The organism is Streptomyces sp. NPDC090741, from assembly GCF_044769045.1.
GTDB lineage: Bacteria > Actinomycetota > Actinomycetes > Streptomycetales > Streptomycetaceae > Streptomyces.
In genome coordinates this window covers 56,050-112,625 of the sequence record NZ_JBIVXF010000006.1, presented here as the reverse complement: position 1 = coordinate 112,625, position 56,576 = coordinate 56,050, and the positions used below count along the sequence as shown (strand labels likewise).

At 69.7% G+C, this 56,576-nt stretch carries 49 protein-coding genes, 1 tRNA gene and 7 pseudogenes (1 of these 57 running past the window's edge); 33 read left to right on the top strand and 24 right to left on the bottom strand.

Annotated elements, in window-relative coordinates; translation table 11 throughout:
* Positions 1-11: 11 nt before the first annotated feature.
* Positions 12-161, bottom strand: a complete 150-nt coding sequence (locus tag ACIQU4_RS18110; RefSeq protein ID WP_403731248.1) for a hypothetical protein — start codon at positions 159-161, stop codon at positions 12-14.
* Between the two features lie 179 nt (positions 162-340).
* On the opposite strand from ACIQU4_RS18110, the gene ACIQU4_RS18105 reads away from it, so the two are divergent.
* Positions 341-835, top strand: a complete 495-nt coding sequence (locus ACIQU4_RS18105; RefSeq protein ID WP_403731245.1) for a hypothetical protein — start codon at positions 341-343, stop codon at positions 833-835.
* 414 nt (positions 836-1,249) lie between these two features.
* Positions 1,250-2,143: a methyltransferase domain-containing protein gene (locus ACIQU4_RS18100; protein WP_403731242.1), complete on the top strand. Its 894-nt coding sequence runs from the start codon at positions 1,250-1,252 to the stop codon at positions 2,141-2,143.
* A 133-nt stretch (positions 2,144-2,276) separates the two neighbouring features.
* Here the strand turns inward: ACIQU4_RS18100 and ACIQU4_RS18095 are convergent, their stop codons facing one another.
* On the bottom strand, positions 2,277-4,733 hold the full coding sequence (locus tag ACIQU4_RS18095) for a hypothetical protein (protein WP_403731239.1): 2,457 nt from the start codon (positions 4,731-4,733) through the stop codon (positions 2,277-2,279).
* 211 nt (positions 4,734-4,944) lie between these two features.
* Entirely contained in the window at positions 4,945-5,661 is a 717-nt protein-coding gene (locus tag ACIQU4_RS18090; protein ID WP_403731236.1) for a DUF6333 family protein, read from the bottom strand.
* Positions 5,662-6,204: 543 nt separating this feature from the next.
* On the opposite strand from ACIQU4_RS18090, the gene ACIQU4_RS18085 reads away from it, so the two are divergent.
* Positions 6,205-8,268 carry a HelD family protein gene (locus tag ACIQU4_RS18085; protein WP_403732095.1) on the top strand — a complete coding sequence of 688 codons (2,064 nt, stop codon included), beginning with the start codon at positions 6,205-6,207 and terminating at the stop codon, positions 8,266-8,268.
* A 216-nt stretch (positions 8,269-8,484) separates the two neighbouring features.
* Here ACIQU4_RS18085 and ACIQU4_RS18080 read toward each other — a convergent pair whose 3' ends face one another.
* On the bottom strand, positions 8,485-9,336 hold the full coding sequence (locus ACIQU4_RS18080; RefSeq protein ID WP_403731233.1) for a LysR substrate-binding domain-containing protein: 852 nt from the start codon (positions 9,334-9,336) through the stop codon (positions 8,485-8,487).
* Between the two features lie 81 nt (positions 9,337-9,417).
* On the opposite strand from ACIQU4_RS18080, the gene ACIQU4_RS18075 reads away from it, so the two are divergent.
* The 4 genes from ACIQU4_RS18075 (at position 9,418) to ACIQU4_RS18060 (ending at position 12,798) form a co-directional block, all read left to right on the top strand.
* On the top strand, positions 9,418-9,912 hold the full coding sequence (locus ACIQU4_RS18075) for a cupin domain-containing protein (RefSeq protein ID WP_403731230.1): 495 nt from the start codon (positions 9,418-9,420) through the stop codon (positions 9,910-9,912).
* Between the two features lie 165 nt (positions 9,913-10,077).
* The gene (locus ACIQU4_RS18070) at positions 10,078-10,437 is read left to right on the top strand and encodes a DoxX family protein (protein WP_403731227.1); all 360 of its coding nucleotides are present in this window, start codon (positions 10,078-10,080) and stop codon (positions 10,435-10,437) included.
* 715 nt (positions 10,438-11,152) lie between these two features.
* Positions 11,153-12,286 carry an FAD-dependent oxidoreductase gene (locus tag ACIQU4_RS18065; protein WP_403731224.1) on the top strand — a complete coding sequence of 378 codons (1,134 nt, stop codon included), beginning with the start codon at positions 11,153-11,155 and terminating at the stop codon, positions 12,284-12,286.
* A 272-nt stretch (positions 12,287-12,558) separates the two neighbouring features.
* Complete coding sequence (locus ACIQU4_RS18060; RefSeq protein ID WP_403731221.1) at positions 12,559-12,798, top strand: hypothetical protein; 240 nt, start codon at positions 12,559-12,561, stop codon at positions 12,796-12,798.
* 149 nt (positions 12,799-12,947) lie between these two features.
* Here the strand turns inward: ACIQU4_RS18060 and ACIQU4_RS18055 are convergent, their stop codons facing one another.
* From ACIQU4_RS18055 to ACIQU4_RS18030, 6 genes and pseudogenes are all read right to left on the bottom strand, one after another.
* On the bottom strand, positions 12,948-14,684 hold the full coding sequence (locus ACIQU4_RS18055) for a PKD domain-containing protein (protein WP_403731219.1): 1,737 nt from the start codon (positions 14,682-14,684) through the stop codon (positions 12,948-12,950).
* A 280-nt stretch (positions 14,685-14,964) separates the two neighbouring features.
* A pseudogene (locus ACIQU4_RS18050) lies at positions 14,965-15,417 on the bottom strand (MerR family transcriptional regulator); the annotation flags it as partial.
* A gap of 126 nt (positions 15,418-15,543) precedes the next feature.
* Complete coding sequence (locus ACIQU4_RS18045) at positions 15,544-16,170, bottom strand: transposase (protein ID WP_403731216.1); 627 nt, start codon at positions 16,168-16,170, stop codon at positions 15,544-15,546.
* 235 nt (positions 16,171-16,405) lie between these two features.
* A pseudogene (locus ACIQU4_RS18040) lies at positions 16,406-17,047 on the bottom strand (ISL3 family transposase); the annotation flags it as partial.
* A 305-nt stretch (positions 17,048-17,352) separates the two neighbouring features.
* A complete protein-coding gene (locus tag ACIQU4_RS18035; RefSeq protein WP_403731213.1) occupies positions 17,353-17,784 on the bottom strand; it encodes a hypothetical protein in 432 nt (143 codons plus the stop codon).
* Between the two features lie 502 nt (positions 17,785-18,286).
* Entirely contained in the window at positions 18,287-18,739 is a 453-nt protein-coding gene (locus ACIQU4_RS18030; RefSeq protein ID WP_403731210.1) for a hypothetical protein, read from the bottom strand.
* 905 nt (positions 18,740-19,644) lie between these two features.
* On the opposite strand from ACIQU4_RS18030, the gene ACIQU4_RS18025 reads away from it, so the two are divergent.
* Positions 19,645-20,112: a hypothetical protein gene (locus ACIQU4_RS18025; RefSeq protein WP_403731207.1), complete on the top strand. Its 468-nt coding sequence runs from the start codon at positions 19,645-19,647 to the stop codon at positions 20,110-20,112.
* A gap of 167 nt (positions 20,113-20,279) precedes the next feature.
* Positions 20,280-24,854 carry an aKG-HExxH-type peptide beta-hydroxylase gene (locus tag ACIQU4_RS18020; RefSeq protein ID WP_403732093.1) on the top strand — a complete coding sequence of 1,525 codons (4,575 nt, stop codon included), beginning with the start codon at positions 20,280-20,282 and terminating at the stop codon, positions 24,852-24,854.
* Positions 24,855-25,827: 973 nt separating this feature from the next.
* Here ACIQU4_RS18020 and ACIQU4_RS18015 read toward each other — a convergent pair.
* On the bottom strand, positions 25,828-26,871 hold the full coding sequence (locus ACIQU4_RS18015; RefSeq protein WP_403731204.1) for a terpene synthase family protein: 1,044 nt from the start codon (positions 26,869-26,871) through the stop codon (positions 25,828-25,830).
* A gap of 603 nt (positions 26,872-27,474) precedes the next feature.
* Between ACIQU4_RS18015 and ACIQU4_RS18010 the strand changes: the two genes are divergently transcribed.
* From ACIQU4_RS18010 to ACIQU4_RS18000, 3 genes are all read left to right on the top strand, one after another.
* Positions 27,475-27,981 (top strand): hypothetical protein, encoded by a 507-nt coding sequence (locus tag ACIQU4_RS18010; RefSeq protein WP_403731201.1) that lies wholly within the window; start codon positions 27,475-27,477, stop codon positions 27,979-27,981.
* Positions 27,982-28,166: 185 nt separating this feature from the next.
* Positions 28,167-28,796 carry a nitroreductase/quinone reductase family protein gene (locus tag ACIQU4_RS18005; protein WP_403732090.1) on the top strand — a complete coding sequence of 210 codons (630 nt, stop codon included), beginning with the start codon at positions 28,167-28,169 and terminating at the stop codon, positions 28,794-28,796.
* 193 nt (positions 28,797-28,989) lie between these two features.
* Positions 28,990-30,444, top strand: coding sequence for a cytochrome P450 (locus ACIQU4_RS18000; protein ID WP_403731198.1), 1,455 nt, complete (start codon positions 28,990-28,992; stop codon positions 30,442-30,444).
* A gap of 544 nt (positions 30,445-30,988) precedes the next feature.
* Here ACIQU4_RS18000 and ACIQU4_RS17995 read toward each other — a convergent pair.
* Together ACIQU4_RS17995 and ACIQU4_RS17990 are read right to left on the bottom strand one after the other, a co-directional pair.
* The gene (locus ACIQU4_RS17995) at positions 30,989-31,606 is read right to left on the bottom strand and encodes a hypothetical protein (protein ID WP_403731195.1); all 618 of its coding nucleotides are present in this window, start codon (positions 31,604-31,606) and stop codon (positions 30,989-30,991) included.
* Between the two features lie 100 nt (positions 31,607-31,706).
* Positions 31,707-32,651, bottom strand: coding sequence for a class I SAM-dependent methyltransferase (locus ACIQU4_RS17990; protein ID WP_403731192.1), 945 nt, complete (start codon positions 32,649-32,651; stop codon positions 31,707-31,709).
* 336 nt (positions 32,652-32,987) lie between these two features.
* Here ACIQU4_RS17990 and ACIQU4_RS17985 point away from each other — a divergent pair, with 336 nt between their 5' ends.
* Genes ACIQU4_RS17985 through ACIQU4_RS17975 form a run of 3 tightly spaced genes read left to right on the top strand, consistent with a single transcriptional unit; the run spans position 32,988 to position 35,600 of the window.
* A complete protein-coding gene (locus tag ACIQU4_RS17985; protein WP_403731189.1) occupies positions 32,988-33,347 on the top strand; it encodes an acyl carrier protein in 360 nt (119 codons plus the stop codon).
* A gap of 7 nt (positions 33,348-33,354) precedes the next feature.
* The gene (locus tag ACIQU4_RS17980; protein ID WP_403731186.1) at positions 33,355-34,377 is read left to right on the top strand and encodes an acyl-ACP desaturase; all 1,023 of its coding nucleotides are present in this window, start codon (positions 33,355-33,357) and stop codon (positions 34,375-34,377) included.
* Positions 34,378-34,391: 14 nt separating this feature from the next.
* On the top strand, positions 34,392-35,600 hold the full coding sequence (locus ACIQU4_RS17975) for a beta-ketoacyl-[acyl-carrier-protein] synthase family protein (RefSeq protein ID WP_403732087.1): 1,209 nt from the start codon (positions 34,392-34,394) through the stop codon (positions 35,598-35,600).
* Between the two features lie 63 nt (positions 35,601-35,663).
* Here ACIQU4_RS17975 and ACIQU4_RS17970 read toward each other — a convergent pair whose 3' ends face one another.
* Positions 35,664-37,508: an acyl-CoA dehydrogenase gene (locus ACIQU4_RS17970; protein WP_403731183.1), complete on the bottom strand. Its 1,845-nt coding sequence runs from the start codon at positions 37,506-37,508 to the stop codon at positions 35,664-35,666.
* Between the two features lie 240 nt (positions 37,509-37,748).
* Between ACIQU4_RS17970 and ACIQU4_RS17965 the strand changes: the two genes are divergently transcribed.
* Both ACIQU4_RS17965 and ACIQU4_RS17960 read left to right on the top strand, forming a co-directional pair.
* On the top strand, positions 37,749-38,774 hold the full coding sequence (locus ACIQU4_RS17965) for a 3-oxoacyl-ACP synthase III family protein (RefSeq protein ID WP_403731180.1): 1,026 nt from the start codon (positions 37,749-37,751) through the stop codon (positions 38,772-38,774).
* 55 nt (positions 38,775-38,829) lie between these two features.
* Complete coding sequence (locus tag ACIQU4_RS17960; RefSeq protein ID WP_403731177.1) at positions 38,830-39,744, top strand: SDR family NAD(P)-dependent oxidoreductase; 915 nt, start codon at positions 38,830-38,832, stop codon at positions 39,742-39,744.
* A gap of 270 nt (positions 39,745-40,014) precedes the next feature.
* Here ACIQU4_RS17960 and ACIQU4_RS17955 read toward each other — a convergent pair.
* Positions 40,015-40,088 (bottom strand) — tRNA-Val (locus ACIQU4_RS17955).
* A 473-nt stretch (positions 40,089-40,561) separates the two neighbouring features.
* The gene (locus ACIQU4_RS17950) at positions 40,562-41,416 is read right to left on the bottom strand and encodes an MBL fold metallo-hydrolase (RefSeq protein ID WP_403731175.1); all 855 of its coding nucleotides are present in this window, start codon (positions 41,414-41,416) and stop codon (positions 40,562-40,564) included.
* A 603-nt stretch (positions 41,417-42,019) separates the two neighbouring features.
* Between ACIQU4_RS17950 and ACIQU4_RS17945 the strand changes: the two are divergent.
* A pseudogene (locus ACIQU4_RS17945) lies at positions 42,020-42,235 on the top strand (hypothetical protein); the annotation flags it as partial.
* A gap of 6 nt (positions 42,236-42,241) precedes the next feature.
* Positions 42,242-42,801, top strand: a pseudogene (locus tag ACIQU4_RS17940) (transposase family protein); the annotation flags it as partial.
* Between the two features lie 55 nt (positions 42,802-42,856).
* Here ACIQU4_RS17940 and ACIQU4_RS17935 read toward each other — a convergent pair.
* Together ACIQU4_RS17935 and ACIQU4_RS17930 are read right to left on the bottom strand one after the other, a co-directional pair.
* Positions 42,857-43,063 (bottom strand): hypothetical protein, encoded by a 207-nt coding sequence (locus ACIQU4_RS17935; RefSeq protein ID WP_403731172.1) that lies wholly within the window; start codon positions 43,061-43,063, stop codon positions 42,857-42,859.
* Positions 43,064-43,286: 223 nt separating this feature from the next.
* Entirely contained in the window at positions 43,287-43,496 is a 210-nt protein-coding gene (locus ACIQU4_RS17930; protein WP_403731170.1) for a hypothetical protein, read from the bottom strand.
* Positions 43,497-44,064: 568 nt separating this feature from the next.
* Here ACIQU4_RS17930 and ACIQU4_RS17925 point away from each other — a divergent pair.
* Entirely contained in the window at positions 44,065-45,192 is a 1,128-nt protein-coding gene (locus tag ACIQU4_RS17925) for a TIGR03118 family protein (RefSeq protein ID WP_403731167.1), read from the top strand.
* Between the two features lie 299 nt (positions 45,193-45,491).
* Here the strand turns inward: ACIQU4_RS17925 and ACIQU4_RS17920 are convergent, their stop codons facing one another.
* Positions 45,492-46,019 (bottom strand): hypothetical protein, encoded by a 528-nt coding sequence (locus ACIQU4_RS17920; RefSeq protein ID WP_403731164.1) that lies wholly within the window; start codon positions 46,017-46,019, stop codon positions 45,492-45,494.
* Between the two features lie 65 nt (positions 46,020-46,084).
* Positions 46,085-46,345: pseudogene (locus tag ACIQU4_RS17915) on the bottom strand (transposase); the annotation flags it as partial.
* Positions 46,346-46,394: 49 nt separating this feature from the next.
* On the opposite strand from ACIQU4_RS17915, the gene ACIQU4_RS17910 reads away from it, so the two are divergent.
* From ACIQU4_RS17910 to ACIQU4_RS17895, 4 genes and pseudogenes are all read left to right on the top strand, one after another.
* The gene (locus ACIQU4_RS17910; protein ID WP_403731161.1) at positions 46,395-46,628 is read left to right on the top strand and encodes a DUF6479 family protein; all 234 of its coding nucleotides are present in this window, start codon (positions 46,395-46,397) and stop codon (positions 46,626-46,628) included.
* A 272-nt stretch (positions 46,629-46,900) separates the two neighbouring features.
* A pseudogene (locus ACIQU4_RS17905) lies at positions 46,901-47,536 on the top strand (HemK2/MTQ2 family protein methyltransferase); the annotation flags it as partial.
* Positions 47,529-47,786 (top strand): CDGSH iron-sulfur domain-containing protein, encoded by a 258-nt coding sequence (locus ACIQU4_RS17900; RefSeq protein WP_403731158.1) that lies wholly within the window; start codon positions 47,529-47,531, stop codon positions 47,784-47,786. The pseudogene ACIQU4_RS17905 and the gene ACIQU4_RS17900, both read left to right, overlap by 8 nt.
* A 214-nt stretch (positions 47,787-48,000) precedes the next feature.
* A complete protein-coding gene (locus ACIQU4_RS17895) occupies positions 48,001-48,474 on the top strand; it encodes an iron-containing redox enzyme family protein (protein ID WP_403731155.1) in 474 nt (157 codons plus the stop codon).
* A gap of 37 nt (positions 48,475-48,511) precedes the next feature.
* Here the strand turns inward: ACIQU4_RS17895 and ACIQU4_RS17890 are convergent, their stop codons facing one another.
* Both ACIQU4_RS17890 and ACIQU4_RS17885 read right to left on the bottom strand, forming a co-directional pair.
* The gene (locus ACIQU4_RS17890) at positions 48,512-49,093 is read right to left on the bottom strand and encodes a DUF2231 domain-containing protein (RefSeq protein WP_403731152.1); all 582 of its coding nucleotides are present in this window, start codon (positions 49,091-49,093) and stop codon (positions 48,512-48,514) included.
* A gap of 216 nt (positions 49,094-49,309) precedes the next feature.
* Positions 49,310-49,696, bottom strand: coding sequence for a hypothetical protein (locus ACIQU4_RS17885; protein WP_403731149.1), 387 nt, complete (start codon positions 49,694-49,696; stop codon positions 49,310-49,312).
* Positions 49,697-49,836: 140 nt separating this feature from the next.
* Here ACIQU4_RS17885 and ACIQU4_RS17880 point away from each other — a divergent pair, with 140 nt between their 5' ends.
* Positions 49,837-50,217: a glutamate-cysteine ligase family protein gene (locus ACIQU4_RS17880; RefSeq protein WP_403731146.1), complete on the top strand. Its 381-nt coding sequence runs from the start codon at positions 49,837-49,839 to the stop codon at positions 50,215-50,217.
* A gap of 13 nt (positions 50,218-50,230) precedes the next feature.
* Positions 50,231-50,605 (top strand): annotated as a pseudogene (locus ACIQU4_RS17875) (glutamate-cysteine ligase family protein); the annotation flags it as partial.
* A 31-nt stretch (positions 50,606-50,636) separates the two neighbouring features.
* Here the strand turns inward: ACIQU4_RS17875 and ACIQU4_RS17870 are convergent.
* Positions 50,637-51,101, bottom strand: a complete 465-nt coding sequence (locus ACIQU4_RS17870; RefSeq protein ID WP_403732085.1) for a DUF6381 family protein — start codon at positions 51,099-51,101, stop codon at positions 50,637-50,639.
* A gap of 199 nt (positions 51,102-51,300) precedes the next feature.
* Here ACIQU4_RS17870 and ACIQU4_RS17865 point away from each other — a divergent pair, with 199 nt between their 5' ends.
* Positions 51,301-51,870, top strand: a complete 570-nt coding sequence (locus ACIQU4_RS17865; protein WP_403731143.1) for a hypothetical protein — start codon at positions 51,301-51,303, stop codon at positions 51,868-51,870.
* Between the two features lie 148 nt (positions 51,871-52,018).
* Here the strand turns inward: ACIQU4_RS17865 and ACIQU4_RS17860 are convergent, their stop codons facing one another.
* Positions 52,019-52,366 (bottom strand): SixA phosphatase family protein, encoded by a 348-nt coding sequence (locus tag ACIQU4_RS17860; protein WP_403732082.1) that lies wholly within the window; start codon positions 52,364-52,366, stop codon positions 52,019-52,021.
* 811 nt (positions 52,367-53,177) lie between these two features.
* Here ACIQU4_RS17860 and ACIQU4_RS17855 point away from each other — a divergent pair.
* From ACIQU4_RS17855 to ACIQU4_RS17830, 6 genes are all read left to right on the top strand, one after another.
* Positions 53,178-53,357: a hypothetical protein gene (locus ACIQU4_RS17855; RefSeq protein WP_403731141.1), complete on the top strand. Its 180-nt coding sequence runs from the start codon at positions 53,178-53,180 to the stop codon at positions 53,355-53,357.
* Positions 53,354-53,620 (top strand): DUF4235 domain-containing protein, encoded by a 267-nt coding sequence (locus tag ACIQU4_RS17850; RefSeq protein ID WP_403731138.1) that lies wholly within the window; start codon positions 53,354-53,356, stop codon positions 53,618-53,620. The genes ACIQU4_RS17855 and ACIQU4_RS17850 overlap by 4 nt, the downstream gene beginning before the upstream one ends.
* Before the next feature lie 1,034 nt (positions 53,621-54,654).
* On the top strand, positions 54,655-55,077 hold the full coding sequence (locus ACIQU4_RS17845) for a glutamate-cysteine ligase family protein (RefSeq protein ID WP_403732079.1): 423 nt from the start codon (positions 54,655-54,657) through the stop codon (positions 55,075-55,077).
* Positions 55,078-55,251: 174 nt separating this feature from the next.
* Positions 55,252-55,527 (top strand): hypothetical protein, encoded by a 276-nt coding sequence (locus ACIQU4_RS17840; protein ID WP_403731136.1) that lies wholly within the window; start codon positions 55,252-55,254, stop codon positions 55,525-55,527.
* A gap of 250 nt (positions 55,528-55,777) precedes the next feature.
* Entirely contained in the window at positions 55,778-56,041 is a 264-nt protein-coding gene (locus ACIQU4_RS17835) for a hypothetical protein (RefSeq protein ID WP_403731133.1), read from the top strand.
* A 108-nt stretch (positions 56,042-56,149) separates the two neighbouring features.
* Positions 56,150-56,576 carry the beginning of an LLM class F420-dependent oxidoreductase gene (locus ACIQU4_RS17830; RefSeq protein ID WP_403731131.1) on the top strand. The gene runs 539 nt beyond the window's last position, so only the first 427 of its 966 coding nucleotides appear in the window; it begins with the start codon at positions 56,150-56,152; its stop codon lies off the right edge, out of view.

The window sequence follows — 56,576 nt, the reverse complement described above, 5'->3', positions numbered from 1 at the left end:
CCCGCTGGTCATCAATCAATCCGACCTGCGCCGAGCGCGGCGACATCCCGGCACGACAGGCCGCAGCAGTCAGTCATTCGGACTGCTGACCAGACGTCCTGCGACACGCGATCACGGCCATAGCCGCCACTGCCCACCACGCGCCCCAGGAGCAGATCCATGCAACGGATCCCGCCTCCGGGGTACCCCAGCGGTTGAGCCAAGGGGAGAACGCGGCCAGGCCGATACCGCCTCGCCGCCACGAAACCCCAGCTCACAGCCACAGTCTGAGATCTCAACCGAACCCGGGGCGGTTCACATCAAGCGAGGGTGGCCTCCCCTCTCTCATTACTCTGACGACATGAACGTGTTTGGCGGCGTTGACGGCCGGTATCTGGAGATGACCAACGCCGGCACGGCGGTGTTCGTGGACGTGCTGATGCTCGCCGTGTCCGCGCTGGCCCGCGAGCCGTGGGATTTCCGCTTCGCCGCCCTGCTGACGCTCCAGGACCAGAACGTGATGGGGCGTGGGGTGGTCGGCTTCGACCTGGCGGAGCTCAACTGGGGGGACACGGCGCAGGAGCGGGTCGCGGCCAAGGACTTCCTGCTACGCGTCCTCGATCTGGCGCTGTCCCGCCACCGGTGGGAGGAACTGACGTACGAGCCGCCCCGGGTCGAGGGGTACCTGCGCACGTACAGGGCGATGGTGGAAGAGTTCGACCCTGCGACCGCGATGGCCGGCACGGGCGTCCTGCCCGGGCCGGGCGAGGCCGCGATGGCCTCGTGCCTACGCCACCGGGTGCTGGACGCGCTGCCGTTCTGGGAAGCGTGCGTGTTCTGCACAGCCGGGGTCTGAGGGCGTACGTCCCTGCGAGACCGGTCTCGCAGGGGTGATCCCGTTCCCGCCCAACTCGTCGTCGCCGAGCTCAAGCTAGATCCGCCGATCTCACGTACAAGTTTGGCGGTGCAGACGCCCGCAGGCCCCTCCCACGGCACGAACCTCGCGGTGGACTTCCCGCTCACCGAACTGCACGTCGGAGTTCACGGGAATAGGGCGTCCGGTACGAGGTCGCACCCGCCATAGCCGACAGTCCGGTCAGCGCGCTGTCCCGCGCCTGGTGGGCTGGCTATGGGGGCCGAATACATGTACCCCTTCCGGCGCGTCACGGTGCAGAACCGTGCTGTAGGACGTGCGGGGTTCGCCGGCTGTGTGAGACATCCCCCTCCCGTCGTCGTGGCGCTGGGGGCCTGAAAGGTTGACTATGTAGTCATGACCTCCTCGCCCCGCCCGCCGCGCGTCGGTGGCCGACCGGATCCGATAGGCGGGACTACCCCGCTCGGTGGAGAGTCCGCTCCCGCCCGCGGGTACCTGCTGGACAACGCGCGCGCCGAGGCCGGCGAGCGATTCGTTTGGCTGGCCGAGCTGTTCGACGGTGTGACGCGGGGGCACTTCGATCGATTGGGGGTCAGGGCTGGCTCGCGCTGCTGGGAAGTGGGGGCCGGTGGCCCCAGTATCCCGCAGGCGCTCGCGGCGGCCGTCGGTCCGACCGGGCACGTGCTGGCCACGGACATCGACCCGTCGTGGCTGAAGGCAGGCGACGGGTACGAGGTGCGCCAGCACGACGTCGCCGCTGATCCGCCCCCGGAGCCGGGGACGTTCGATCTGGTGCACGCCCGGCTCGTGCTGGTCCATGTACCCGACCGGGCTCGCGCGTTGGCCACGATGGCGGCAGCGCTACGGCCCGGCGGCTGGCTGCTGGTCGAGGACGCCGATACCGCTCTGCAGCCACTGGCATGCCTGGACGACAGCGGCCCTGCGCAGCGGCGGGCCAACCGGCTGCGCGACGAGGTCCGGGAGCTGCTGGCGCGCCGCGGCGCGGACCTGCGCTACGGCCGGACACTGCCGCGGGCATTGCGTGAGGCCGGCTTGGTAGATGTCGCCGCGGCGGGCTCTTTCCCGGTCGGGGGGCCGGCCTGCGACCGGCTGGAGGCGGCGACCATCCGGCACGTGCGCGGCGAACTGCTCGCGGCCGGCCTGGCCGACGACGCCGAGATCGACGCGCACCTGGCCGCCATCCACGCGGGCAAACTCGACCTGACACTCGCGCCGCTGATCTCGGCCTGGGGACGCCGTCCGGCCGAGCACCCTCCGGCACTCGGCTAGGCCGTGTTCTAGCTGGTCGGCGTGTGACCGCAAGGGAGCCCGTCTCGATCATGGGCGGGGACGGCGAAGGGCCCCACCCGGCGCGTACTTACGGGTGGAGCCCTTCACTGCGAGACGTGACTGCCTGGTCAGGCTACTCCTGCGCGGTGCGGCGGCGCCGCATCCACCATGTCAGGGTGACGCCGGCCGCTGCGAGGGCAGCGGCGACACCGGCGATGAGGCCCACCGGTGTGTTGGAGCCGGTGTCGGCGAGGTCGCCGTCGGGGTCCTCCGGTGTGGGCGGGGTGTTGTCACCGCCGCCGGGGTTGGTGGGGTCCGGGGCCGGGGTCGTCGGGGGGTTGGTCGGCTTGCCGGTGCCCGACGGGGTCGGTGTCGGGGTGGGGTCGTCGCCGGGATCTTCGCCGCCCGGGTCCTCGCCGCTGCCGTCTGTGGCCGGGCCTCCGCCGAGGTACAAGGTGTCGAGGTCCCGGTAGGAGGCGTCATCGGACTTGCCTGAGTTGACGGTGGTGTTGTCCAGGTCCCGGTTCTGGGTGTCGAACTGGGCCTTGGGGATGTTCTGCTTGGGCTGCTTGGAGAAGTCGACGCCGCCGACGCCCTGCTTGTACAGCTTGCCGCCGTACTCCAGCTCGAACCACTCGATGCCCTCCTTGATGGACTGCATGTACGCGTCCCAGACCTTTTCACGGGTCCAGTCCTCATGCGGAGCGCGGATCGGCCAGGCCGAGACGTCGTTGGAGTCGATGATGTCGTGGAAGTCCGTCGGGGACTTGGCGTCCTGCTGACGGATGTACTCGGCGGCGACGCGGGCGTTGTAGACGGCGCGCAGCTCGGCGTACTTGGGGTCCTTGTTCACCCGCTCCTGGATGACCGGGACGATGTTCGCGTTGACCGAGCGTTCGATGGCCTTCTTCTCGGCGTCCGAGAGGTCGGTGCATTCGGTGGAGCCGGGGACGGTGTAGTCGACGTCCAGCCACTGGGCGGAGACGTCCATCGGCGATTCGAGGATGTAGATCCCGCCGTCCTGCTCGCGGACCTTGGCCTCGTCGGGCTCGATCCAAAAGCGGGTGCCGGGGAAGCAGGGGATGCCGTTGCGGCGCGGCGCGGTGTCCCAGTACAGCTTGCCCCCGGGATGCTTGTCGGGGTTCAGGGCCTCGGAGAAGTCGTGCTTCATGACCAGGTCGGCGTCGAGGAGGACGCGGCCGGCGTCGGTCTTGCCGAACTTGGCGTCCATGACCTTGCCCGGCTGGTCCGGGTTCAGGTTGACCCAGAACTTTTCGGGGGTCAGGGCGAGCCAGGTGAACAGGGCGTCGGAGGAGAGCTGCATCCGGGCTTCGCCGCCGAAGCCGGGGTTGTTGTCCGGGTCGGGCATCTGGTCGGCGCGCATGGAGTAGCTCATGCCCTTGCCCTTTTCGAGGCCGCCGACGTACCGGAGTTCCATGGTGGTGAAGTCGACGCCGCCCGGGCCGCCCCTGGGGAGGGTGCCCCTCGGGTCGAGGCGGTTGGCGTCCCGCTGGTAGCGCTTCGCCTCTTCCAGGGTCTTCCCGGAGGACAGGGCCCGGTCGTTGACGGGGCCGCGGGTGCCGCACGTGTTGGCGCCGACCGCCGCGAGCTGCGTTGTGCCGGTCTGGCAGGCGGGCGCGAACCACCGCTGATGGTCCGAATACCCCTTGATCGGGTTGGTCTTGGGCACCGGGTTGTACATGCGCTGGTTTCCGCGCACCTGCCCGGTCTTCCCGTTCCGCATGTTGCGGACGTCGCGCTCCAGGTCGTCGATGACCTTGACCTGGCCCTTGGTGAAGGGCTTCGCACCGGTGAAGCGGAACTTGTGGTCGGGCATCGACTTGGCGACGACCCGGTCATTCGCAAGCTGCTTCGCCGTCAGCTTCGAGTTCGACTTGAACTCGTTGAACTCTTTGCTCTTCTGGTTGTAGGCGTCGTACCGGCGCTCGCCGACCTTGTCGCCGTTCTTGTCGAACAGCTCGACGGTGACCTCACACAGCCAGTCCGGGCCGATCAGCTTGTAGTCCTTGACGAGCTGCCGTTCGAAGCCCGAGCCCTTGTGGTTGTTGATCTGGTTGCGGATGTACCGCTTGTCGAACCAGTGCTTGAACCCCAGGTTCTCCTTGTTCGCGAAGTACCGGGCGTAAATCTCCATCGCCCGGTCCGCAGGCTTCCCCGACGCGTTGGCGATCTTCTTCCATGCGTCGACGTTCTTGTCCAGGTCCCCGGGGACCTTCGACAGGGCCTCGGTCTTCTGGGCGGCTGTCGGTGTCTGAAGGCCGTCGTACGCCTGTCCCGGAAGGTCGAAGTCGAAGTTCCTGGGGAGGGCAGTGTCCTTGTACAGGTTCCCGGTCGGGTTGTCGGGGAACCCGGAGTCCGGCGGTGTCGTCGGGGCGGTCGGGAGGCCGTTGCGGGTGTCGCAGCGCTTTCCGGATCCCGCCTTCATCTTCGCCGAAACCGGCGGCAGGCTCGGTGGTGCGGCCTCGACGGCCTGGAGCCCGGTGGTGACGATCGCGGCCGTCAGGCCGACAGCGGCCGTGAACCTGGCGGCTAACCGCCACTTGGACGGTATTCGAATGTGTTTGTTCAAGAGCTCGTCCTTCCCTCTCCGGTGGGGCCTTGAGGGGGTGTGGGCGGCGCGTGGGCCCCCGTGACGTGTACGCGCCGCCCGACCACCATAGCCCCCACCTGCCACAAGTAAGGACGAGTTAAAGCGTGTCGACGAAGCCTCAACACCACTGCGCAGGACGCCAGTTCACACGTCGCGACCCCCGGCCCCAGGGGCACCAGCCGACTTGCGCCTAGACGAAGTACAAGCTCTCCATGTCCCTCACCGCGTCTTCGGAGTGCCGCACACGGAACGCCGTCGTCTCCATCTCCTCCCACCCCCACGGATCCGATTGCCCGAGCGCCAAGCCCCCCAGGCCCGCCCAGTAGACCTCGTTCGCGGGCACGTTCAGGTCGACGCCGGCGTTGTCCACCATCCACCCCCTGAGATCCAGCGACGCGATCACCGCACGCGGATCGCCCGAGATGACGAACGGCTCATCATCCGGCCATCCCGATGCGTGGAACATCGTTCCGTCCGGCAACCACACGATGTTCTCGGTGTGCTCCATCCCCCCGTGGTAGGAGACCCGTCCCACGATCCGCGCATCCGGGAACCGCTCCCGCAACTCCTTCGCCGCCGACCGGAGCGGCTCGTCGTTGCCGTCGGTCGCGAACGCGGGAGTCACGATGCTCAACATGCCGCCCCACGCGGCAGCGTGCACGATGTCCAGATCGGACCGTGCTGCCGATGGGAGCGGGGTCTGCGCGGAGCGCGGCCCGAGGTCCTCCAGGACGGCCTCGATGCCCTCGAACGACTCGACGAACGCGCGTGCGCGCTCAGGGTCGTTGGGGGGCAGGTTACGGGCGTCGACGTTGAATGGCGCCTCGAACGCTGTCAGGTGGCACAGACTCATCGAGCCGCGCACGATCCGGTCCGGCGCAGAGGTCCAGTAGGTGTTCTCGTTCATGCGGGCCACCGTAACGGCCGGCGATGACAGAAGTGCCGCCGCCCAGCTCCTCGACAGGTGTGCGCCCCGTGCGCTGGTGGAACTCACCCCTGCCCAGGTTCGTCGCGTTCAGGAACCGGCGGGTGCGGGGTGCGCATCGAGGGCCTGACCCACTCCGACCGCCTCTAGCCGGCGCAGGACATCGGCGACGTCCTCGTGGTCCTCGGTGAGGATCTGCACGGCGAAGTTGATGACGTCGCGGGCGATGCCCTCCGCCGCTTCCGGCCCGGCCTGCGCCCAGGTCCGCAGGGAGGTGGATCCTCGCCCCTTTCCCTAGCGCGGCAAAACATCGCCTGCATCCAAGGGCGGGCTCGCCATAAGGCAGGCGGGCATCGGGAGCGCAATTGGCGATATACGGAACGGCGGAATGCGTGACGCGCCATACGGTCAGCCGTCATGGATTCAGTCGTAGGGCCATGACTTGCCAAGTAAGTCAAGACTTACCTTTAGGGAACTTTGGCCGTATGGTGTGGCTCGAATCGAAGGAGCCCCCTGTTGTCGAAAATGAATGATTCCGCTGTGCGTGCGGTTGAATCGGAGCGGGATTATGTGTCCTCCTTATATGAGTTGCTCACCGAGCGGATTTCCGAGGCACGAGTACACCGAGCGAGTGTGCTGAAGGTCCCGGCGGAAAACGCCGGTGAGGCATACGAGAGAGAAATCGCCGCCGAGCGTCTGGCCAAGGAAATCGGCCGGCTGGAGGGCGCCGAAAAAGGGCTGGTCTTCGGGCGCATCGACTGGACGGATGGCACGGCCCTGCGCATCGGGCGGATCGGACTGCATACGGAGGAGGATGACCTGCCTCTGCTCGTGGACTGGCGCGCGAACGCGGCGCGGCCCTTCTACGAGGCGACACCGGTCCACCCGATGGACCTGCGGCGGCGCCGGCACCTGCGCCTCGAGGAGCGCACGGTCATCTCGGTGAGCGACGAACTGCTGGACGGGACCGCCCCGACCGACGAGGACGTCGTGGGAGACGGTCCGTTGACGGAGGCTCTGTCGGCACGGCGTACGGGCAGGATGCACGCGGCCGTCGCGACGCTGCAGGCCGAGCAGGACGAGATCGTCCGCTCCGCCCACCGCGGGGTGACCGTGGTGCAGGGCGGGCCCGGCACTGGCAAGACGGTGGTCGCCCTGCACCGGGCGGCCTATGTCCTGTACGCGTTCCCGCGCGCCGCGCAGGAGGGTGTCCTGGTGGTGGGCCCGAACGCCCGGTTCCTCGACTACATCTCCCAGGTCCTTCCCTCGCTCGGAGAGAACGACGTCGTTCTGGCGACCTGCCGGGAACTGGCCGGAGTGTCCACGGACACGGTGGACCCGTTCGATACGGCGCGTCTCAAAGGCAGCTCCGACCTCGCCGACGCCTTGGCCGGCCTGCTGCGCGTCCACCAAGCCCCCGCCGGTGACTTCACCGTGCGGGTCGGACAGGAACTGGTTCACCTCTCCGGCGAGGAAGTCGCCACGGCACGCGCCGCCGCCGTGGCAGCCGCACCGGGGCACAACCCCGCGCGCCAGGTGTTCAAGGAGCTCTTGGTCGACGCCCTCACCGACGCGATGCAACGAGACATGGGCGACCTCCTGGAGCAGATCGACGCCGATGCCGAAAGGATGACGGGCATCAACCTCGACCGGTTCACGGGAGCCGCCCAGCGCCGTGCCGAAGGCGCGGCCGACCCGGGTCCGGTCCACGAGCTGGACCTGGACGCCATCCGAGCCGACCTCCTCGACGACGCCGGCGTCGACCGAGCGGTCGAGGTGCTGTGGCCGCGGCTGGTACCCGGTGACCTCGTGAAGGCGCTCCTGACGAACGCCGGCGCTCTCGCCGAGCGCCTGCCCCGCCTGACCGCGCAGGAGCGGTCCCTTCTGCTGCGCGGTCCGGACGATCCGTGGACCGATGCCGATGTGCCGTTGCTGGACGAGGCGGCGAGCCTGGTCGACGGCCCCCCCGAGCAGACGTACGGGCACGTCGTCGTCGACGAGGCGCAGGAACTGACCGCCATGCAATGGCGGATGATCGTCCGCCGCTGCCCGGCAAGGGCGATGACGCTGGTGGGTGACTTCGCCCAGGCGGGCCCGGTCTCGACAGCACGCGACTGGAAGGAAGCGCTGAGCCCCCACGTCGGACCGCGGTTCAAACTGCACAACCTGACCGTCAGCTACCGCACCACGCAGGAGATCCTGGAGAGCGTCCGGGACCTGCTCACGCGGATCGCTCCGGACCAGAAGCCCACACGGTCACTGCGAAGCGGTGAGAGCCCTCGCACCGTGACCACACCTCCGGACGGGTCGGTCACCGCCGTCGTTCAGGAACTCCGCGCCCAGAGCACCGCGCACCCGGGCGAGCTTCTGGGAGTCATCTGCGCGGACACCAGGGTGAGCGAGCTGACGGCCCAGGGCATCGCTCACCACGCACGCATCGTGCCGGCGTCCGAAGCACGCGGCCTGGAATTCGACGGGGTCGTCGTCATGAACCCCGAGGAAATCATCACGGCCCGCCCCGGTGGGGAAAGGGACTTGTACGTAGCCCTGACCCGGGCCACCAAGCGCCTCTGCACAATCACCGTTTGACGTCAGCCGTGGTCTTCCCGGTCGGCCGCGCAGAAGCGTGCTTCGCTGACTACGACATCACCGGCTCTTGCGGTCCGCACGTACATGTTGAGCCCGTCCGGCCCCGTGTCGCCTCCGCATCCGACGACCAGTGGGCAGCTGCGTTCTCTCTGGGACGTGTAACGCGGCCCGGGACGGCTGCGCTCCGTGCTGTGGCCCTGGTCCTGTCGCCGATGCTCAGTGGCGGTACGCGGCTGCCGCGATCTCGATGAATGATCGGATCAACGGGTTGGTGTCTCCTTCGTTGCACACCGCCACCACTGGGCTCGGCGCCATGTCGATCAGCGGTACCACGGTGAACCCCGCGGGCAGGCCGTGTCCGAGTGGCGCCAGTCCGACCGTGCCGTTCCACAGCACAGCCTGCAGGCACTCCTGGACGGCGCGTACCACTGGTCCCTCGCGCGGCCTGCCACCGTTCCAGTACGACTGCCAGATGGGGTCGGTGCCCCGCGGAAACTGGAACCAGCGGCGGTCGCGGAGCTCGACCAGCCGTAGTCGGTCGCTACGGGCCAGCGGGTCGTCGGCGCGCAGGACCACGCCGACCGGATCGGTACGCAGTACACGCACCGTCAGGGCGGTCTCGTCGAACGGCGCCCGGGTGAGGGCGACGTCGACCAGTCCGGCGCGCAGTCCGCACGTCGGGTCGGTCAGATCGGTGTCGCGGATGTGGATGTCGATGCCGGGGTGGTTTCGGCGGTAGGCGGCGGCCAGCCTGGCCACTCCCGGGTCGGTGCCGTCGCCCAAGATGCCGACGGTGATGGTCGCGACGCCGGCCGCTGCGCTCACGCGTACCCGGACGCGGTCGGCGTGGTCGAGTAGGGCTCGCGCCTCGTCGAGCAGCACCGTGCCCACCGGCGTGAGCGTGACGCCGGTGGTCGAGCGGGCGAAGAGCAGAGCCCCGACTTCGGCTTCCAACTGCTTGATCGCCCGGCTCAGCGGCGGCTGACTCATATGCAGTCGGGTGGCGGCCCGGCCGAAGTGGAGTTCCTCGGCGACCGCCACGAAGTAGCGCAAGGTTCGTAGCTCCACGCTGCAACGATACCCATGAGGTATAGGCACTGCTGAACAGGTCTTGGACACCGGCGAGGTCCCGGCGGTGCACTGGTGAACATGACCGAAGAAACCAGGACCAGCGAGCCGCAGGCTGACCCCGCCGTATCGGTGGTGGGTCCTCGCGACGGCGAGACGATCGTTCTCGGCACCACGCGCATGCGCGTTCTGGAGGACGGCAGCCACACCGGGCACCGCCTCGCGATCACCGAGTCCGTCCTCGCCCCGCACACGCAGGGTCCGCCGCAGCACCGCCATGGCCAACACGACGAGGGCTTCTACGTCCTCTCCGGCAACGTGCGGTTCACCGTCGGGGACGAGGACTACGACGCCAACGCGGGGACGCTCGTCACGGTTGCGCCGGGCACCCCGCACACCTTCGCCAACTTGACCGACCAACCCGCCGTCATGCTCAGCACATTCACACCCGACCTGTACGTGCAGTACTTCCGAGACCTTCAGGAGGTGCTCGCCGACGGCGGGCCGCTGACGCCACAGGCCAACATCGACGCGATGAGCCGCTACGCGACACAGCCCGCCACTGACCTCGCGTGAGGCTGACCGGACGGAACGGCTCGGCCGTCCTCCTTCGACCTGTGGGGGCGCTCCTGCCTTTCGCGTCCGAACCCTCGGACGACGGACGGGCCTTCTCCAGGTGCTGCCCTGACACTCGACGCAATCGACAGGCCCCCGCGAACCGGGGCCCCATGAACGGGAACCATGAACATCGCCTATTGGATCGTCGCCGGACTGCTCGCGCTCTTCTACTTCTACGCAGGCACGCTGAAGGTGATCCGCAGCCGCGATCAACTCCGACCGATGATGGCCTGGGTCGACCGCATACCCCTGCTCGCCCTCAGGGCGCTGGGGGCGGTCGAAATACTCGGCGCGACCGGCCTGGTACTGCCGCCGCTGACCGGCATCGCTCCCTCGCTGGCGCCGGCCGCGGCCATCGGCTTCGCACTCCTGCAAATCGGCGCGATCGCCGTTCACCTGAGCGGCCAAGACCGCCGGATCGCACTCAACACCGGTCTCACCGTAACCGCGGCCGTGACCGTCTGGCTGGCCGTCCGGCTGTGAACAAGCACAGTCTTCGACCGGGGAGTGCGGCTGCCGGGCCGGCCGCCCCACGGCCGCTTTACTTCTCGCCGCGGCACCCGGCACCCGGCACCCGGCACCCGTCACCCGGCGACGGTGCGGACGGGGTGGCTGCGCGAAGAACGCCAGGCCGGGCACCGGGCCGCCGTGCTCGCCGGCTTCGGCCGCCGCGCCGGGCGCGCGGTGCTTGCGGACTGCCGGGCCCCTCGTTCAAAGATGCGACCCGGCCAGGTGGACCGTACGTTCCACGTCGTCGTTCACGGAGACCGCGCCCCCGTCAACGCCGCGGCAGCCCAGTCCTCGGGCAGCGCCAGCGGCAAACGTCGGACAGGCCCGACAAGACGAAGGCCCCTCCTGGACCGCCGGGCGACGCAAGAGTGCGGCGGTCGTAGGCCTGGGCACCCTGGTCGGCGCCGCCGCAGCCATCTGGCCGCTCCTCCCGTCGGACCGTTCGCCGTACCCAGTGCGGGCTGGGCTTCGTCGCCGGCGGAGCGACGCGAGAACGCGAGCGTGAGCACGATCGACCCGGAAGCCGGGCCGCATCCCGTTCCGGGCAGGTGTCGGGACTGACATGCGCTGTCGGTCATCCATCGGCGGCTGCCGGTTCGATGTCGGTGGCTTGCCGGCGAGGTCCGGCAACCTTCCAGAGAACGGCCGGCCGGAGCTCACCGGGCGGCCCCGATCCCCAGGAGTCACCATGCACATACCTGTCACGATCATCGGCGCCGGACTCGGCGGACTCACGCTGGCCCGCGTCCTTCACGTCCACGGAATCCCGGTCACGGTCTACGAGGCGGAGTCCTCTCCGACGGCGCGCACGCAGGGAGGCCTGCTCGACATCCACGACTACAACGGACAGCTCGCGCTCAAGGCGGCCGACTTGATGCACGAGTTCCACGCCATTGTCCTGGAGGGCCGCCAGGCGATGCGGGTCCTCGACCTGGACGGGACCGTCATGCTCGACAAGGCCGACGACGGCACGGGCGGACGCCCCGAGGTGCACCGCGGCGAGTTACGACAGATCCTGCTCGACTCACTCCCGGCCGCCGCCGTCCGGTGGGGGCGCAAGGTCAGCAGCACCCGCGCGCTCGGCTCGGGCCGCCACGAGGTGACGTTTGCCGACGGCGGCACCGTCGTCACCAGCCTGCTGGTCGGCGCGGACGGTGCGTGGTCACGGGTACGGCCACTGCTCTCCACCGCCACGCCCGAGTACACCGGCACGTCGTTCGTCGAGACTTACCTGTTCCACGCCGACACCCGCCACCCGGCCGCCGCGCAAGCGGTCGGTGGTGGGATGCTGATCGCGCCCGCGCCGGGTAGGGAGATCTTCGCTCACCGGGAAAGCGGCGACACCCTGCACACCTACGTGGCGCTGACCAGGCCACAGGCCTGGTTCGCCGCCATCGACTTCACCGATGCCGCCGCGGCCACCGCGCGGATCGCGCGCGAGTTCGACGGCTGGGCACCGGAACTCACCGCCTTGATCACCGACGGCGACACCGGGCCGGTCCTGCGCCCCCACTACGCCCTGCCGACCGGGCACCGGTGGGACCGGGTGCCCGGGGTCACCCTGCTCGGCGACGCCGCCCACCTCGCGGCCCCGAACGGCGAAGGCGCCAACCTGGCCATGTACGACGGCGCCGAACTCGGCAAGGCCCTCGCCGCGCACCCCGACGATGTCGAGGCCGCGCTCACCGAGTACGAGCAGGCCATGTTCCCCCGCAGCGCCGAGCCCGCCACCTTTGAAGGCGGAGAGGTCCCGGGGATCGACTCCGAGCACAACACCGCCCAGGGTCTGATCAACATGGTCACCGAGAAGGGCCACCAATGAGCCGCTGAGGCGCCGGTCCGATGCCCTTCGTCCCGGCCTCGGTCAAGCCTGAGCGGAGTGGCTGCCGCGCTCATGGACATTGATCACGGGCGCGCGATGAACGGACTCCCGAAGTCGTTGGCAGAGGACCCGGTCTCTCGCCCATCCCTTCACGAGTACTCCCGCTTCCCACGCTCGGGCTCGCTGTCTACGCTCAGCGCCATGAGCTCCTCGACAAGCCTTACGACTGGCTGCCCGAGCACCAACTTCAGGTCGCGGCCACGCTCGGCCACGTGGACCACACCATGGACCGTGCTCTGAGGCTGATCCACACCTACAGCGAAGCAGGACCCCTGGCCTTTGCCGAGGCCGAGGACGCTGGCCGGACAAAGGCGATGGTTGAGGCAATCGCCCCGTTGCCGCAAGCGATAACCCGCCTGATCGCAGACGCGCTGACCCAACTGCGCGCAGCTGCGCAGCACACGCTCCAGGCAGAGACCGAGTTCCTCCTCGGCCGTCCGCTGACGTCGTAGGAGGCGGGAGGCATCGAGATGCCTGCCTTCACCGAGGTCCGCTTGTTCGAGAAGTGGCTGAAGGACCGCCGTAGAGCTCGGCTGGCGCCGCTGCAAGCGGCCACTCCCTTCGTCGAACGGATTGGCCGACTGCAGCCCCACCCCGGGGGTCACTTCGTCTGGTAGACACCGAAGACGTCGAGCACCAGGTCGGCGTCCTCATGGCCCTGGTTCCAGAAGGTGATGACGCCGTGGTCGCCGTCGCTCGTCTGGACCAGGTTGGGGACCGTGTCGCCGGTCGTCCAGTTGAGGGTGGAGGAAACGGGGCGCGGTCCGGCCGGTGCGGCGGGCTCGCCCTCCGCCGGAAGCGCGTACGGGCTCGGGGCGACCGAGAGGAATCCGGTGCCGCGGGTCTCGGTGACGGTGGCGTTCAGCACGTAGGCCTCGACACCCGCCGCCGCCTCGGGCGTGAACGCCTGCGTGATGTACTCCCGGGCCCGGAACCTGCCGCCGGGCCAGCCGTACGCCTCCTCGCGGGTGTCGAGCGTACGGAATGGGGTGAAGGGCAGGAAGGCGGCCTTGCTGTCCGGGCTGTAGTAGCCGACGACGTCGACGACCACGTGGGTCGGGGACCAGGCCCCGTTGAAGATCTTGATCGTGCCGTCCTCGGCCACCGGCACGATCACGGCGTTGGCCACGGTCTGTCCGGGTACGAAGTTCAGGTTCGACGCCGTCGGTACCGGCCCGGTGCCGGAAAAGGCGGTCATGTGACCGGGCCCCTCGGGCTCGGTCACCGTGACGTTCAGCGCCACGGCCTTGATGTTCTGGGGCACCCCCTGCAGTCCGGCGATCCGTGTGGTGAACGCGCTGCGGGCGGCGAGCTTTCCGCGGGCCGTGCCGACGCCCTCTCGGGTGTCGACGAACCGGGCGGGCGACATCGAGGTGTAGCCGCTCGCCGAGGCCCGGGTGAAGTAGCCGGTGACGTCGGCGATCAGGTCGACCGGCTGCCAGCCGCCGTTGAAGAGCTCCACGTACCCGTCCTCGCCTACGGGCACGATCACCATGTTCGGGACGGACCGGCCGGCCGTGTAGTTCAGGTTCGAGGTGTTCGGGCGGTCGTAGCCGGCTCCGGGCCACACGGTCACGTGGCCGCTGTCGACGGTCTCCGTGACGGTGACGTTGAGGGCGACGGCGGTGACGCCCGCCGGGACGGAGGCGTTGCCGGCCACCTTGACGCGGGCGGAGCCCTGCCCGGGGACCTTGCCGACCGCGGCTCCGGTGCCGTTGCGGGTGTCGAGGAGGCGGGTCGGAGTGTGTGGGGTGAAGTCGGCGCCGGGGGTGAGGAATGCCCCGCCGTTGGTGGCCTGGACGGCATTGGCCGTGTCGGTCACCTTGACCTGCACCTGGTACTCGCCGGACTTGTCGTACGTGTGCGAGTGGTGCAGTTCGTAGTTGCCCTGGGCGGTGACCGTGTCGGTCTTCCCGTCGCCCCAGTCGATGACGATGTCGAGCGCGAAGTCGGCGCTCGTGATCAGGGCGGTGAGCTCGATCCCGTGCGCGGTGTAGCTGGTGCCGCTGACATCGACCGCGAGGGCCGGGTTGGCCCCCGCGTCGAGTGCGGCCTGCTCGGTCGGTGCGGCCTCCGCGTTCTGCGCGGGCGCGGCCTGCTCGGTTCGCGCAGCCTGTGCCTTCTGTGGTGCAGCGGTTTTGGAGTTCGCCTTGGCCTTCCCCTCGGTGGCGGTGGGCAGGGTGGTACGGATCGTGCGATCCGCGGGGCTGTGGAAGCCCTCGGACGTGGATGCCTCGGCGATCGCCTCGGCCACTCCGGCCGCGACAGGTACGGGATCCGCCGCCTGCGCGATGCCCGGGATGATGCCGAAACCGGCCGCCACGAAGGCAGCGGTCATTACGAGTCGGTGGTTGCGCACCGGCCCCCCCCAGTTGTGGTGATGAGCGAAGAGGGGCCACCGTATGGATGGTTCCGGCCAAGGGTCACGGGGTTCTGGCGCGATTCACTCCATAGGGGTCAATGCTTTACCGACTGTGCGGTTTGCGATCGACAGGAGGGCGTCTGCCGTTCCGTGCGGGCCGACGGCTCGTGCCGGTGTTCGGCGCAGGTTGGTGAGGCGAGGAAACTCAGGCCTGGCCGTGTGCCATCAGCGCTGTGTGAGGCAATGCCGGCACGCCGTCCGGGTTGGTGTGAAGGCCTTTGAAGATGTCGTCGATAAAACCGGATACCAGGCGGCGTCGTTCGGCCTGGGAGAGCGTGGCGAGTCGGTGCATGAGGTCCATCTCCATGGTGGTGGGGCCGCTTCTGGCGATCGCGCGGAGTACTGCCCGGCGCAGGCGGAGAGTCTGGATCTGCTCGTCCAAGGCGTTGGCGTGTGCTTCCGTGACTTCCGGTATGGACGTCTCCCGGTCCAGCACCTTGCGCACGGTCGCCAGGTCGAGCCCAAGATCACGCAGCGTACGGGCTAGGTCCAGGCGTGCGAGTGCGTCGAGGCCGTAGAGCCGGTATCCCGCCTGGCTCAGGTCGGTTGGCGGGACGATGCCCTTGTCGGAATGGAACCGGATGGTCTTCACCGTCAGGCCGGTCCGGCGGGATAGTTCTCCGATGGAATAGAGCGTGTCGCTGTCCATGCCCCAGCTTGTTGTCTCCCCCCACGGGAGACTCAACCGGGGCCAAGACTTCCTGCGAGGACCACGGGCTCTTTGCAGATGCCCAGAAACACCCGACCAGCGAAAGACCAGCATCGTCGCGAGGCGTTACCGGAGCAGGATCAGTTTGCGGAGTAGTTCGAATCCGGCTCGACCGTAGAGCTGTCTCTTGATCTTCTTAATGCGGTTGACGGCGCCCTCGATGCTGCCGGAGCTCCAGTTGAGGGTGAGTCCGGCTGTCACGGCGTCGAGGTCCCGGAGCAGGTGGAGTGCGAAGCCGGTGAGGCCAGGTAGCCGGCTGGCGTCGACTGCGTCAATCCAGTCAGGGAGTGTGGCGCCGAGGCGGCCGCTGAGTATCTCGCCGAAGTCGCGGACATGCCCGGCGGCTGTGTCCAGTTCGGGACAGCGGGCCAGGGCGTCTTTCAGGCCGGCGCGGTCCTCCTCGGTCAGGGCGGTGGGGTGGCGGGTGAGCCAGCCGGTCACCTGCCGCACCGTCGGCGTCCGGGGCGGCGCCCCGGGCGTGGCCCCGCGCAAGGTGGCGATGTGGGCTCGGACCATGGCGTAGGTGACGGGAGCGTGCTCGGCAACCAGTTCGCTGTGCAGTCGGGTGGCGCTGGTGCATCCCGCGGCGAATCGTCGCTCCAGGCAGGGCTTGTAGGGGTCCAGCCTGCTGGACCGAGGCCTGTTCTCGCGGAAGGTGTCCTGCCAGCGTGCGGCGGTCGCGTACCGGAGCACAGTGTTGAGGCCCCAGCCCAGGTGCCGGGCGATCGCCCGGCGTGAGTAGCCCTGGGCAAGCAGCTCGTGGACCAGTGCGTGCGGCCTTCTTACGCTCGGGCCCGCCGACCGACGGGGTCCGAGTCGCCCTGTGGCCGACGGAGCCCACGGTCGCCTCCGCCAGAATGCCGCTGGGCGAAGCATTGCGCAGACAGTCGCGGTGAGCAGCGGCGCAGGTCTCCACGGTCCGGCCGAGGCCCTGCCACAGATGGAACCGGTCAGCAACCTGCAGAGCATCGGGCGCACCGCGACGGGAGCCCTCGGCGTAGGCGCCTGCCCGGTCCCGGCAGATGATCTGCACACCTGGGTGACGGATCAGCCACGCGGCCAGCGGCCCGACTTCACGCGTCGGGAGCACATCAACCACGCGATGGTCTTCGACGCAGGTCAAGACGGTGGAGTAGGTCTGGCCACGGCGGATCGCGAAGTCGTCCACGCCCAGCACACGCGGAGTGCTGAACTGCGGATCGGGCAGCGCCATGACCCTGCGTAATAGCGTCATTCTTCCCGCGTTGAAGCCCAGTTGGGCGGCGGCCAGCCTGGCGCCGGCCCGCCCGGCCAGCGCGAGCCCCACTCGCTCCAAGGCGTGGTTGAGCCGAGTGGTGAACCGTGCGTACGGGGCTGCGAACCGGGAGAACGGCTCGGCGAACGTCCGACGTGGACAGTCCGCCGCCCCACAGATGAAACGCCGGACCGCCAACCGGATCACGAAGCCCTGATCAGCGAGTGGAAGATCCTTCAACCTGCGCTGATAGCGGTCATGCACCCGGTCCGAGTAGCGGCCGCAGTCCGGACACTCCGCCCCGGTCACCCGGCCTCTCGCCACCACCTCGACCATGCCGAACGCGGCCGTCACCGCCACGACGTCCACGTCGTCGATCCCGTCGAACACGAGCGAGTCCCAGAACGATGCATCGGTCCGCATGGCCAGCACCATCACCGTCCACAGCCGACCAGGGCAGAGGTGACCAGGAACTTGACGGAGCGTTATTTCCGGCTGCCAGGCGACAAGGCATACGCGGTCTCACGCGACCCCGCCCCTCACAATCGAAAACCTAGGTGACGCTCCACGACCGCTCCCCAAGATCTGTGCCAGAACCCCGCTCTCACCTACGCAGCCACCGGGATGGGTGCCCGCCGCGGCTACAGGTGAGCCAGTTGCTCGCGGATGGGGCCGGCCAGCTCGGCGTAGAAGTCGACGTGGTCCTGTGCCTGGAGGACCTGGGTGCACACGGTCAGCAGTCCGGTGCGGGCCTCAGGCCGGTCCAGGACGGGGGCCAGCTCGGTTCGGATGCGGGCGGCGGCCTCGGGGGTCAGCAGCGCGTACACGTACAAGGTGGCCGCGTCGTAGCCGTACGGGGCGCGGCCCCAGCCCTCCCAGTCCAGGATGTGCAGGTCACGGGTGATGTTCGCCCAGTGGAGGTCGCCGTGGGCGGTGGTCCAGGTGACAGCGTCGACCTGGTGGCCGGTGAACTCGGGGATGACGCGGCGCAGATACTCCTCCCGTACGGCCTCACGGTCCGCCGGCGGCGGAACTTCGGCGTGGTGTCCAGGGCGGCCGTCATCTCCTTCCACCACCTATCGGGCAGGCCGGGATCCTCGTCGAGGGCGGGACGCGGGGAGACGATCGGGTCGGGGGCGTAGGCGTACAGCTCGGCCCGGTAGGCGTAGCCCTCGGTGGTCCAGTCCCGGATGCGGGACAGGTCTGGGCGTGGCAGCGCCGCAGGTAGGGCGCGGCAGGTGGACGGGCCGTTCGACAGCTTGCCGCCCTCGGTGCCAGCCGCGGCGCAGACCACGCGGAGCCAGTGCGGTCCGGCGGCCGTCGACAGGGTCCGGGCCCGGTACTCCCACAGCCGGCGGCCGGTGGCTCGCAGGCCGAACTGGTCGGCGGCGTGCTGCTGCGCGGCCAGCATCCGGTCGGCGGTGGCGGGGCATCGAATAGAACCGCAGTCGGCCCGGACGGACCTGCTGGTGGACTCGCTGGCGGCCGCGCCACTGCCGTCCCCAGGCATCACCTGCTGTCTTGTTCCGGCGGAGCCTTTCGAAGCTGTTGCTGAAGCGCATGAAGAAGCAGGGCTCACTTCTTGCAGGGGAACGTCACCTGCTGGCTGCGGACGCTCTTCTTTTGGTCCGGCAGGTGGAGCGTGACGTACCCGGTCACCGCCTTGGCGTTCCTGGGCGCCGGCATGTCCACGACCTGAAGGACGACCTTGGTGGAGGTGCCCGCGCCGAAGGCGAAGGATCCCGGGGAGACCCGGGCGCGGCTGGCGTTCACGGTCCAGTGGTAGCGGACCGTGCCCGGCCCGGTCGCCGTGATCTTTCCGTCGAAGGCCATGGCCACGGGAGTGCCGTTGCACTCGACAGTCTCCCCTGGCTTCAGCAGGGTGACCACTTCGACTTTGGTGACCTTCACTGCCTGCTTGACCCCGCTCGTCCCGGCGGTTCCGGCCTGCGCCACGTGGGAGGGGGCGAGGGCCACCGAGGAGGCGAGGAGCGGGGCTGCGAGGAGCATGAGGTATCGACGCCGCATTGTGCTGCCTTCCGGATGAGGAAAGCCCCCGATCTCGTTCCCAGGATATCGGCGGCCCGCCCGGGCGGCCCGGCAGCCGACGGTCAGCCCTGTGGCTCTGCACACGGGTAGCGGTTCTGGCACACGTTCCGTGAACGATCCCGATTCGGGCTTCATCAGCCTGCCGTGACATCGAATCCGGGCAGCTCACGTGGTGCACACCGCCTTGCTGGCGGAGACTCAGCAAGGTCGTTCACGGAATGTGTGCCAGAACCCGTTCTCGTGTCCACAGCCATCGGCCCGCAGCGCGGGAGCTGGCGCGAGCGCCCGCGTGGGATGGTTCAGGCCGTTCTCCCGGTGCCGGTGCCGGTGCCGGTGCCGGTGGCGGGCGGCGCGGACGCGGGCCTGCACGGCCCGCCGCTGCGCGCCACGGAGCCGGGCCAGGCCCTCGCGGCTGGCCCCTTCGAGCAACCACTGTTCCTCGGCGTCGTGGTGCTCTTTCACGAGAGCGTCTTCATTCTCTGGCCGTGGTCGGCCCGACGGCTGACCACAGGCTCTGCCGTCTCGCATCCGGGCCAGAGTCCATGCGAGGCGGCGCCTTCGCGCCACTCTGTCGATTCCAGGCCATTCCGACCCCTACGCCTGCCCCCGCGGGCCGCGGAGCTGCTCCAGGCCAGCCACACCATCGCGGCACGCGGGGTCGGCCGCGATCGGACGCTGGGCGTCGTCGAGCCGTGTTGCCGGGCCGAGAGTGGTGGGGGCGGTCCAGGGGTGAACCGGTGGCCGTGGCCGGCAGACGATCCCGTGCCTTGTGCCTGCGCCCGGTGTCACGCGGGCATCCTTCTCCGCGGAAGTCCGGGCGCGGACACCGGCTGTCGGGCTACCGTGGTGGGGGAAGGGCCTGGCTTCGGGAGGGGGCGGCAGGGATGCTGGAGCAGGCGCTGGTCGCGCTGGCAGCGGCGGGGGGCGCGGCGGTCGTACAGGCCGCGGGTACGGACGCATGGCGTGGGCTGCGGAGCGCGCTGGCCCGGTGGTTCGGGCGCGGCGACGAGCAGCGCGAGCAGGACGCGCTGGAGCACCTGGACGGAACGGAGGCGGAGCTCCAGAGCGCCGAGGAGGGCACACGCCGCGATCAGGCCGTGATGTGGCAGACGCGCATCACTGCCCGGCTGGAGGACCTGCGGGGAGACGAACGGGCCTCCGCTGCCCAGGAGCTGGACGCCCTGCTGCGCGGGCGGGCACCGCAAGGCGGAGAGACGGCAGGGCAGGGCGGAGTCGCCGTGTCCGGGGGCCAGGTCAGTGTCAGCTCCACCCAGAACTCGATCGCCGCTTTCACGATCAACGGAGGTGCCAGCGTCAGCCACCCTCCGGAGCCGGATCCGTCCCGGGGCTGAACGGACCGGCATGGCAGAGCCCACCTGCGCCCCGGTCCCCTGGGGCCGCCCAGCCACGATCCGGGACGGAAGAGTTCACTGGCCGCTCCGTCCGGGCGGACCACAACAGCATCTCCCTCGGTTCCATCGGTGACGGAGCCCAGTTCACCTTCTACGGCTTGCCGCCGGTGTGGGACCCGGGTCCCGACCCGCTCGGGTCCGCCACGGCCCGTGTTCCCGCCTGGCCGTCGCCGGCGGAGGCGACCCTGCCCCTCGCGCTTCCGCACCGCAGGGTCACCGCGGACCGGCTGCGGGGGCGCGAGGCGCTCGTGGCCGAGCTGACCGCCGCGGTGAGGCGGCGTGCCGAGGGCGACACCGATCCGGCGCTGCCGGGGGTGTGGGTGCTGTCCGGCATGGGCGGGTGCGGCAAGACCACGGTCGCCCTGGAAACGGCCCACCGGCTCGCGGATGCGTCGACGCAGGTGTGGTGGGTGCCGGAGGCCTCGGAAGCCGGGGACGGGTCGCTGTACTCGGCCCTGCGGTCGGTGGCGTTTGCCGCCGGGGCCCAACCCGCCGACTTCATCGGCGCCCACCCGGCGCAGGTGCTGTGGGAGCGCTTGGACGCCCTCTCCACGCCGTGGCTCCTCGTCCTGGACAACATCGACGACCCCGCCGTCCTGTCCGTCCGGCCCACGCCCACGGCCCGTGGCACCGGATGGCTGCGCAAGCCCGCCCGGCCATGGGGCTCCGTGCTGATCACCAGCCGTGAGTCCCGTGGTACGCGGTGGGGCAGCGGCTGGGTGGGTATGGTCGGCGTCGACGTGCTGTCGCCCGAGGACGGAGCCCAGGTGCTGTGCGATCTGGCGCCTGAAGCCGGAACCACGCCGGAGGCGAGGGAACGGGAGGCGCAGGAGCTGGCCGTTCACCTCGGAGGGCTCCCGCTCGCGCTCGACCTCGCCGGTTCCTATCTGGCCCGCGCACTGGACAGCACGCTGCCGTCGCCGTCGGTGCCGGACACGTTCGTCGGCTATCGCCGCAGTCTCGACGCGCGCCTGGGCGACATGGCCGCCGATCCGGACATCGACCTCGAACCGCATGAGCGCACCCGGCGGGCGCTCGTGAGCACCTGGGAACTCTCCCTCGACCTCCTGCACCGTCAGGGGATAGCGCTGGCACGTCCGCTGCTGCGGCTGCTGTGTACCTTCGGACCAGCGCCCCTGCCCTATCTGGAACTCCTGGATTCCGAGATCCTCGCCCAGAGCCCTCTCTTCGACGACCCGGATCATCCCCGGCTGCTCGCCGCCCTCGACGGGCTGGCCGGACTGAGGCTGATCACCGTCGAGGTGGTCCGGGGCACCGTCGACACTCCGGGCGACGCCGTCCGCCGACGACTCACCATCCACCCCATGGTCCGAGCCGCCGGCCGGGCCCATCCCGAGTTCGCCGAGCTGACTCCGCACCTGCTCGGCCTGATCACCGCACTCCTGCTGCAGGTCACCGGTCCGCTGCAGCCGGCCAGCCCCCCGGACTGGCCCATGTGGCAGGCGCTCGCACCGCATTGCGGCGCCGGCCTACCTCTGTTGTCGGACTGCGTGGACCGGCTGGGCGAGGCGGTGGACCCCCGCCTCGCCGCGGCGGCGACGGAGCCGTCGACCGGCGCCGCGCAATACCTCAACACCGTGGGACTGTACGGCGAGGCGATCGCCGAGCTCGACGTCGTCTGCGCGCTCAGGGCACGCCTCCTCGGCGATGGGTCCCCCGCCACCATCGCCGCCCGGCTCCACCTTGCCTGGGCACTGCGCGACAACGGAGATCTCACCGCGGCGGACCGGCTGTACCAGGAGCTCGCACGAGTCGGCGCGGACTCGCTCCCGCCCGACCATCCGTACCTGCAGTCCGTACGCACCGGGCGGGCCCGCGTGCTCCGCGAACTGGGCAGGTACGAACAGGCGGAGGCGGAGATGAACGCGGCACTTGCCATGCGCCGCCGGAACCCTCAGGGCAGCCCGCTGGGGATCCTGCGCGTCCGGCACGACTTGGCGGGACTGGCGAACACGCGTGGCCGGCACGAGGAGGCGGTCGTCGAACTGCGGGACGTGGTCCGGGGGGTCAGGGCGCTGGGCGCGGCGGCCGAGCTCGACGTGCCGGCCATAGAGATCAGCCTCGCCCGCGCCCTGCGTGACGCAGGTCATCCCGCTGAGGCGGCGCAGACCGCCGAGCGGGCGGTACGGGAGTACTTGCGCGTGCTGGCTCCCGACCATCCTGATGTGCTCCTGGCTCGCCATGAGCGTGCCCGCATTCTGCGGGACCACGAGACGGAACCCGGACTCCTGGAGCGGGCGAGGGACGAGTTCGCCGACATCTGGCGGACCACCGAGCGCCGGCTGGGCCCCGAGCACCCTGACGTCCTCGCCGCCCGGCACGAACTGGCGACCGTCTGCGACCTTCTCGGCCGACCGGACCTTGCCGCCGAGCACTTCCGCGAAGTCCTGGCGGGTGCCGTGCGACGCCTCGGCAAGAACCATCCCCACGTTGCCGTCTGCGAACGAAACCTTGCCGCCGTACTCCTTGCCGCCCAGGGGCCCGGCGCACCCTGGGAGCCCGGCCCGCCGGAGGCCTCGCCGTCCCCGGCGCCCCAGTCGTCCCGCGGAGGTATCACCATGGACCAGGAATCCGACGCCGTGGAGTCGCCGCCGGCCACTCCCGCGAACCCGCCCGCGTCGCTCCGGTTGGTGGACGTCCTCTCCACGGAGCGCGACGGCGCCGCAGCAGCGCCGGGCACGGACCGGGCCCTGTCCCGGTTCGTCCACCCCTGGCACAGCCGTGGCGGATCGAACCCGATGGGGGGAGGAGTCTCGCAATGGAGCCCGGCACCACGACGGTCCCAGGAGCCGTACGGGTCCCCGCACCGCACCTATCGCCCGGCCGCGGAGGTCAGCAGGGAGCGCGTCGCCTCGGAGGATTTCCCCAGCCGGGCCGACTTGCGCATGCTGGCGACCGGCCAGGAGGACCTCGTCCTGATGGGGCAGCTCAAGGCACAGGTGTGGGCCACGCGGCTGAGGGCTCTGGAGGACCTCCTGCGCCTCGCGTACCTGCCCCGGCAGGTACGCGACCTGTTGTCGGAGGCCGGGCGCGCCGACCCCGAAGCCGTCACCGCCGTTCTGCTCCATCCGTCCGTCGGCCGCTGGCTGAGCCAGGCCCTGCGAGCGCTGTACGCCGCGCCAGGAAGCTCCTGCGGCGCCGTGCCGGGCGGTTCGTCCGGGCCGGGGTCCGCAGATCTCCCGCACCTGCATGCCGTAGCGGCCGCGGCCGGCATCAGGGCCGGTATCGCGTTCAGCCTTCAGCTCCCGGTCCGCGACAGGTTCGTCTCGCTGCCCACGCTGGGCAGCGTCGACCTGCGTACGGCCGGAAGCACCACGGCGCGCATCGTGGCGTCAGCGCGCAAGGTGGAGGTGAAGTGCGGGCCCACCACGGTCCAGTTGCCCGGGCCTGGCGCGCGCGCTCCCCGGGGGTGGATCCCCGCGGACCGCGTGAGTGCACCGGCCGGGTCCGCCGCCTTCGACCTGGTCTTGGACGACACGGACCCCTACCGAGGGATCGAAGGCCCGGCCGTGCCCTCCCCTTTGAGCGCGCAGGAGTCAGCCCACTGGCGGCGTACGACCGCCGAAGCGGCGGCGCTGCTGGCCGAGACCGTGCCGCGGCAGGCCGAAGCCATGGCATCGGCCCTGACGGCCCTGACACCCCTGCCCTCGGCGCGGGGCGCGGTGATGACGTCCGTCTCGGGCACCGACGCGTTCGGCGGAGCGGTCCTCAGCAGTCCGCCGGACGCAGTGGAACTGGCCGCGACCCTGGTCCACGAGTTCCGGCACATGAAGCTGAACGCCGTTCTGGACTCCGTCGACCTGTACGTCGAGGACCAGGCGGAAGGGGCGGAGGGTCCGCTGTACTACGCGCCGTGGCGGGACGACCCACGCCCCCTGCCCGGTTTCTTCCACGGAGTGTTTGCCTTCTTCGGCGTGGTCGAGTTCTGGCGGCGGCTCGCACGCCGCGCCGAGGGGGACTTGCTCCGCCGGTGCCAGTTCCAGCTGACCTACTGGCGGCGCCAGACCCTGGACGCCTACGCGGTTCTGTGTTCCGCCCCTCATCTCACTGCGTCCGGGAGGGAGTTCACCCGTATGATGCGCGAGACGGCGGACGCCTGGACCGACCACGCCGTCGTACCCGACGCGCTGGCTGCGATGGCCGATGATGCCGTGCTGGCCCATCGCGTGCGCTGGCGCATGCACCACCTGCGCCCGGAGGCCGGGGTCGTCACCGAGTTCGCCGATGCCTGGCTGGCCGGTGCGTCGCGCCCGCCGCACCGTACGCGCGGGCGTCACACCGTGGCCACGGTCACGGTGCGGCCTGACCCTGACGTCCCCTCGCTCAACGAGTACACGGCGCTGCTGTGCCGGGCGGCGGCCGGTCCGTCGCCCCGGGGCTCGGGCGACGGCGTGCCGCCCCGGCTGCTGCCGGCAGACCCCTGGTCCCGGCTCCTGCTCACGGTGCGCGGCGCCGACATCATGCCAGGCGCTGCGGCGGCGGACAGGTCGGCGGCCCTGCGGTCGCTCACCCACTGCCCGGAGGTGGTCCGGGCTGTCCACGCCCGCGCGAGTACGCTCTCCGGCTCTGCACCGGATTCGGTCGCACTGGCCGCGTGGATCGGTGCCCGGGTCGAGGAGGCGGACGTCACGTCCGGCCTGCCCTTCATGGGCCTGCGCTGATCGCTGCCGTAGCGGGACGGGTGCCTCCGCCTTCGTGCTCAGCATCACGGTGACCGTCCGGATCCGACGTTCGGGTCCGGGCCGCACCTGGGTACCGCCTATCTCGCCCAAGCCGCGACACCGGCTCAGCGTCGCGCTCTGTCCCGGGTCCGCGAGAGCAAAGCCAATGCCCTGAAAGCCGACTTGAAGGCAGCGGAGAAGCTGCGCCGTGCCCGCTATGCGGCCACCACGACCGCGGTTGGCGTTACTGAGCTTGTAGCCGTGGTGTCGTCAATGTGAGTCGGGTTCCGGTGAGGCATCCGTCGATGAGGTGGCTGCGGATGGTCGGACAGCAGCCATTCCTCCACCAGCGGGTCACTGCCGTCCAGGTGGGACAGATCGGGGCCTGGACCCGGATCGTGCGGGAGCACCCAGCCGGACAAAGGATCATCAGGATCACGCAAGGACATGCCGATCGGTGTGCCCTGCCGCTGGCGTGGACGGTGCCCCATCCTGGCCCGGCGCTCACCGGCGCCGGTGCGAGGCGCGCTGAATTCCGGCCTCGTTCGTGCGGCCCGGATCGGGGTCTTGCTTCTCTGATGGCAATTCTTGGAAACGACCACCCCTACTCCTCGCCCCACTTGCTCCGCGTCTGAACCGAGTGGGGAGCGAGCGCGAGCGCGGTCCGGGTGGTGGATTCGGGGCCGACCAACCGCGCAGTGTGCGGGCCGTGCCGAGCGGTCAAGGGCGCCTACGGCGGCGCTTCGCGCTGGGCTTCGCCCACCCTGGACAGCTCAGCCCGCCCCTGGACCTGGCTGGCTATCGGCCGGCCCCTCCGCTGTGCCGCGCGACCGCAGGTCAGCTCGCGCGTTGCTGGGGAGATGCGGTGAGCAGGTCTGGAGCCACCCTGAGCGCCGGGTGGCCGATTTCAGGGTTCTGACCGCTTTTCCGTGACGCCTATGCCCGATTGCGGATACGTGCCCAGGCGGCCGTCTCAGCCGACCTGGTGGTTCGCTCGGCCGCGGGGCTGTGGGGTACGGAGAAGGTCCCCGACGTAGTCCGGTGCGCCGATGTTCCTCTCGAGCGGGTCGGTATACCGCTCGGCCATGAAGTGGTAGTCGAAGTTCCCGCGGACCAGGGCGATGACGTTATCGGCGGCGGCGAGCGCATCTTCGCGGGTGTCGCCGGTGATGCCGGCTGCGTCGAGCTGGCCTCCGAGCGCGGCCCGTGCCGCGTTCAACTTCGTCAGCCAGTCGGTGGCGATGCCGTTGGCTCGCTCCACGGCCTCCTGAAGGCTCAACTCGTTCTCTTCTTTGAGGAGGAGGACGAGATTGAGCCGGTTCCCGGCGGCCATGTCCTTACGCGCCGAGCAGATGTCGTTGAACGTGCCGATCTGGCCGGCGGCGCTCTGGCGCAGTGTCCTCATGGCGGGAAGGCGGCGCACGGCATCCGGGAGGTCGATGCGGGTACCGACCTCGCACAGGTCCATCATCATGTACTCGCCGATCGAATTGCACCGGTGCTGCTGGTACTCCGGAACGCTCTGGATGTGCCCGGTGACCCGGTTGACCGCCTCGACGTACGTCGTCCACAGCCATGTCGCCTGGCCCGCCCAGAAACTCTTCTGCCAGCTCATCGACTTTCCCTCGGCCAGTCGGGGCCACAGGTCCCCCAGGGCTCGGGTCAGCGGGTCGTCCGCGACATCGCCGTCGAATACCGCGATCATCCTTGTGATGGCAGCCTCGCACGCCGCAGGGTCACGCCCGATCGGCCCGTCGTCGAGCTCGTCGTCCACGATGAATGCCCACGCCATGTACTGGGCCTGCGGCAGCAGGGCGGTCGACTCGCTGTTGGGGTGGTAGAGAGCCGAGGCCAGCGTCGGGCGGGTCCGCCGTACGTACTCACGGGCCGCCGCCGCGTCGGCCAGATGCTGGGCGTCCAGCCAGGCCCACAATGGCCCGTCAGTCTCCTCCAGTCCCGGATTGACCCCCGCGCTCTCGTACGGCATCCAGAACTTCGGCAGTTCGAACGACTCCATGACTGTCGCCCCTTTCCCCAGGCGGCGGCAGCGGCCCCGCCCGACGGGAGCGTTCGAGCAGCCGTACACCGCCCCCGACCACTGATCACAATCTGTCAGGATCTCTCTGCATGCAGTAGTCGCGATGCGGCCAAAAGATCACCACCCGTAGGCCAGGACCACGCACCCTCCCCAACCCGCCAGGCGTAGTCATCACGGAAGCGCGGTCAGAACCGATTTCAGGAAGCGCCATCATCTCTGCCGTGCGTGGTCAACGGCTGGGTGCGGGAGGGCTGTCGCGTACGGGTGACATGCCGTGCGTCCGGATGTGCCTTCAAAGCAGGGAAGGATTCGCGTCCGGGCACGGGTGGGCGGCTGGAGGACGTGTTATGCCCGGTGACCATGAGGGGAGGACGCGCTCGTTTGGCGCGTCCCTGAGGCTGATCGGCAGGGGGGCATGTGATCTGTCAGTTGTACGGGGAGTGGGCCGAGGCGTCGCCTGTGGCTATGGGGTATGAGGCTGCGGTGGCTGCCGGATGTCGCGCCTTCGCTGATAGGCGGAAGGAGCACTTCCTGTCCGGGGGCAGGAACCGCGAGCGTTCGATGGTCAGCAAGGGACTGGCTTTGTACATCGACATTCCTGCCGCCCTTGAGGGTGAGATCCGCCCGAACGGTGCCACTCTGGATCACGTTCTCCGCGCGTGTCGCGACGGTGGTTCTCCCAGGTTGTGGACGGACGGGCTGGTCACGGTTTCCGCGGCGGTTGTGCGTGAGGCGCTGGAAGCGTTCTGGCTGTTGAACAATCCGAGTTACGGGCAGGTGCCGGCTGAGTGGCGGGAAGGGATGCGGCGGGCGAAGCCGGCCTCGGTCGAGGACCTGTCCGGGCTCATCGACTACAGCCGGTGCCGGCAGACCGGGCCGGTGCTGGCCGTCGGGAGCGACGGCTGGCGCTTCGAGGAGCCGGCCGGCCGCTGCCAGGAGTTGCCCTTCCTCGTCGCTTTGAGCGACCCCCATCACTACCGACTGCCACTGACCGGCCCGTACGGCACCTGGGGGCGGGCGCATGAACGGGAGCGCAAGGAGAGCATTGCCGCTCATACGCCTCCGATGCGCATGGGATGGCGCTGGTAGACGGCTCGCTGCTCGGCGCCTCACCCAGCGCGCCGCCCCCTCGCCAACTGCACGGCGAGCGGGGCTCGCCTGCCGCGATCGGCACGGTTGGTCAACGGGGGCCCGCATAGGCACGGCGGTGTTTCCTCCTGCTGAACGCGGCCCTTTTCGGGTGCCGAGCTGCCCCCTCGAGAGATGTGGATCACATGATGAAGAGTGCTTTTGTCGCCCTCCGCGCCGTTGGCCGCCGCCACCGCACCGCCCCCGCCTCCTCGGAGGCAAAGGGCCGCCGCCTGCCCAGGCCTACCACGGCCGTGGGCAACGCCGCCTTCCGCGTACTGAACAGAATCGGGTGGACCCGATGGGCAGGCGTGTTGATGCGGGCGGTCATGGTGCCCCTCGACACAGTCGTCCAGGCACGAACCAATGGACGACTTAGCGCCGGTCGGTCTTTGGGCGTCCCGTCCTTGCTCCTGACCACGACCGGAGCCCGGTCCGGCCGCCCGCGCCCCACCCCGCTCTTCTACGTTGACCACGCCGGCGGCTACGCAGTGGCGGGATCCAATTTCGGCCTCGCCCACCATCCTGCCTGGACTGCCAACCTCCTCCACAACCCGGCTGCCGTCCTGTCGACCGCAGGACAGCGGATGCCGGTCACCGCCCGTCTCGTCACCGGCCCCGAGCGTGAAGACATTTGGCAGAAGATCCTCACGTTGTCCACCGGCTACCAGACGTACAACGACCGCTCCGGCCGCGACCTGCGTATCTTCCACCTCCAGCCCACCGGCGCCCACGGACCCGGTCAACGGGTCGTACCGGCACGGCCACGAACCTAGGCTGGGTCACCTGCTGCAGGACGCCGGACCGTCGTGCCCGTCACCCTGCAGGGTGATGTGATGAGCGGCCGTGGTGCGGGGTTCCGCTGGTGGCACGACCAGCAGCGAAGGGCGGTGGCCCCTTCTCCGACTGCGGCGCGGGTTTCGCAGCCGATACCGGTGACCTCCGTGGTCGGCATCGCGTTGGGAAGACATGGTCACGAAACGGGCGGGAACCGATGCATTGGATCGCGGCGCTTTTGAAGCGGCGCATGCTTCGGGTGGACACTGTCCGGCAGCTGCGCCGGCAGCAGGTGCCACTGCGGGACGCGAGGTCCCCTCGGCACCGGGGAAGCACTGGTTGCTCGGCCATCTGCCCCTGCTGCGCCGCGGAATCCTGCCTGCCCTCGTCGAACTGCGGGCGGCTGGCCCCGTGGTGACGGTGCAGGCCGGCACCGGGAGCACATATGTGGTGAACGACGGTGCCTTGGCACACGAGATCCTGGTCGACAAGAACCAGGTCTTCGGCAAAGAGCGCATGATCCGGGGCTTTCAGGCCGCTACAGGAGACGGGCTGAACACCCTGGAATGGGCGGAACACCAGGAGCGCCGCCGCATCGTGACGCCCGCGTTCGGCCGCGCATCCACCGCCCATGCCGCTCCTCTGATCTGCCAGGTCGCCGCTGACTTCGCCAGGCGCTGGCCCGTTGGCACGCCGCTCGAGATGGACCGCGAGATGCTCAAACTCAGCGCCGACATCACGGTCCGCTGCCTCTTTCGTTCCGAGGCGGACCCGGACACCATGTCCTGGCTCGCCACCAAGATGTCAACGCTCTCGAAGGGGGTCATGCTGCGCATGGCGGCGCCCGCCTGGTGCCCCCCACTGCCCACGCCCGAGAGCATCGACCGCTGGCGAGCGAAACGCCGGGTGCGTCAAGTCGTGCAGGGCTTGCGTGAGCGCCACACGCCTACGGAGAGGCGTGACGATTTGCTGAGCCTGTTGAACGCCGCCGCTTGTCCCGCCCCGGGAGCCCCCGGCATCCCATCCACAGTCGTCAGCGACGAACTGGTCACCTTCCTGGGGGTCGGCAGCGAGACCATCGGGGTGGCGCTGGCCTGGGCCTGGCACGAACTGGCCCGCAACCGCGATCTGGAACAAGCCGTGCAGCGCGAGGCGGACGCCCTGTTCAACAGCGGCAACCCCCTGCCGGAGAAAGTCGACGAACACCTTCCCCTCAGCACCCAAGTCGTGATGGAGGCCCTGCGCCTCTACCCCCTACCCGTGGTGCCCCGCAATGCCCTGCGTGAGGTGACCGTCGGTGGCTTCCGCTTCCCCCGCGGAGCCGACGTCCTGCTCAACCTTTACGGCATCCACCGCGACCCGGCCCTACATCCCCGACCCGACACCTTCGACCCCTACCGGTGGGCGCCGGAGTCCGCCCGCACCGCCCTGCGAAACGCCTACCTGCCCTACGGTGCGGGCGCACACCGCTGCGTCGCCGCCCCTTTTGCCGCTCTAAGCGGCGCCATCGCCCTGGCCACCCTCGCCGCACAGTTCCAGCTGCGCCCGGCCGATCCCCACTGCCAAGTGCGGGCCGTGGCAGGTGTGGTCACCCGCCCGGACCGGCTCGTCATGACGGCGACACCGCGCACCGGCAAGACCATTTAGTGGCCTGACGCAACCGCCCGAGCACGATCTTGCCGCTCAGCCCACAGCTCCGAAGCCACCTTGCCGTCCTCGATTCAGCGGGTGACTCGGCGCATGGAAGGGCCATCACGGGTCTCGGCTTGGCACTGCGGCCAGCAGCCGCGCGGCGGCGGCTGCGCAAATTCCTTGGCTTCCAGACGGCCTGCCTGAGGAGGCTGCCCGGGAACAGTGAAGGGCGGTCGCGGCTGTGAGGGTGGGATCGGCGAAGCACAGCCTCGCAGGCAGGTCAGGCCGACCCGATCCCGATCCCTCACCAGGCCCAGCAGCTCGGGGATCACGTTCCTGAGCAGCTGCAGCCGCTCATCCACCCAGCGCAGACGTCCGTCCGCAGATTCATCGGACGGACGTCGGGCGACATCGGTGGAGAAGTGGGCGCGCCACGGACGGGCTGGGACACGTCCTCAGCCGGCACCGCATCTGCCACCGCGTTCAATCCCCGTCCAATGGGTCTGGTGCGGCGCGGACGCGCAACTGGGCTCGGATCCGCTCGGTGCGAAGAGAGCGGTCACGGAGTGGTGAGGCCGCTGAACGGGTTGCTGAGCTTCGCCTTCCCGTCGAAGTAGAACAGCGGTTCGCTGCCTGCCGTGGGGCTGGTGCCAAAGGCATTGGTGAAGACCTGTGCTGCGCCAGGAGTGAGCGTCACCGGGTTGTGAGTGATGCTTCCCGAAGTCGGCGTCATCGAGATGTTACTGAGGGAGACGGGCCAGTGGATGAAGTCGATGTTCGTTGCCGGCCCGCCGTCCTGAGCAACGTCCGCGGTGTTGGAGCCTTCACCGATGCCGACATGGGCGTGCAGGTTGGTGATATCGAGGCGGTGTAGGGCGCTGGAGAAGCGCATGCCCCCCTTGATGGGGACTTCGCCGCTGCTGAGATCCGGCGCAAGCGTCCCGGCACCGCTCATGGCGACGCAGTCGCCGTTGACCGTCGCGGGAGCGATGGCTTCGAGCGTTACACCGTGGGCCTTAAGAGCGCTGGCTGCATCGGGCGCGAGGCAGTAGGTACCTTCGCCGCGCAATTGGAGTGTAGGGGCGAAGGCACCGACCTGGGCGGCAGCGACACCGAGGGTGACCATGGCGGCACCTGCGATGAAGGCCAGGCGCCCTTTAGAGCTGAAGATCTTCATGGTCCTGCAACGACTCGTAGTTCGGTAAGACGCGCCCCGTCAGTAATGATCACCCGAATGCACTCACTGATCGGGAGGACTTCCTGAGCCCTCGGGTGTTCTAAACGGGGGCGGCCCGGGCGACTGCTGCTTCGGTCAACGTCGACTGCATCGGGAGGCGAAGAGGCTCAGGGCGGCGCCGCATGGCCAACCGATAGAGGGTCACCTCTCCTCGGAGGAAGAGGAGCTCGCAGGTTTTGAGATAGAGGCGGTAGCGCTGGTAGGTGTCCGCGCCCACCGCCTGCTGCGCCATCTCACGTTCGGCCCGCAGCCGGGCCGACCAGGCGCGCAGCGTACGGATGTAGTCGCGGGGCTCGCTTTTGACCACGGTCAGGGAGAAGTGGGCATCGCAGGCTGCGGTGATCTCTGTCAGGCGCGGCAGCGCCGAGGCGGGGAAGACGTCACTGGCGAAGAAGGCGCCGACCGGCCCGCCGGCGTCAACTCCGCCGTCGAAGGCGATCGTCTGAAGGGAGAGCGTGCCGCCAGGCACCAGCCACCCGTGGCATGCGCTGAAGAATTCCGTGTAGGCCCGGACACGCTCAGCGGTGGTGAGGCCGGGACCGGCGAAGGCTTCGAATGCCTCGATGGAGACGATGGCGTCGTAGGGACGCTCCGGTACGTGGGAGCGCCAGTCTTCGAGACGGGCCCGGACTGCGGGCAGACCTCGCGAGCGCACGTGAGCCAGCTGAGCGCGGCTGAGGGTCAGCCCGGTCGCCTCGCCGGCACGGCCCTCTTCGCAGGCGAGGGCGAGCAGGGCGCCCCATCCGCAGCCGACGTCCAACAGCCGCCCTCCGGGCGGGAGCGCGGCCTGGTCCAAGTGATGGCGAAGTTTGGCGCGCTGCGCCTGGAGAAGCACATCAGGATGGGATCTGTCTTCCTCGATGCCGTCCCACAGAGCCGCGGAATAGGTCAGCGTGTCATCGAGCCACAGGGCGTAGAAGTCGTTGCCGACGTCGTAGTGGAACTCGATGTCCGTGGCTGTCGCGCCCGTCGTCGTGGTGGTCACGCTCTGTCTGCTCCCGGTGATGGCCGATGAACCCTGACTGTTCGCGACCCCCAAGAGACCGAAACCCCGCACACAAGGTGGGCCGTGCGATCAACGGGCCGGACGCTGATGCCGCGGCGCGGGTTCGTCCTTCGCGGCTCTGGGCCGCAACCGTGCCATCGGGCCATGACGTGATCAAATCGACGATCACTCCAATGGCCTACAAGGCCGCCGCACCGCTGGGCGCGCCGTCTCGTAGCGGAAACGTGCCCTGCTCCTGCACACCGACGCCCGTGACTTTCCCGGACCCACGGGGTTGGTGGTGCGAACGCAATTACTCAGGTCAGGGGCAGGACGATGACAGTACAAGCGGTTCAGGAGATGGATGAGGCGGCGCTCGCCGATCTGATGCACGAGTTCTTCGGAGTGCCCCGCGACCTGCTGAAGCCAACGGCGACCTTCGACGATCTGGGCCTGGATTCTCTGGCCCTGATGGAACTGATGGTGCTCCTCGAGGAGCGCAGCGGCGGCGAACTCCTGGAACGGCTGATGGACCTCTCCCCGGCGAGCACCCTGCGTGCGGCCGCGCAAGTGGTCAGGGATGCTGCGGGCGGCGGCAGCGGGACGGGAGTTGTCCCTGCCCCACGTCACGAGGACCTCGAACCGTCCTCTGGTCGTACCGGAGTGTCTGTGCCACTGCAGGAGAAGGGTGCATAACGCCGCGATGAGTGACCGCCTGATTTCCGCACCCCATACGCCCAGGCATCTGGACCTGCTGCGTGAACTCGAGCCTGCCGTCGCCGTCCACCTGGACCGGCACTTGGCGGCGGCGCCGGAGTGGTTTCCCCATCAGTACATCCCTTGGAGTTCGGCCCGGGATTTCGACGGCCCGCTGGACGGGGAGCCCTGGCAGCCCGCCCAGTCGCCGCTCGCCCCGGCCGTACGCGATGCCCTGCTGGTCAACCTCCTGACTGAGGACAACCTTCCCAGTTACCATCACGAGATCGCCACTCTGCTCGGCCGCGACTCCGCGTGGGGGACCTGGGTCCACCGCTGGACCGCCGAGGAGGGCCGCCACTCAGACGCGCTGCGCGGCTACCTCCACGCCGTACGCGCCGTGGACCCGGTGGAGTTGGAGCGCGGCCGCATCGCCCACGTCAGCCGAGGCTTCACCAGTACCCACCCCACGATGGCGCACGGCCTGGTCTATGTGACCGTCCAGGAGCTCGCCACCCGCGAGGCGCACCGCAACACGGGTCACGCCTGCGGGGACGCGCACGGCACACGGCTGATGAGCCGTATCGCCGCAGACGAGAACCTGCACATGGTCTTCTACCGGGCGCTGTGCGCCGACCTTGCCGAACTGGACCCCGACGGCTTCGTCCATGCCTTCGCCGATGTCGTCTGCGACTTCCAGATGCCCGGACACGGCATCTCCGGCTTCCGGGCGAGGGCCGCGCGGATTGCGGCGGCCGGGATCTACGACATCGCGATCCACCGCGACCAGGTCCTCCTCCCACTGCTGCGCACCCTGCGCGTCATGGAGCGCACCGACCTGGGCGCCGTGGGCGAGCAGGCCCGCGAGCGCATCGGGCGCCACCTTGAGGTCCTCCAGCACAAGGGCCGGCGCCTAGCCGAGCTGAGGGCCCGCATCGGTCGGCTACAGCCGTACCCCGCCTCCACAGGCGACGCGTCCGCAATCCCCCTCCCCAGGGACGGCTCGGGAGCACAAGGGCGGAGCGTTTGACCCCCCGTGCGGCGGTGGCCGTGACGGGTTTGGGTCTGATCACACCGGCCGGCCACGATACGGAGAGCATTTGCAAGACCATGTCCGCCGGACGGTCCCTGGCCCATAAGGATCCCGGCCTGGCGGACCTGCCCGTCGACATTTCCTGCAGCGTCACAGGCTTCGACCCAGTTGCCGAGCTCGGGCTGCGCCTGGCCAGTCGGCTGGACCGCTTCGCGCACCTTGCCCTGGTGGCGGCCCGCCACGCGGTGTTAGATGCACGACTTGACATCACCTCGCGCCCCGAACGGGTGGCCGTCGTCCTCGGGGTAGGGGCGAACAGCCTGGAGACCTATGTCAAGGAGTTCACCCGCATCGCCCCGAAGGGAGCCACGAACGTCTCACCGCTGGCGCTGCCCCGCAGTGTGCCCAGCATGGTGGCGGGCGAGGTCGCCATGGACACCGGAGCCCGCGGCCCCAACTTCACCGTCTCCAGCGCCTGCGCCTCCGGCACCACCGCCATAGGCGTCGCCCGCGACCTCCTGTTGAGCGGTGCGTGCGACGTCGTCCTGACCGGCGGCTGCGAATCAGGCCGCGCACGTGCGTACGCCGCATGCTTCGCCCAGATGCGGGCCCTGTCCACCCGCACCGAACATCCTGAGCAGGCTTGCCGGCCCTTCGACACCGACCGCGACGGATTCGTCCTCGCCGAGGGCGCGGCCGTCCTCGTCCTCGAACGCGCCGACCACGCCCGCTCCCGCGGCGCACACGTGCAAGCCTGGCTGCGAGGCTACGGCGCCTCCGCGGACGCCCACCACCCCACCTCCCCCCACCCCCAAGGACGCGGCACCGAACAAGCCATTCGACAAGCCCTCACCGATGCCGGCTGCAGCCCCCGCGACATCGGCCACATCAACGCCCACGGCACCGCGACCCGCCTCGGCGACACGGCCGAAGCCCTCGCCCTGCTACGCGTCTTCACCGGCGCCCCACCTGCGGTCACGTCGTCCAAAAGCATCCTCGGCCACGCACTGGGGGCCGCTGGGGCGATCGAGGCGGCCCTGACCGTCCTCGCCCTGCAGCGGCAGGAGGTTGCGCCCACGGCCAACCTCACCCAGCAGGACACCGGCAGGGAGATGGACATCGTGGCCGGCGGCCCCCGCCCGGTGGCCTTCGACGTGGCCCTGTCAACATCCTGCGGCTTCGGCGGCCAAAACGCCGCTCTGGTACTTGCCGCCTCATGAACCAGCCATTCGGCACCACCGAAGACCCGGCCCGGGCGAGGACCGCCCGGGCCGGCCCGCTTCCTACCGGGATACCGGCTCCTTCTGCCAGGGCCCTTCCGGGTCGTCGTAGGCGGCGATGTAGTCGGGGGATGCGACCGGAATGCCCTCGAAGAACTCCTCGGGTACGGCGAACGCCTCCACCAGCACGTCGGCCTGCCCGGCCAGCCGGGCCACCAATCCCTCCATCAGAACCGGCAACTCCTCCATCTGTTCCCCGGTCAGGAAACCGCGACTCAGCAGGTCACCACTGTGCGCGGCCACGCCCCGTAGGGCGAACAACCGGAGAACGTCCTCGAGCAACTCCCTGTCCGGACCGGCAGGCATCGCGGCCACGGCATCGGCCAACGCCCCTGCGGCGAGGCGGTGCCCGTGCACATCGACACCACGCAGCGCAGGTCCCATCGCGTGGTTGCGCCGTGCCAGCGCCTCGGCCGGCGCCGCTCGCCGGGCGGCTTGGGCCCGGTCAAGCCAGATCCTCTCGGCCTCGGCCAGGAGATCACCAAGGAAGTCCGCATCGGTGAGACCGCGCCCGCGCGCCCCGACCGCCACGGCGGCCGGCCGCCGGTGGGTCAGGAGGAGTTCGGTGGCGGCCTGAACCATGATCGCCTGATTGTCGCCCTCCGCCGTGATCACGCCCTCCGTCATCATCAACTGCTGGGCGATACCGTTGTTGACCAGGAGTCCCTGAGCTCCGCAGCGTTCCCTGACCTGCGCGGCGACGCTGCGACTCTGCCAGGTGATCCATGCCTTGGCGACCGACACGAACCGCGCCGCCTGCCCCAGAGCTGCCTGGTCGGTGCGGTCGCGTTCGTTCCAGCGGCGGGCGGCCTGGCGGTAGAGCATGTTCATCGCATACACGGTGGCGATCGCCTCGACCAGAGGACCGTGATGGCTGCGCAAGTCGAACACCGCAAGCCTGGAAGACTCGGTCAGCCCGGTGATGTGCCGGTTGCGGCCATAGCGGACAGCCATGGTCAACCCGGCACGGGCCGCGCCCACCGTGCCGGCGCTGAGGCAGATCCTGCCCGTCATGATGCGGTCGATGGAGGTCATGAAGCGATGGCGCCGCTCGGATACCTCGCTGGCGAACACGCCGTCGCCGGTGATCCGGCCGTGCACGCCGTCCAGCATCGCCTCTCGCGGGACCCGTACCCGGTCGAAGGAGGTCAGGCAGTGGTCATGCGCGCTGCCCAGCCGCGCGGGCAGACGCCGCACCCTGATGCCGGGCAGTGCACCCGTGCCATCGGTGAGCGGCACGAGGAAGAGGAAGATGCCTTGGTCCTTGCCCTCGACGAGGAGCCGAGCCCCCACCAGGCCCGTCTTGGAACCTCCCACCTCACTGGTGTTGGCCAGGAACTTCTGCGCGCCCGCGTTCGGAGTGTTCAGCGTGAAGCTGTCCGTGGCACGGTCGTAGACGGCGGTGGTCTCCAAAGCCGCGGCGTCATGGCCATGCGCTACCTCGGTCAGCAAGAACGTGCCCAGCTGCTGCATGTCGATGTACGGACGCAGGTCCCTGCCGCGGGCTGCCTGGGCCGCGAGGCTGCCCAGGAACAGGTTGTAATGGATGGTGCTCACGCCGGACAGCGTGGGGTCGACGAACGCCAGCCACTCGTGCAGGCACGCCAGCCGGACCGGATCCTTCACCAGCGCCAGCGGGTCCTCGATCGCCGCATTGAGAAGCCGAACTCGCTCATACACCCACTCCAGGTGCTCCTCATCGGACATGCCGGGACAGCGGCGGAATGCGGGAGCGGACAACAGCGTGCGCCAGGGCGCGTGCAGCTCTCCTTCTTCCGGCCCGAACAGCACGGACCTCAACGCCTTGGCCCCAGGCACGACCGCCATCACATCTGCCTTCGTATTCATGCCCGGCCAACGAATCGCGCGCAGGGGCAGACACGGCCGCCGGCGAAGGCCGGACCGAAGCCCCGGCCCAGCACACGAGACCGCCGCATGCGCGGGCACCAGACCGGTCGCGTCTCGCAGACTGCCCCGCCGAACGCTGTCCCGCGCCCCTGCCGCGCAGACCGCAGCTCAACCGTTCGAGTCAACCCTTCAGAGTTACTAAGCGATCACCACCTGCTGCGCCTTCGCTACGGTGGCCAGGTGGCCCTCCCTCACCGCGCACGCCTGATGGCGACGGCAGTACACCTGCCCTCCCAGTACCGCACCATGGACGAGACCCGCGCACAGATCGCCGCTGCCGGCAGCCCCGTGGTCCCCCCACGCGGGCTCCTGGAGCGATTCACCGGCGTACGGGGGGTCCACGTCAGAGACGAGGGCCAGCAGGCGTCCGACCTCGCAGCCGAAGCCGCGGCCAAAGCCCTCGCCACCGCCGGGACGGACATCAGCGATGTAGACCTGCTGCTGTTCGCCTCCTCGTGCCAGGACCTCCTCGAACCCGCCACCGCGCACATCGTCGCAGCCAAACTCGGCGCCTCCTGCCCCGTCTTCGACGTGAAGAACGCCTGCAACAGCGTCCTCAACGCACTCCAGGTCGCCCGCGCCCTCATCGAAACGGGCCAGCACCGCACGATCCTCATCACCTGCGGCGAAACCCCCACCCTGGGCACCCGCTGGCGCCTGCCCGACGTACGCACACTGCACAGCGCCGCCGTCGGCTACACCGTCAGCGACGCCGGCGCCGCGATGCTCCTCACCGCCGGACCCGCCGGTGAACAAGACCCAGGCATCCTCACCACCCGTTTCAGCGCCGAATCCGCCTCCTGGCAGGTCTGCACTGTCCGAGCCGGCGGCTCGATGAACTGGCGACCCGACGACGACGAGCCCACCTACGTGCAGATGCAGGGCGACATGGCGGCGGCCGGCCGACAGCACGCCACACGCGCTCTGACCGCATACGAGCCCGAGTTCGACCTGGTCAGGTCCAGCGCGTTCATCGCCGTCCACCAGATCTCAGTAAGCCAATTCCACGAGACCGTCACCGCCTTCGACCTGCCGGCGGAGCGGTGCATGCTCACGGTCGCCGACCACGGCAACGCCGCCTCGGCCTCCCTCCCCCTCCAACTGGCCCTGGCGCAGGAGACCGGCCGCGTGGGACCGGGGGACTTGGTCTCCCTGATCGGCTTCGCCAGCGGCTTCAGCGCCGGCCTCACGGTCATCCGCCTTTGACCCCAGGACAGACCAGGTTGAGATGGCAGATCCCGACGGATATGAGGAGGCGCCGATGACCACCAGCGTGCTCGTGACCGGTGCCGGAAACGGCATCGGCGAGGCCACTGCTCTTCGGCTGGCCCAGGCCGGATACGAGGTGTTCGCCACTGCCCGCACGCGGGACGAAGCCGACGGGCTCTCGATGCGGGCCAGGGCGGAAGACCTCAATCTGCGAGCGACGGCGCTGGACGTATCCGACCCGCGCGCCTGCAAGGCGGCATTCGAGGACATCGCTGGCCTCACAGCAGGTGGCCCCGACGCAGTGGTCAACGCGGAAGCATTCGCGGTGGCTCGGGCCGTGGAGGACGTAACCGAGGAAACGGCGCACCACTGCATGGAGATCAACACCTTCGCCGCAGTACGCATCGCGCGGTTGGCGCTGCCCGCGATGCGCCGCCGCGGACGGGGCCGGATCGTCAACCTCTCCTCGGCTGCCGGGCGCTCAGTGCTGCCGCTGGGCGGATGGTACGGCGCCAGCAGGGCGGCGTCCGCCGCGCTGACACACGCACTGCGGATGGAACTGGCCGACTCCGGGGTCCAGGTCGTGCTGATCGAGCACGGCTTCCATGCCACGGGTCTGTTGGAAGACGCGATCCGTTCACTCACACCACCGAGCGACATCTCAACGCGCTTCACCGACTGCTACCGAAGCGCCGCAGCGGCGCTGAGCGATCCGACGCGGTTCGGTGGCCCGGAACGGGCCGCCGCCATCGTGCACCGGGCTCTGGCTGCCCGTCGGCCCAGAGCCCGCTACACCGTGGGGATGGACGCCCGCGTGGCCGCGCCTCTGATCGCCTCTCTCCCGTATGCGATCAGTGACTCGCTCAAGCGGCTGGTACTGGGTCTCTCGGGGCCGCAGGCCGCTGCACACTTGATGAGCACGCTGGGCGGGTTTCCCCAATGCTCGAAGAGAAAATCCAGTCCATGACTTCGGCTCGCCCCCGCCCAGCCCGGCCACAGATCGGTCCGGACACGGGGGCGCTCGATGTCCAGGGCTTCGCCCCGTCGAGGCGGATGAGGCCATCCGCGCAGCCGAAGAACACTTTGCCCACTCTGACGGGGCGAGTCACAAGCCCGCGCCGCGCCCTGGAATGTCCTCGTGGAAGGCCCGGGTGGCTGGGTTCGCCGCGCGGCCCGAAGTGCTGGGGTATGGCGCAAGGGCTCGGATCTTTGAGGAGCCGGGCCCTTCGACGTTCAGTAGCGGGGACAGGATTTGAACCTGCGACCTCTGGGTTGTGAGCCCAGCGAGCTACCGAGCTGCTCCACCCCGCGTTGGTGAAGCCCGCCCTACGGCACGGCCGGACCACTCCTCACCAGGCATGGTCCATGTCCAGGGCTCCGGTGATGGTCGATACCGGCGACGTCGCGGCGAGCACGGTGTTGACCGTCCACCGGTCCCCGGTGAGCAGCCGCGGTTCACCTGATGGTCCTTCCCCCCCGGTGTACTGCGCGAGGGTCTGAGTGGCGTGCGGGTGACGGTGCCGTCGCGGCGCCGCGCCGAAATGCCATCCGCCGCCGGGTGACCTGAAGATGTGCGCGACCCCGCTCGCCGGCACTGCCCAAGGGAGATCAGCCCGTGCTCAAGCGCAAGCTGCGTAACGACCGCACCGAAGTGACGTTCGTCCTGGTGTACGGGGTGGCCGGGCTGCTGAGCCGGGAGTACCTGCCGCCGGGCCATGGCCATCCGCCCTCTTAGTACTGCAAGGGTTCATTGGCTTCGGGTCGTGTAAGGCCGCCGGGTTTTGTTAGAGGCCCTTGGCCTTCTTCGCTCCGCCCCACAGTGACCCGGGGTTTGCCCGGTTCGGGTGCAGGGCGAGCATTGCCTCGTACAGGTCTGTGTGTGTCTGGGTCTCGGTGTCGAGCCGGTTGAAGTCGGTGAGGTATTGCTTCGTCTCGGCGAGGATCTTCGGGTCGTCGGGCAGGGCGGGGTTCTTGTGGCCGGCGACGACGAAGGCCGGGTTGAGTTCGGCGAGCGTGTCGGTGGCCCGCATCCACTCTTGGCGCGAGGTCGTGGTGGTTTCGCCCATGTACTGGTGGATGCCGTTGTAGGCGACGTCCCCGGCTACGACGAGGCGCAGATCCGGCACCCAGAGGGCGGTGCTGCCCTCGGTGTCGGTGAATCCTGTTTCGATTACCTGGAGAGGATGGCCTTCGAGGGTGAAGGTGTCGCCGTCGAGGGCTTCGGGGAAGACCTGCGGCTGGGGCACCTGGCCGGGAAAGCGCGCGGCCCAGAAAGTGTCGATGAACGGCGGGGTGCCTTCGAAGGTCGCCTTGGCCACGACCGGGGCGGTGGAGACCGCTTTGGCCTCGGGGAAAGCCTCAATGAGCTGCTTGACGCCGAAGGCGTGGTCGCCGTGGCCGTGGGTGATGTAGATGTAGGCCAGGTTGCGGTCGTGGGATGCCACCCAGTCGACGAGTTCCTGGTTTTGTTCGATGGTGAGAAACGTGTCGACCAGTACGGCGTCGCGCTCACCGTAGATCAGCGTGGCGGTGTTGACGACCCACTGGAGATCTTCCTTGCCGGGCGGCAAGTCGCGGGTAAGGCCCGCCCGCCGGGCGCACAACGTGTCGTACCGCAGCGAAGATGAGGGCGCCGTCATGGTGTTGTTCCTTCCACAGCTGTTACGACTGGCGATGACGCTCTGGCGGCTCTCCATCCGGTGACGGCGGAGACGCTCGTGGATTACCCGGCCACGCATGGCCGCCTGTCACTGTATGTGATGAATTGCGATAGAGCATGCAAGGTTGCACCTATTTTGCTTCAGCTTCTGCATGACGTGAGGCGTCGCCAGCAGCTGATCGCGCAGCCGAGGACGAGGAATGCATGGCGGCCGTCGGCGCGTATCTCCCACCGGATGTATGGCCGGCAGAAGAGGTGCAGGGGGCGAAGGATGCTTCCACGACCCAGCGGTTCTTGCCCAGGCCCCTGCCAGGCAACGGACGAGAATGCACTGATCGACGACCCTCACCGGACACCGGCCCTCTGAGTCCTCGGACCGGATGTGCGGGGACCTCCATCGTTGCCCGGAGCGACTGATCATCGTTGTGCCGCGAGAGCCGGGTTGTGTGGGCAGTCGAGGAGAAGGCGCGGGGCATGGTGGCAGGAGTCAGTCGCCGACGGGTGTTGGCGTGGGCAGGGGTGGGGGCGATGGCCTCGGCGGTCCGCTTCGCCAACGGCGGGCGCGAATGAGTCCGCGGTGCACATGCGCCGAGCGGTGCGTGCGCTGTCCGCTGCCGAGTGGACGGAGTACGTCACCGCGGTGAAGGCCCTGCGGAACCCCAAGGGTGTCGACTTATGCGGCCAGCTGGTGGCCACGCAGTACAACAATGCCCCCGCCGGTCATGGGGTACCGGCATTCTCCCCTTGGCGTCGGGAGTTCCTGAAGCGCTTCGAGCTGGCACTGCAGAGCGTCGATCCGACGGTGATGGTGCCCTACTGGGCCTGGAGCCGCGACTCCCAGTCACCTTGGGTAGCCCCGTACACCGGGTTGAGCCCGCGCCTGTCCGGCAGGCTGGTGACTGCGCTGCGGCGGAAGGGCGCTGATGCGGTCCGCAAGGGCCGGCTGTGGAGCCTTCCGCTGAAGGACCGGGCACTGCTGGTTACGGCGTTCTGGCGCACGAACTTGACGATGCGCCAGCTGGCTCCGCTGTTCGGAGTGTCCAAGTCGGCAGAGGACCGCATCATCGACTACCTCGGGCTGATGCTCGCGCTCCAGCCCCGCAAGCGGTTCACCGCGGACACCGTGCTCATGTGGACGGCACCCTGGTGCCCACCAGCGACCACACGCTCGCCGCGCAGTCGAAGAACTACCGGTACTCCACCAACCATCAGGTCGTCATCGACGCCGACACCCGGCTCGTCGTCGTGGTCGGCTGGCCCCTCGCCGGAAACCGTAACGACCGCAAGGCGTGGGAGGAATCCGGCGGCAAGGCCGCCGTCGGAAAGTCCGTGACGAGGTTGGTCGTCGAGCACGCCGACGGGGGCGACTCGGTTGGCGCGTCGCGCCAGCTGCGCTGCCCTCGGGCGGGGTGCTCCGTATTCAGGCGAAGTAGTGGCCCTTGCCCGGGTCCTTGACGAGCCTTGGCCGGACCGGCTGCCACCCGAGTAGTTCGCGGGTCGGCGCGCTGGACGCCGGCTGGTCGACGGCGAGGACCCCGCCCAGGAATCCGAAGTCCCCTGCCGGGACGGTAGCCGTCGGCAGGTTCAGGCGGCCGCCGATCACCTCGGCGATGTTGCGGACCGGCACACCCCCGTCGGCGGCCGAGTGCAGAACCGATCCCGCGGGCGCCTTCTACAGTGCCGGGCGGAACAGGCGGGCGGCGTCCAGGACGTGCACACGCTGGGTCCGGCCTGATGGTCGAAGGCGTAGGGCGCTGCGTGGGGATGCGGCGTGCCGGAGCACGAAGGGGTGTGCCCCGCGCTCGTCGGGGAAGGCGACAGTGTCCGGTGCGGTGCCGTAGAAGGCGACGTCAGTGGTGTTGGGTCATGTGGCCGAGGGTCGTGGTGGCGCTGTCGGGGGCGACGGTGCTGCCGATTCCTTCCGCGGCGCCTTCGGCGGCCTGGACGGAGCGGGGTAGCGGGGTGGCTTCGTAGGTGCGCAGGCCGTCGTCGATGGTAGGCGTTTTGATGATGGCTCGGGCGAGGTCGGTGCCGTCGAGCATGGCGAGGTTGGCGCCCATGCCGTAGAAGGGAACGATCCGGAGATCGTCTCGCCGGGACTGCGGCTGCTCTGGCCTCTGGTCCGGCGGAAGTTCGAACGCTCGACCTCGGGCCCGGCGTCCGTTGCGGCCAAGCCCTCGGTCTTCGCCGCGAGCCGCAGTCCCGGCCGGGTTCTGGACGGGCCAGGGCCTGGCCGCGGTCGGCCTGGTCGCCGGGGACGTGGTTGGGCGCTGCTGGAGGACGAGTACCGCTTGGTGCTGGAGCTGTGCGAGGACATCGTCCGGGACAAGGTGGCGTATCGTCCCTGATCACCCCTGCTCTTGACCAGTTCTGCCTGCATCCGGAGACCGCTGACAGCGAGATCCCGGGCCTGCTGGAACGTGGCGCGCAGGTCCAGGTCCAGGACCCGCGTGGTGGGGCGCGCGGTCCGTTCGGCTGAGGACAGCACGACAGGGAGGCGTGTCGGGTGGCGTGTCCACGCGGGCTCCCCTGTGATGATTTCTACCAGTTCGTCCGCACTGGAAGAGGAGCATCTCCATGACACGTCAGGCATCGGCCCACCGACACCGTCCACTCAAGATGCGACTGATGGCAGCCGCGTTGACCCTGGGCGCTGTCGGTGCGCTCGTGGCTGCGGCGCCGCCCCATCCGGGGGATCCACAGCAGCAACATGATGGCTTCCGGGAAACCGACCTCGTATCCAACATCCCCGGCAGGGCGCAGGTGACCGATCCGAACCTGGTCAACCCCTGGGGCCTGACGACCGCACGCACGGGTGAGCTGTTGGTCTCGGACGCCGGCGCCGACAAGGCCACGACGTACTCGGGCGGCCAGAAGGGGAAGCCTGTCCGGATCCTTCCCCGGGTCGTGTCGTTCCCGACGGAGGGCGCCCCGACCGGGGTCGTGCGCAATGACAGCGACGACTTCGAGTTCAGCGGCTTCGGAGAGACCGGTCCCGCCCGCTTCCTCTTCGCGGGGGAGCACGGTGACCTGTTCGCCTACAACCCGGACGTGTCCCGGACGGACGCGGTACGGGTTGCCCATGAAGACAGTGACGGCGAGACCGCCATCTTCAAGGGGCTGGCGCTGGTCCGCGGCAAGGACGCGGACAACCGCAAGGACGAGAAGAAGGGGACGGGCCACAAGCGCGAAGAGCCGAGGTTGCTCGTCGCGAACTTCCGTGACGCGCGCATCGACATCTTCGACGAGGACTTCGACCTGTTCCCGCCCAATGGCGCGTTCCAGGACCCCCACCTCCCCGCAGGCTTCGCGCCGTTCGACGTCAAGGAGATCGACTCGAAGGTCTTCGTCACCTACGCCTTGCAGAACGCGGACAAGGAGGACGACGTCCCCGGTCCGGGCAACGGCTTCATCGACGTGTTCAGCACGGAGGGGAAGCTGCTGAAGCGCTTCGCGAGCCGGGGTGCGCTCAACTCGCCGTGGGGCCTCGAAGTGGCGCCCAAGGGCTTCGGGAAGTTCTCCGGTGACCTGCTCGTCGGCAACTTCGGAGACGGCCGCATCAACGCATTCGACCTGCACACAGGCGCCTTCAAGGGGACCCTGGAGGACCCCGACGGCAACCAGATCACGATCCCCGGGCTGTGGGGGCTGCAGCGCGGCACCGATGAGGCCGGCGGCAGGGAAGCCATCTGGTTCGCTGCGGGAATCAACGACGAGGCCGACGGTCTGCTCGGAGTCCTGCGCGCCGAACACTGACCGGCCTTGCTGCCACCCCGGGGCAAGCCCGCGCCTGGGGTGGCAGCGGTGCCCGCCGCGGCTGTGAGGCCTGGCCCCGCCCAGGCCTCACAGCTCCTCGTCCACGGTCTCGGGCGGCGTCCGCGCCTTCAGGGACGGCCTGGAGGGAGCCTGCCGGGGTCGGGACCGCATGCCGCGCGCGCCCCGGCGTCGTGGGTTCGCCCAAAATTACGCAGAATCCAGCTCCGGCCCCACCTGATCGACGGCTGCCTCACCGCCACCGGCTTGACCCTCACACCACCGACCCCACCCTGAAATCCTCAGTAATCCCGGCATGCGCCGTCGGTAACAGAGCCGCTGCCGTTCGTCATGTCCGGAACGGTGGCGCAGACTTGCTTGCCGTTGTCCTCGTCAGTCACCGTCACGTGCCCGTTCGTGGAGAAGAAATCTCCCTCCTCCGCCTTGTACCCGATCAGGGCGGTCAATGTCGTCGAGTTCGACAGCAGTACGTCACGCGGGGAGGTGCTGCACGGCGACGGGACGTACGTGGCAGCCCCGCCGGGCACCGATCCGCTCGGATAGACGAAGGTGGGTTCAGGGGACGAGGGGTCGCAGTCCCGGGCCTCCTCCACCGCGTCGTCGATGATCTGGCGACCGGCGGCGTGCAGTCCGTCGCTCGTCCGCTGGGTCACGAAGTAGTGGTCAAACAAACCGGCTCCGCCCAGCACGCACAACGCCGTGCCGAGTCCGAGCAGCCAGTTCCTCAGGGACTTGCCATCGCCCTTCGGCTCGGATCCCCTGGCCGAGAGCGCGGCAGAGGCGGCGACTGCCCCACCGACCACGAGCATGACTACCGCAGCCCCGATCGGGAAGGGGCCCGTGTGTATCCCCTGAACCGGCAACGGCTGAGCAACTACCATCTACGACGCCCCCATTCGAATAGCCCGGTCGTCAGCCTACTGAGGATTTCAGGGTGGGTCGGTGGTGTGAGGGTCAAGCCGGTGGCGGTGAGGCAGCCGTCGATCAGGTGGGGCCGGAGCTGGATTCTGCGTAATTCGCGGCGAAGTATGCGGTCGAGGTCGTCGGGTGTATCGAAGGCGGTGTTGGCCATCGCTCCGCGGACGAGTGACCAGACGGCCTCGACGGGGTTGAGGTCGGGTGCATACGGCGGTAGCCGGACCAAGCTACCCCGTAAGCCTGCCGATCACGGGTAGACGCCCGTCATGATTGCTACCGAGATCCTCGCGGCCGAAGGTCGGGGCCCGCTCCTTCTCATCCTCGCCGGAGTCGGCGTGGTCGTCCTCCTGATCGGCGCCTTCTGGTACGACAGCCGGTGTAGTGCGCGGCGCAGGCCCCCGGCCCGCCCGGCAGAGCAGAACCCCGTGGCGCAGCGGCGCCAGGACTCCTGGCAGACGCCGGACGATGACGCGGGCGGGCAGGGGGCGCCGCGTCGGTGAGTCCCACCGCGGAACGGGGTGTGGCCCCGCCCCGGCCCTTGAGGACCGATACGAGCGGTGCCCATCGCTTCAGGAGGCCGAAATTCCTTCCCGGGACCGAGAATTGATTTCCATCTGCTCCTCCGAATGGAGACGTCATACCGGATGGAAGGGAGATTGCGGGGCAGGGGCTGTGTGTCGCACATTACCGCGGCCCCCTGTTCGGGCTGCACGAGATTTCGGAGGCCTGCAATGACCGGAACGGCTATTGCCTCGGGAAGAATTCCGGCGGGCTGTTGGCCCTTCCGGGCGTATACCGCCCGCAGGCGGACACCCGATTCCTTGCCGAAGCCCTTTCGTACGAAGACCTCGGGCCCGGTACGGACGCCCTGGAGATCGGGACCGGCACGGGCGCCCTGGCCCTGCACGCTGCGAGCCCGGGCGCCCGGGCCACCGCGGTCGACGTCTCCTGGCCCGCCGAGCTCACGGCACGCTTGAACGCCCTGCGGCGGCGGCCGCCCCTGCGGGTCCTGCACGGCGACTTCGCGGTGCGCACCGTCGGCCGCCGCCTCGACCTGATCCTCGCCAACCCTCCGTACGTGCCGTCCCCGCGGGCCCGGTTGCCGTCGCGTGGGCCGGAGCGCGCCTGGGACGCGGGCCACGACGGGCGCACGGTCATCGACAGGATCTGCTCGGCAACCCCGGTTCTGCTGAGGCCCGGGGGCGTCCCGCTGATGGTGCATTCGCATATGTGCGGGGCCGACGCCACCGTGCAGCGGCTGGCACGGCTCGGGCTGGCGGCCCGGGTGACGGCGAGAGCCTGAGTGGTGTGGGGCCCGGTCCTGCGTTCGCGGCGGGCCTGGCCGGAGCACCAGGGCCTGGCGACCAAGGCCGAGGAGAGGGAAGAGCTGGTGATCATCCGTGCCGAGTACCTCCGACAGCGCCCCGTGCCAGGTCCTGGCCGCGTCGCCCGCGCGCCGGGTGTCCGTGGACCCGCAGGGCCCGGTCCTCGTCGAGGGGCCGGTCGAGATCGTCCTCGGCGACGGGACGGTCGCCCGGTCGGACCGGTTCATGGTCGCGGTGTGCACCTGCCGCCGCGGCCGCACGTACCCCTGGTGCGACACCAGCCACCGCCCCCGCGACCGAGCCGCCTCGCCGCCCGAGGAAGGGAACCCGTGATGACCCCTCCCGGCCCGAGTACGACGGTGACGGCCGCCGGTCCCCGCCTGGTCGAAGGACGGGGGCGCTTGTCCGGGGCCGTGACGCAGGCCCTGCGATCGGGCGGCTCGCCGGTGTACGCCCAGGATCCGTGCTGAAGTGCGACCCGTGAGGCGAGGACGTCCAGTTCGCCCTCTACCTGTTGTACGAGCTGCACCACGGTGGGTTCGACGGTGTGGACGACACACGGGAACGGGACCCGGACCTGCTGCGGATGCGCTGGGACATGGAAGTCCGCTTCCTGCACTCCCTGCGTATCGAGCTGTGCGTATCGAGCTGTCCGACGAACCCCGATCGGTCGAGGACGCCCTCGCCCCGCTCCTCGTCGAGCCCGTGGACGGGCACTTTGCGTGCGTCGAGGTCACCTCGTCCCGGCTCCCGCCGCATGGCCAGGGCCATGCGGCGCTGCGCTGCCGGTCCTGCCGCCGAGCATTTCCACGCCGAGCACGTGGAGGCCGACGCGGTGCACGAGCAGGTCGTACGCCACGAGGTGATCGGCGGCCTCCTCGCCGACGAACCCGCCCGGGAGGCGGGCGTCGCCCTCGGGTGTGCGGCGACCGATCTGCTGGAGGACCGCCTCGAGGCGCACCTTCACCGGGCCTGGGACCAGGGGCGCAGCGCGTTGCGCACGGCCCTGCCGGAGCCGTGACGGGCGGGCCAGGAGGGGCACGCTGCGCGCATCGAGCCTAGGTTGCGGGATGGGGTCCGACGGCCTGCCGATAGGCCACGTGGCCGCCCAGCGCACCGCTGACGGCGACCGCCGTCAGCCCGCCCCATGACCACAGCGCGCCCTTCGCCGAGCGGCCGCGGAGCCGAGCCGTCAGGGAGGCGGTGTAGCAGGCCACCGCAGCCACGTTGGAGACCGCGTGGGCCAGCCCGACCCGGGCCTGCTCGGGCGGGAGGTCGGCCCAGTCCACCCAGCCGGCGACCGCTGCCGGGGCGACCCCGGCCAGCCCGACGGCGGTGAGGGTCGTTGCCGCGCGCTGTGCCCCCGGTACGGCGTCCAGTACGGCGGCCGACAGCCAGCAGCCGATCGGTAGCTGAACCAGCACGGGATGCACCGGGTGGCCCAGCGGCCTGCCGCGCAACAGATCACGCATCCCGCCCAGGGGGAGCGAACGGATCCCGCGCTGGAGAACCCTGATCGCCGGATCGGCCACCGTCGTTCGTTCGAGCCGGTCCAGGGCCGTCAGCCACCATGCGGATGCAGTGTCGAGTGCCGCGGTGTGCCCGGCCGTCGTCGAGGTGTCGAGGGTGTGTGCGTTCATGTACGACGCCTACCCGGCATCCGGCTGCCATCCCGCGATGGCGCCGACTACACCCGAACGGCCTGCCCGCCGACGGGGGAGTCGTGGCCGGACGCGTTCACGGGTTTCGCCCGCAGACGTCTTGCGGGTGTGACCGCGACCTGGCGCCGGGCCGGGCTCGCAGTTCAGACGGCTGCGGGGAACCTTCCCAGGCCCGGTGCTCTCCCAGGGCGCGCGTCAGCGCTTCCACGACTGCTGCACTGCTCTCGTCCGCGACGACGCGCGGCTCGTCGAGCCCGATACCGGCGGCTTGGAGAAGCTGCGCTGCGCCGTCCAGCCACCGACGGCCTTCGCGTGGCGATAGGCCTCGGTGACCATGAGCAGGATCCGCGGGTCGGGTCCTTCCAATACGGGCGCTCCTGTCGTGGCGTCGCCGACGCCGTGGGCGTCTGTGCCGGGGTGGGGCACCCCTGCCAGGAAGAGGGCGTCGAATTCGACCGAGCGGGCGGTGGCGAAGGTCCGCAGCGGCAGTACCCGGCTCGACGCCCAGGGCTCCGGCAGTCCGAACAGACCGGGCAGGATCTGCCGGTCGTCCTCGGCCGACGAAACGAAGGCGACCGGCACGGGGTCCTACCGCCGGTCATACGCGAACGGGGGGACTGGCGTGGAGGCGCTCCGTAGCGACTGGCGGACGACCAGGGGGGGGAGCGAGGTGCCGGGGAGCCGGCTTCGGACCCCCGGACCGTCCGATGAAGGGCAGTCCTATGTCTCCCATGATGATCGGCCCGTTCTGTGGCATCGACCCCGCGCCGGCAGCCCTCCCACGGGACGGTTGCAGGCTGACGGTGGGGGTGGAGGAGGAGTTCGTCGTCGTGGACCGGCGTACGGGAGCGCCCGTGGCCCGTGGTCCGCGCGTGGTGAAAGCCGCGACCGAGGTGCTGGGTATGCAGATCCAGGAGGAGTTCCTCGGTGCGCAGGTCGAGGTGTGCACCCGCCCCACGGTGGATCTGGGGGCACTGAGGTCCGAACTGGCCCTGCTGCGCAAGGTGATGGGAGAGGTGGCAGCCGACGAGGGATGCCTCCTGATGGCCAGCGGTACTCCCGTGATCCCACCGGGGGCGTCCTCCGACCGTGACCCCGAGTGAGCGCTTCGGGCGGATGGCCGCCCGGTGGCCTTCCTTGGTCGGTTCGTACGACGGGATGGTGTGCGGCTGCCACATCCACGTCGGGGTGACCGGGCGCGGTCAAGCCCTCGCGCCGGCCAACCACATGCGTCCCTGGCTCCCGACACTTCAGGCCCTCGCCGCCAATTCGCCCTTCTCCCTCGGGTGGGACAGCGCGTGGGCGAGTCGGAGGTACGTGGAGCACGCGCGCTGGCCCGGCATGGGGCCCGCGCCCCTCCTGGACGAAGTCGGCTACGAGCGCCTCGCAGACCACCTGGTGAAGACGGGAACCCTGCTGGACCGCCGGATGATCTACTGGTATGCGCGCCCCTTCGAGCACGTACCGACGCTGGAGATCCGGCTCTGCGACGTGAACGCCGACCTTGACGTGGTGCTGCTGCTCACCGCCCTGGTGCGGGGTCTGGCCACCGCGCTGCTGCTCGAGATCGGGGACGGGCGGCCGCCGCCCGACCCGCCCGCCGGGCGCCTGTACGCTGCCCATCGGCTCGCCGCCCGGTACGGGCTGGGAGGCGAAGGCCTCGATCCCCTGGGCGGCGGGCAGATCGGCCTCGACCCTGGTGCAGCGGCTCCTGGCCCGAGCCGCGCCCGGGCTGGCGGCAGCGGGAGACCTCGAGCTCACGGAGGAGCTGTTCCACCGGGTGCGGGGCTCCGGGGGCGGGGCCGCCCGTCAGCGTGCCGCGTATCTGCGGCGGGGACGCCTGGGTGATGTGGTGAGCGATCTGGCCCGCACCACAGCCGCCGGCTGACGCGGCGGGCACGGTCCCGCTGCCCCTGCCGTCTTCCTGCTCGCTCTTCTCCCGGATGCGCACGGCCTTGTCCTTCAGTCGCTGCCGCTCGTGCGGCAGGGGCGTGCGGCAGCAGATTCACGTCGCCGAGGCCTCCCACGACCAGCTTGCGCAGACCGGGGACTTCCGGCGCGCGCTCCCGCCGATGCGCGCTGATCAACGCCACCGGCCTCGAAGCGCGCGTGCGTGGGACGGCCGGCAGGGGGTAGCCGCAACTCGGGGCGTCGTCCCCCGGCACCGATCCACTGGAGGTGCGATCATGCACACGCCATCGGCACAGGACTCCTCCCATCTGCTCGGTCTCTACCTCAACGATCACCTCGCGGGATCCAGCGCAGGACTTGAGCTGCTGAACCGGGCAGCGAAGGCCCATGACGGCAGGCCCCTCGGCCCGCAGCTGGAACGTCTGGCTCGGGAAGTCGAGCAGGACCGGGAATCCCTTAAGGAGATCATGGGGAGCCTGGAGGTACCCGTACGACGTTCCCGAGCGGCCCTGGGCTGGCTGGGGGAGAAGGCGGGGCGCCTGAAGCTGAACCGACGCCTCTTCTTGCGTTCGCCGCTCAGCGACGTCATCGAACTCGAAGCGATGCGGCTGGGCGTGGAAGGAAAGCGGTCCTGCTGGCGCAGCCTGCGCAGCCTCGCAGACGGTGATGACCGCCTCGACAAGGCACAGCTCGCGTGGCTCCTGGACCGGGCGGAAGAACAAGCCGAGACGCTCGAAAGGTTGCGCACGATGTGTGCCCTCCGGGTCTTCGCCCCGGGCAGCACCGCCCGCACCCAGGCTGCCAGCCCGTCCGTTGGCCAGTCCCTCCCTCGCGGCGCGTTCTAGGCCGGCTGGGCCGGCCGCCGGCGATCGCACGGTCCCACGCCGCAACCGGACACTCTGTCGTCGACCGGACACTCAGTCGTCGCCGGTGCCCAGAATGCTTCCCGGTGCGCAGCGCCCCAGTCCGCCTCCTCCCAGTCGCCAACCACGGTCAGGCCGACTTGGGGAAACCCGAGTGCACCCGCGGCACAAGCTGCTTCGGCCCGTCGCCGCACAGACGCGACACCAGCTCGTGGTCACCCGGGTTGTGTCCCACCATGACGAGTCCGGTCAGCCCGGACGTGGTCCCCGTCACGACGGGGAGCAGGCCTTCGGCATCGGCGCGGTAGAGCCTGTCCTCGTAGACGGTCGTCGGGGGCGCCGACAGCTCCGGCAGCATAAGCTGCCACGTCTGACGGCTACGCAGCGCCGGTGAACACAGGGCCAGGTCGATCCCGACACCGGATTGCGCCAGTCGGCGCCGTGCCTGTGGGGCGTCGTGGCGCCCCCGGTCGGCCAGCCCCCGGTCGCGCAGCGGGCAGACCCGTGGCTAGCGAGGGTCTCGTTAGCAGCTCGATGCGCTGCTGGCCGAGCGGGATGTGGAATTCCGCTACCTGCTGCCGGGGCTCCACGGCGACCCTGGATAGGGACGCGCACCCAGACCGTCGGTACCCGGTGCCCCTGCGCCCTCATTCGATCGGGTTGTGAGACCGGGCGGGAGGGGCAGGCGGGGTGTCACGAGTGGCTCCTGCCGCCCGCGTCCCGGTTTCGCGAGAGCCGTGGCAAGACCGGTGGAAGCCAGTTCCACCCGAGCAGCTCAGGACCGGGAGGCCGGTGACGCGCTCACGCCGAGCACCGGGGCCCAGCGCCGGGCGGGCAAGCGGGACCGGTCCGGGGATTGAACCCGGCGGCAGGCCCACCAGGCCGTGGCAGAGCCCCCGAGGTTCGGCCGGTGAGGCTCCTCGAAGCGCTGGCGACGAGGAGCCGCACCGCGTTCGGGTGCCGCCGCCCTGGTGCAGGCAATGGCCGGGACCACGATCCCGTTCGCGGCGCGCAGACCCGGGTGGGACGGATCGCAATGGACTTTCCGTCCTGAGTGATTCGCGGTGTGCATGGGCGGCGGACGGGCAGACGCGCAATGAGGGCACCCGGTGACCCTGCCGGGCCGCCGGCATGAGAACCCCGACCCGCACGAGCCCCCGCCGGGATGAAGAGAGGTCACACGCATGAAAGACGACGCCGCACGCGTGTACCCGCGTGCAACGGCCGGACATCGGGCGGTCGTGGCCACCGAACGGGTCGGCGCCAAAGCGAGCGCTACCGCCACCCGGATGCGCCGGACGACCGCCGATGTGGGACGCCTCGTACAGGACGCGGTCCCCGCGATGGTCAGGGCGAGGGCCGGACGCGCCGATGCCGTCGCCCGGGACCTGGAGCTTCTGCTCCTGGCCGGGGCGGCCCTGCTGATAGGGGTGGCCGTGGGGGTCCGTCGCCGTGGAGGTCTGCGATGAAGGCATCGAAAGTCACCTACAAGCCGGTCGGGCTGGCGCTCGGGGCCGGGGCCGGCCTTGTGGCCGGGGCGCTCTTCAAGCAGGTGTGGAAACTCGCAGGCCACGAAGACGATGCGCCGAACGCCACGGACGAAGAGCGGAACTGGCGCGAGATACTGATCGCGGCCGCCATCCAGGGGGCGATTTTCGCCCTGGTCAAAGCGGCCGTGGAGAGGTCGGGGGCCGTGGCCGTCCGGCGGTTGTCCGGTACCTGGCCAGCCTGAGAGTCGGGCGCAGCTCCGCCCGGGTGTACGCCGTTCACATGGACACCGTACGGATCATGCTCGACGGACCCCACCAGGCTCCATCTCCGGGCTCAGTGCTGTTCCGGGTCTCTGCCCGGACCTCCCCGGCAAGGCCGCGGGTGCTGCGGGCCGATCCCTGGCCTCTTGCTCTGGCAGCGACGTCGGAAGAGGTCACCACGACCGTGCCGAGAAGGTTGCCGCCCGCCACGGCGACTATGGCCACTCACGGATCGGCAGGCTTCGGGGCGACGGTGTGGGGTAGTCGCGGGAGACAGGGACCACCGAAGGAGGACGCGATGGCGGACCACGAGAAGTCCAGGCGACACCCGCGGACCACGCCGTCCGAAGCCGTGGGCGAGAGCGGAGACCGTGAGGCCCGGCGCCAGGCGGACGATGCCGTCGTCAGGGGGAGGGCAGAGGACGACGCGGATGCCGGGGGGCACCGTGCCAAGCGCCACCGTCCGGGCATCGGCCGTGAAGAGCAGATCCACCCGGACAACACCCGAGAGGCGGACTCTGCGTGAGGTTGGTGTGAACCCCGTCTGAATGCGTGCCGCGGCCCGTCGGGCACTGGAGAGCGGCCCGGGCGGCACGACAGGGCGTGCGGAACACGCCCGCAGCCGTCGGGGCGTTCCCGCTCCGGTTGGCGTGCCGGATGGTGGGCAGCGGCGATGTGACGGGTGAGCCTGGCGGGCTTGCCGTGGCCCGGTCGACGAAGGGCTTTGCCGTGTCCCCCGAAGAGATCGCCCCGGTTCGTGCAGTCGATCGCGTCCAGGTAGGCCTGGCACGAGGCACCGGGTGGATGACGGTGGGAGTGGCAGAGGAGTTCCTGCTCGTGGACCGGCGCACGGGAATGCCCGTGGCGCGCGGTCCGCGCGTCGTAGAAGCCGTACGTTCGGTACTGGGCAAACAGGCACAACCCGAGTTCTTCGGTGCGCAGGTCGAGGTGTGCACCCGCCCCACGGCCCGCCTTGCCCGAGCTGCGGTCGGAGCTGGCGCTGCTGCGGCAGGTGATGGCGGAGGCCGCGGCCGGGGAAGGATGCTTGCTGGTTGCAACCGGCACTCCGGTGATCCCGCCGGAGCGTCCTCCGACCGTGACTCCGGGCGAGCGGTACGGGCGGATGGCCGCCCGCCGGCCGTCCCTGGTGGGTTCGTACGACGGGATGGTGTGCCGCTGCCACATCCACGTGGGGGTGACCGGGCGCGGCCAGGCACTCGCACTGGCCAACCACGTGCGTCCCTGGCTGCCGACCCTGCAGGCGCTTGCCGCCAACTCGCCCTCTCCCTGGGTCGCGACACCGGCTGGACCGGCCGGCGGTCAGTGGAGCACGCCCAGTGGCCCGGCGTGGGGCCCGCCCCCCTGCTCGACGAAGCTGGCTATGAGCGCCCCGCCGACCACCTGCTGCGTACCGGCACCCTGCTGGACCGCCGGATGATCTATTGGTAAGCGCGCCCCACAGAACACGTACCGACGCTGGAGATCCGCTCTGCGACGTGAACGCCGACCTCGACATGGTGGTGCTGCTCACCGCCCTCGTACGGGGGCTGGCCACCGCCCCGCTGCTCGAGATCGCCGACGGCAGGGGCTGGAGGGCGAGGGACTCGATCCCGTGAGCGGGGAGTGCGTACCGGCCGCCAGGTCGGTGGAGCTGCTGCTGGCGCGGGCTGGGCCGGGGCGGCTGGCAGCGCTCGGGGACTCCGATCTCGCCGGGGAACTGTTCGACCGGGTGCGGCGCTGTGGCGGCGGGGCCGCACGCCAGCGTGCGTCGTATCTGCGGCGGGGCCGCCTGAGCGACGTGGTCGGCGACCTGGTGCGCACGACCCTCGGCGCCCCGGTGTGCGGGGGCAAGCGCGCCGGCGCGCCGGCCTGGCGCAGGGCCTCGTAGGGTGGCGGGATGCGCCACCACGATCTTGTCGTCATCGGTGCGGGATCCGGCAACGCCGTCGTCGACGACTCGTTCAGCACGTGGCCAACCGCGAGGCGGAGGTCGTCGCGCACAACCTCCGCCACCCGGAGGACCTGATCGCCTGCGACCACGAACTGGTGCCGGCGGCGGTCTTCACCCAGCCCCAGATCGCCTCGGTCGCGCCACCGAGCAGGACTGCCGTGGCAAAGGGCTGGACTACTGCGTGGGCATGGCCGATTACGGCGACATCGCCTACGGCTGGGCGATGGAGGACACCACCGGGTTCTGCAAGGTGCTCGCCGAACCCGGCACCGGACGCCTCCTCGGCGCCCACCTGATGGGCGCGCAGGCCCCCACCCTCATCCAACCCCTCGTCCTGGCGATGACACTCGGCATCGATGCCACCACCCTCGCCGGCTCTCCGTACCGGATCCATCCCGCACTCACCGAGATCGTGGAGAACGCCCTCCTCGGCCTCGGCCTCGACCTGTGACCGGGTGCCCGCGGAGCTTCGGCGGGGAGGCGGGCGACCGACCCCGGCCACTCGGCCTGACGGGCAGAGGGGGCGTTTCAACGGCTCCGAAGCGGTAAGGCGCCCGGTATGGCGAGATTCGGGTACACGATGATGACCGAGCAGGCCGGGCCCAGGGAGCTGGTCGGCCACGTGGTGGGCGCGGAGCGGGCGGGGTTCGACTTCTCCGTCATCTCCGACCACTCCTTCCCCTGGCTGGAGGCCCAGGGACACGCGCCCTACGCGTGGAGCGTCCTGGGCGCCGCGGCGCAGGCCACCTCCCGGATCCCGCTCATGACGTACGTGACGTGCCCGACGTTCCGCTACCACCCCGCGGTGATCGCCCAGAAGGCGGCCACGATGCAGCTCCTGTCCCGGGGGCGCTTCCGGCTGGGCCTGGGCTCGGGCGAGAACCTCAACGAGCACATCGTCGGCGGGGGCTGGCCCGCCGCCCACGTCCGCCTGGAGATGCTCGAGGAAGCCGTGGGGATCATCCGCTCCCTGTTCGCCGGCGGCT

Coding starts and splice junctions, on each gene's coding strand:
- ACIQU4_RS17950 (WP_403731175.1), bottom strand. CDS start 41,416: ATGACGGCGCCCTCATCTTCGCTGCGGTACGACACGTTGTGCGCCCGG.
- ACIQU4_RS17985 (WP_403731189.1), top strand. CDS start 32,988: ATGACAGTACAAGCGGTTCAGGAGATGGATGAGGCGGCGCTCGCCGAT.
- ACIQU4_RS18075 (WP_403731230.1), top strand. CDS start 9,418: ATGACCGAAGAAACCAGGACCAGCGAGCCGCAGGCTGACCCCGCCGTA.
- ACIQU4_RS17960 (WP_403731177.1), top strand. CDS start 38,830: ATGACCACCAGCGTGCTCGTGACCGGTGCCGGAAACGGCATCGGCGAG.
- ACIQU4_RS17920 (WP_403731164.1), bottom strand. CDS start 46,019: ATGCTCGTGGTCGGTGGGGCAGTCGCCGCCTCTGCCGCGCTCTCGGCC.
- ACIQU4_RS17980 (WP_403731186.1), top strand. CDS start 33,355: ATGAGTGACCGCCTGATTTCCGCACCCCATACGCCCAGGCATCTGGAC.
- ACIQU4_RS18030 (WP_403731210.1), bottom strand. CDS start 18,739: ATGCGGCGTCGATACCTCATGCTCCTCGCAGCCCCGCTCCTCGCCTCC.
- ACIQU4_RS18090 (WP_403731236.1), bottom strand. CDS start 5,661: ATGAACGAGAACACCTACTGGACCTCTGCGCCGGACCGGATCGTGCGC.
- ACIQU4_RS17930 (WP_403731170.1), bottom strand. CDS start 43,496: ATGGGCGCCAACCTCGCCATGCTCGACGGCACCGACCTCGCCCGAGCC.
- ACIQU4_RS18085 (WP_403732095.1), top strand. CDS start 6,205: ATGAATGATTCCGCTGTGCGTGCGGTTGAATCGGAGCGGGATTATGTG.
- ACIQU4_RS18070 (WP_403731227.1), top strand. CDS start 10,078: ATGAACATCGCCTATTGGATCGTCGCCGGACTGCTCGCGCTCTTCTAC.
- ACIQU4_RS17910 (WP_403731161.1), top strand. CDS start 46,395: ATGATTGCTACCGAGATCCTCGCGGCCGAAGGTCGGGGCCCGCTCCTT.
- ACIQU4_RS18100 (WP_403731242.1), top strand. CDS start 1,250: ATGACCTCCTCGCCCCGCCCGCCGCGCGTCGGTGGCCGACCGGATCCG.
- ACIQU4_RS18015 (WP_403731204.1), bottom strand. CDS start 26,871: ATGGAGTCGTTCGAACTGCCGAAGTTCTGGATGCCGTACGAGAGCGCG.
- ACIQU4_RS18025 (WP_403731207.1), top strand. CDS start 19,645: ATGCTGGAGCAGGCGCTGGTCGCGCTGGCAGCGGCGGGGGGCGCGGCG.
- ACIQU4_RS17925 (WP_403731167.1), top strand. CDS start 44,065: ATGGCAGCCGCGTTGACCCTGGGCGCTGTCGGTGCGCTCGTGGCTGCG.
- ACIQU4_RS17890 (WP_403731152.1), bottom strand. CDS start 49,093: ATGAACGCACACACCCTCGACACCTCGACGACGGCCGGGCACACCGCG.
- ACIQU4_RS17970 (WP_403731183.1), bottom strand. CDS start 37,508: ATGAATACGAAGGCAGATGTGATGGCGGTCGTGCCTGGGGCCAAGGCG.
- ACIQU4_RS18000 (WP_403731198.1), top strand. CDS start 28,990: ATGGTCACGAAACGGGCGGGAACCGATGCATTGGATCGCGGCGCTTTT.
- ACIQU4_RS17835 (WP_403731133.1), top strand. CDS start 55,778: ATGGCCGATTACGGCGACATCGCCTACGGCTGGGCGATGGAGGACACC.
- ACIQU4_RS17880 (WP_403731146.1), top strand. CDS start 49,837: ATGTCTCCCATGATGATCGGCCCGTTCTGTGGCATCGACCCCGCGCCG.
- ACIQU4_RS18005 (WP_403732090.1), top strand. CDS start 28,167: ATGATGAAGAGTGCTTTTGTCGCCCTCCGCGCCGTTGGCCGCCGCCAC.
- ACIQU4_RS17995 (WP_403731195.1), bottom strand. CDS start 31,606: ATGAAGATCTTCAGCTCTAAAGGGCGCCTGGCCTTCATCGCAGGTGCC.
- ACIQU4_RS17845 (WP_403732079.1), top strand. CDS start 54,655: ATGGCGGAGGCCGCGGCCGGGGAAGGATGCTTGCTGGTTGCAACCGGC.
- ACIQU4_RS17850 (WP_403731138.1), top strand. CDS start 53,354: ATGAAGGCATCGAAAGTCACCTACAAGCCGGTCGGGCTGGCGCTCGGG.
- ACIQU4_RS18110 (WP_403731248.1), bottom strand. CDS start 161: ATGGATCTGCTCCTGGGGCGCGTGGTGGGCAGTGGCGGCTATGGCCGT.
- ACIQU4_RS18065 (WP_403731224.1), top strand. CDS start 11,153: ATGCACATACCTGTCACGATCATCGGCGCCGGACTCGGCGGACTCACG.
- ACIQU4_RS18105 (WP_403731245.1), top strand. CDS start 341: ATGAACGTGTTTGGCGGCGTTGACGGCCGGTATCTGGAGATGACCAAC.
- ACIQU4_RS17855 (WP_403731141.1), top strand. CDS start 53,178: ATGCGCCGGACGACCGCCGATGTGGGACGCCTCGTACAGGACGCGGTC.
- ACIQU4_RS17865 (WP_403731143.1), top strand. CDS start 51,301: ATGCACACGCCATCGGCACAGGACTCCTCCCATCTGCTCGGTCTCTAC.
- ACIQU4_RS18055 (WP_403731219.1), bottom strand. CDS start 14,684: ATGACCGCTGCCTTCGTGGCGGCCGGTTTCGGCATCATCCCGGGCATC.